50 protein-coding genes and 3 pseudogenes (2 of these 53 only partly in view) are annotated in these 56,317 nt (G+C 71.1%); 24 read left to right on the plus strand and 29 right to left on the minus strand.

The genetic code is table 11. The annotated features are described in order from the left end of the window. A protein-coding gene (locus ACF09J_RS25485) for a SpoIIE family protein phosphatase (protein WP_392307755.1) crosses the window boundary here: on the plus strand, positions 1-2,371 show its 3' portion. 449 nt of this gene lie to the left of the window's left edge; only the last 2,371 of its 2,820 coding nucleotides appear in the window; its start codon lies beyond the left edge, outside the window; its stop codon occupies positions 2,369-2,371. Between the two features lie 325 nt (positions 2,372-2,696). Here ACF09J_RS25485 and ACF09J_RS25490 read toward each other — a convergent pair whose 3' ends face one another. Further along, the gene (locus ACF09J_RS25490; RefSeq protein ID WP_392307756.1) at positions 2,697-3,692 is read right to left on the minus strand and encodes an amidohydrolase family protein; all 996 of its coding nucleotides are present in this window, start codon (positions 3,690-3,692) and stop codon (positions 2,697-2,699) included. Between the two features lie 71 nt (positions 3,693-3,763). Continuing rightward, positions 3,764-4,300, minus strand: a complete 537-nt coding sequence (locus ACF09J_RS25495) for a FadR/GntR family transcriptional regulator (RefSeq protein WP_392307757.1) — start codon at positions 4,298-4,300, stop codon at positions 3,764-3,766. 2 nt (positions 4,301-4,302) lie between these two features. Between ACF09J_RS25495 and ACF09J_RS25500 the strand changes: the two genes are divergently transcribed. From ACF09J_RS25500 to ACF09J_RS25515, 4 genes and pseudogenes are all read left to right on the plus strand, one after another. Next, positions 4,303-4,857 (plus strand): amidohydrolase family protein, encoded by a 555-nt coding sequence (locus ACF09J_RS25500; RefSeq protein WP_392307758.1) that lies wholly within the window; start codon positions 4,303-4,305, stop codon positions 4,855-4,857. Between the two features lie 266 nt (positions 4,858-5,123). Next, positions 5,124-6,644, plus strand: a complete 1,521-nt coding sequence (locus ACF09J_RS25505) for an amino acid permease (protein ID WP_392307759.1) — start codon at positions 5,124-5,126, stop codon at positions 6,642-6,644. Positions 6,645-6,764: 120 nt separating this feature from the next. Then, a pseudogene (locus ACF09J_RS25510) lies at positions 6,765-7,362 on the plus strand (LysR substrate-binding domain-containing protein); the annotation flags it as partial. 232 nt (positions 7,363-7,594) lie between these two features. After that, positions 7,595-7,816, plus strand: a pseudogene (locus ACF09J_RS25515) (DUF5959 family protein); the annotation flags it as partial. On the opposite strand, the gene ACF09J_RS25520 reads toward ACF09J_RS25515, so the two are convergent. Then, positions 7,757-9,271: an MFS transporter gene (locus ACF09J_RS25520; protein WP_392307760.1), complete on the minus strand. Its 1,515-nt coding sequence runs from the start codon at positions 9,269-9,271 to the stop codon at positions 7,757-7,759. The pseudogene ACF09J_RS25515 and the gene ACF09J_RS25520 overlap by 60 nt on opposite strands. Positions 9,272-9,335: 64 nt before the next feature. Here ACF09J_RS25520 and ACF09J_RS25525 point away from each other — a divergent pair, with 64 nt between their 5' ends. After that, positions 9,336-9,728 (plus strand): MerR family transcriptional regulator, encoded by a 393-nt coding sequence (locus tag ACF09J_RS25525; RefSeq protein ID WP_392307761.1) that lies wholly within the window; start codon positions 9,336-9,338, stop codon positions 9,726-9,728. 44 nt (positions 9,729-9,772) lie between these two features. Here the strand turns inward: ACF09J_RS25525 and ACF09J_RS25530 are convergent, their stop codons facing one another. The 5 genes from ACF09J_RS25530 to ACF09J_RS25550 form a co-directional block, all read right to left on the minus strand. Then, on the minus strand, positions 9,773-10,990 hold the full coding sequence (locus ACF09J_RS25530) for a PP2C family protein-serine/threonine phosphatase (RefSeq protein WP_392307762.1): 1,218 nt from the start codon (positions 10,988-10,990) through the stop codon (positions 9,773-9,775). A 187-nt stretch (positions 10,991-11,177) separates the two neighbouring features. After that, positions 11,178-11,600, minus strand: coding sequence for a PPOX class F420-dependent oxidoreductase (locus ACF09J_RS25535; protein WP_392307763.1), 423 nt, complete (start codon positions 11,598-11,600; stop codon positions 11,178-11,180). Between the two features lie 264 nt (positions 11,601-11,864). Then, positions 11,865-12,650, minus strand: coding sequence for a 3-oxoacyl-ACP reductase (locus ACF09J_RS25540; RefSeq protein WP_392307764.1), 786 nt, complete (start codon positions 12,648-12,650; stop codon positions 11,865-11,867). A 6-nt stretch (positions 12,651-12,656) separates the two neighbouring features. Next, the gene (locus ACF09J_RS25545) at positions 12,657-14,054 is read right to left on the minus strand and encodes an aldehyde dehydrogenase family protein (protein ID WP_392307923.1); all 1,398 of its coding nucleotides are present in this window, start codon (positions 14,052-14,054) and stop codon (positions 12,657-12,659) included. A 56-nt stretch (positions 14,055-14,110) separates the two neighbouring features. Next, positions 14,111-15,475 carry a glutamine synthetase family protein gene (locus tag ACF09J_RS25550; RefSeq protein ID WP_392307765.1) on the minus strand — a complete coding sequence of 455 codons (1,365 nt, stop codon included), beginning with the start codon at positions 15,473-15,475 and terminating at the stop codon, positions 14,111-14,113. A 75-nt stretch (positions 15,476-15,550) separates the two neighbouring features. Here ACF09J_RS25550 and ACF09J_RS25555 point away from each other — a divergent pair, with 75 nt between their 5' ends. Next, the gene (locus ACF09J_RS25555) at positions 15,551-16,294 is read left to right on the plus strand and encodes a FadR/GntR family transcriptional regulator (protein WP_392307766.1); all 744 of its coding nucleotides are present in this window, start codon (positions 15,551-15,553) and stop codon (positions 16,292-16,294) included. Between the two features lie 152 nt (positions 16,295-16,446). After that, on the plus strand, positions 16,447-17,133 hold the full coding sequence (locus ACF09J_RS25560) for a gamma-glutamyl-gamma-aminobutyrate hydrolase family protein (protein ID WP_392307924.1): 687 nt from the start codon (positions 16,447-16,449) through the stop codon (positions 17,131-17,133). Between the two features lie 114 nt (positions 17,134-17,247). Here the strand turns inward: ACF09J_RS25560 and ACF09J_RS25565 are convergent, their stop codons facing one another. From ACF09J_RS25565 to ACF09J_RS25580, 4 genes are all read right to left on the minus strand, one after another. Continuing rightward, entirely contained in the window at positions 17,248-18,348 is a 1,101-nt protein-coding gene (locus ACF09J_RS25565; RefSeq protein WP_392307767.1) for an NADH:flavin oxidoreductase/NADH oxidase, read from the minus strand. 258 nt (positions 18,349-18,606) lie between these two features. Continuing rightward, positions 18,607-18,759, minus strand: coding sequence for a hypothetical protein (locus ACF09J_RS25570; protein ID WP_392307768.1), 153 nt, complete (start codon positions 18,757-18,759; stop codon positions 18,607-18,609). A gap of 27 nt (positions 18,760-18,786) precedes the next feature. Then, positions 18,787-18,936, minus strand: coding sequence for a hypothetical protein (locus ACF09J_RS25575; RefSeq protein WP_392307769.1), 150 nt, complete (start codon positions 18,934-18,936; stop codon positions 18,787-18,789). 81 nt (positions 18,937-19,017) lie between these two features. Continuing rightward, on the minus strand, positions 19,018-19,413 hold the full coding sequence (locus ACF09J_RS25580) for a hypothetical protein (RefSeq protein ID WP_392307925.1): 396 nt from the start codon (positions 19,411-19,413) through the stop codon (positions 19,018-19,020). On the opposite strand from ACF09J_RS25580, the gene ACF09J_RS25585 reads away from it, so the two are divergent. Then, on the plus strand, positions 19,378-20,139 hold the full coding sequence (locus ACF09J_RS25585) for a substrate-binding domain-containing protein (protein ID WP_392307926.1): 762 nt from the start codon (positions 19,378-19,380) through the stop codon (positions 20,137-20,139). The genes ACF09J_RS25580 and ACF09J_RS25585 overlap by 36 nt on opposite strands. Positions 20,140-20,191: 52 nt before the next feature. Here ACF09J_RS25585 and ACF09J_RS25590 read toward each other — a convergent pair whose 3' ends face one another. Continuing rightward, a complete protein-coding gene (locus ACF09J_RS25590) occupies positions 20,192-20,665 on the minus strand; it encodes a hypothetical protein (protein ID WP_392307770.1) in 474 nt (157 codons plus the stop codon). Positions 20,666-21,084: 419 nt separating this feature from the next. On the opposite strand from ACF09J_RS25590, the gene ACF09J_RS25595 reads away from it, so the two are divergent. Further along, the gene (locus ACF09J_RS25595) at positions 21,085-21,858 is read left to right on the plus strand and encodes a polysaccharide deacetylase family protein (RefSeq protein ID WP_392307927.1); all 774 of its coding nucleotides are present in this window, start codon (positions 21,085-21,087) and stop codon (positions 21,856-21,858) included. A gap of 566 nt (positions 21,859-22,424) precedes the next feature. Beyond that, positions 22,425-23,189 carry a Fe-S cluster assembly ATPase SufC gene (gene sufC, locus ACF09J_RS25600; protein WP_392307771.1) on the plus strand — a complete coding sequence of 255 codons (765 nt, stop codon included), beginning with the start codon at positions 22,425-22,427 and terminating at the stop codon, positions 23,187-23,189. 61 nt (positions 23,190-23,250) lie between these two features. Here sufC and ACF09J_RS25605 read toward each other — a convergent pair whose 3' ends face one another. From ACF09J_RS25605 to ACF09J_RS25635, 7 genes are all read right to left on the minus strand, one after another. Beyond that, positions 23,251-23,898 (minus strand): TetR/AcrR family transcriptional regulator, encoded by a 648-nt coding sequence (locus ACF09J_RS25605; RefSeq protein ID WP_392307772.1) that lies wholly within the window; start codon positions 23,896-23,898, stop codon positions 23,251-23,253. After that, positions 23,895-25,901: a CocE/NonD family hydrolase gene (locus tag ACF09J_RS25610; protein WP_392307773.1), complete on the minus strand. Its 2,007-nt coding sequence runs from the start codon at positions 25,899-25,901 to the stop codon at positions 23,895-23,897. Before ACF09J_RS25610 ends, ACF09J_RS25605 begins: the two co-directional genes overlap by 4 nt. After that, positions 25,898-27,652 carry a dipeptide ABC transporter ATP-binding protein gene (locus tag ACF09J_RS25615; RefSeq protein ID WP_392307774.1) on the minus strand — a complete coding sequence of 585 codons (1,755 nt, stop codon included), beginning with the start codon at positions 27,650-27,652 and terminating at the stop codon, positions 25,898-25,900. Before ACF09J_RS25615 ends, ACF09J_RS25610 begins: the two co-directional genes overlap by 4 nt. Beyond that, positions 27,652-28,545 carry an ABC transporter permease gene (locus tag ACF09J_RS25620; protein ID WP_392307775.1) on the minus strand — a complete coding sequence of 298 codons (894 nt, stop codon included), beginning with the start codon at positions 28,543-28,545 and terminating at the stop codon, positions 27,652-27,654. The genes ACF09J_RS25615 and ACF09J_RS25620 overlap by 1 nt, the downstream gene beginning before the upstream one ends. Continuing rightward, positions 28,542-29,498 carry an ABC transporter permease gene (locus ACF09J_RS25625; protein WP_392307776.1) on the minus strand — a complete coding sequence of 319 codons (957 nt, stop codon included), beginning with the start codon at positions 29,496-29,498 and terminating at the stop codon, positions 28,542-28,544. The genes ACF09J_RS25620 and ACF09J_RS25625 overlap by 4 nt, the downstream gene beginning before the upstream one ends. A gap of 2 nt (positions 29,499-29,500) precedes the next feature. Continuing rightward, positions 29,501-31,075 carry an ABC transporter substrate-binding protein gene (locus ACF09J_RS25630; protein ID WP_392307777.1) on the minus strand — a complete coding sequence of 525 codons (1,575 nt, stop codon included), beginning with the start codon at positions 31,073-31,075 and terminating at the stop codon, positions 29,501-29,503. Between the two features lie 186 nt (positions 31,076-31,261). Next, the gene (locus ACF09J_RS25635) at positions 31,262-33,013 is read right to left on the minus strand and encodes an FUSC family protein (protein ID WP_392307778.1); all 1,752 of its coding nucleotides are present in this window, start codon (positions 33,011-33,013) and stop codon (positions 31,262-31,264) included. 370 nt (positions 33,014-33,383) lie between these two features. On the opposite strand from ACF09J_RS25635, the gene ACF09J_RS25640 reads away from it, so the two are divergent. Continuing rightward, positions 33,384-34,079 carry an HdeD family acid-resistance protein gene (locus ACF09J_RS25640; RefSeq protein ID WP_392307779.1) on the plus strand — a complete coding sequence of 232 codons (696 nt, stop codon included), beginning with the start codon at positions 33,384-33,386 and terminating at the stop codon, positions 34,077-34,079. A 148-nt stretch (positions 34,080-34,227) separates the two neighbouring features. Here ACF09J_RS25640 and ACF09J_RS25645 read toward each other — a convergent pair whose 3' ends face one another. Together ACF09J_RS25645 and ACF09J_RS25650 are read right to left on the minus strand one after the other, a co-directional pair. Continuing rightward, on the minus strand, positions 34,228-36,192 hold the full coding sequence (locus ACF09J_RS25645; RefSeq protein WP_392307780.1) for an FAD-dependent oxidoreductase: 1,965 nt from the start codon (positions 36,190-36,192) through the stop codon (positions 34,228-34,230). A 25-nt stretch (positions 36,193-36,217) separates the two neighbouring features. Beyond that, positions 36,218-36,790: a TetR/AcrR family transcriptional regulator gene (locus tag ACF09J_RS25650; RefSeq protein ID WP_392307781.1), complete on the minus strand. Its 573-nt coding sequence runs from the start codon at positions 36,788-36,790 to the stop codon at positions 36,218-36,220. A gap of 141 nt (positions 36,791-36,931) precedes the next feature. On the opposite strand from ACF09J_RS25650, the gene ACF09J_RS25655 reads away from it, so the two are divergent. Continuing rightward, complete coding sequence (locus ACF09J_RS25655) at positions 36,932-37,849, plus strand: class I SAM-dependent methyltransferase (protein ID WP_392307782.1); 918 nt, start codon at positions 36,932-36,934, stop codon at positions 37,847-37,849. A 99-nt stretch (positions 37,850-37,948) separates the two neighbouring features. Next, on the plus strand, positions 37,949-39,220 hold the full coding sequence (locus tag ACF09J_RS25660; protein WP_392307783.1) for an NAD(P)/FAD-dependent oxidoreductase: 1,272 nt from the start codon (positions 37,949-37,951) through the stop codon (positions 39,218-39,220). Positions 39,221-39,337: 117 nt separating this feature from the next. On the opposite strand, the gene ACF09J_RS25665 is transcribed toward ACF09J_RS25660, so the two are convergent. After that, positions 39,338-40,120 (minus strand): FadR/GntR family transcriptional regulator, encoded by a 783-nt coding sequence (locus ACF09J_RS25665; RefSeq protein WP_392307784.1) that lies wholly within the window; start codon positions 40,118-40,120, stop codon positions 39,338-39,340. 75 nt (positions 40,121-40,195) lie between these two features. Next, entirely contained in the window at positions 40,196-40,564 is a 369-nt protein-coding gene (locus ACF09J_RS25670; RefSeq protein WP_392307785.1) for a VOC family protein, read from the minus strand. A 63-nt stretch (positions 40,565-40,627) separates the two neighbouring features. Here ACF09J_RS25670 and ACF09J_RS25675 point away from each other — a divergent pair, with 63 nt between their 5' ends. Next, complete coding sequence (locus ACF09J_RS25675; protein ID WP_392307786.1) at positions 40,628-41,086, plus strand: MarR family winged helix-turn-helix transcriptional regulator; 459 nt, start codon at positions 40,628-40,630, stop codon at positions 41,084-41,086. A 150-nt stretch (positions 41,087-41,236) separates the two neighbouring features. Here the strand turns inward: ACF09J_RS25675 and ACF09J_RS25680 are convergent, their stop codons facing one another. Both ACF09J_RS25680 and ACF09J_RS25685 read right to left on the minus strand, forming a co-directional pair. Then, positions 41,237-42,838, minus strand: a complete 1,602-nt coding sequence (locus ACF09J_RS25680) for an amidohydrolase (protein ID WP_392307787.1) — start codon at positions 42,836-42,838, stop codon at positions 41,237-41,239. A 73-nt stretch (positions 42,839-42,911) separates the two neighbouring features. After that, positions 42,912-44,423: an APC family permease gene (locus ACF09J_RS25685; protein WP_392307788.1), complete on the minus strand. Its 1,512-nt coding sequence runs from the start codon at positions 44,421-44,423 to the stop codon at positions 42,912-42,914. 137 nt (positions 44,424-44,560) lie between these two features. Between ACF09J_RS25685 and ACF09J_RS25690 the strand changes: the two genes are divergently transcribed. Continuing rightward, on the plus strand, positions 44,561-45,181 hold the full coding sequence (locus ACF09J_RS25690) for a TetR/AcrR family transcriptional regulator (RefSeq protein ID WP_392307789.1): 621 nt from the start codon (positions 44,561-44,563) through the stop codon (positions 45,179-45,181). Positions 45,182-45,446: 265 nt separating this feature from the next. After that, positions 45,447-46,475, plus strand: a complete 1,029-nt coding sequence (locus ACF09J_RS25695; protein ID WP_392307790.1) for an aldo/keto reductase — start codon at positions 45,447-45,449, stop codon at positions 46,473-46,475. A gap of 86 nt (positions 46,476-46,561) precedes the next feature. Here the strand turns inward: ACF09J_RS25695 and ACF09J_RS25700 are convergent, their stop codons facing one another. Then, positions 46,562-47,029, minus strand: a complete 468-nt coding sequence (locus ACF09J_RS25700) for an EamA family transporter (RefSeq protein WP_392307791.1) — start codon at positions 47,027-47,029, stop codon at positions 46,562-46,564. A 922-nt stretch (positions 47,030-47,951) separates the two neighbouring features. On the opposite strand from ACF09J_RS25700, the gene ACF09J_RS25705 reads away from it, so the two are divergent. Next, entirely contained in the window at positions 47,952-48,851 is a 900-nt protein-coding gene (locus ACF09J_RS25705; RefSeq protein WP_392307792.1) for a universal stress protein, read from the plus strand. Here the strand turns inward: ACF09J_RS25705 and ACF09J_RS25710 are convergent. Next, positions 48,826-49,179 carry a hypothetical protein gene (locus ACF09J_RS25710; protein ID WP_392307793.1) on the minus strand — a complete coding sequence of 118 codons (354 nt, stop codon included), beginning with the start codon at positions 49,177-49,179 and terminating at the stop codon, positions 48,826-48,828. The two genes, ACF09J_RS25705 and ACF09J_RS25710, sit on opposite strands and share 26 nt — an antisense overlap. Here ACF09J_RS25710 and ACF09J_RS25715 point away from each other — a divergent pair. The 4 genes from ACF09J_RS25715 (at position 49,165) to meaB (ending at position 54,514) form a co-directional block, all read left to right on the plus strand. After that, positions 49,165-49,413 carry a hypothetical protein gene (locus tag ACF09J_RS25715; protein WP_392307794.1) on the plus strand — a complete coding sequence of 83 codons (249 nt, stop codon included), beginning with the start codon at positions 49,165-49,167 and terminating at the stop codon, positions 49,411-49,413. The genes ACF09J_RS25710 and ACF09J_RS25715 overlap by 15 nt on opposite strands. Before the next feature lie 121 nt (positions 49,414-49,534). Continuing rightward, entirely contained in the window at positions 49,535-51,340 is a 1,806-nt protein-coding gene (locus ACF09J_RS25720) for a methylmalonyl-CoA mutase family protein (protein WP_392307795.1), read from the plus strand. Beyond that, a complete protein-coding gene (scpA, locus tag ACF09J_RS25725) occupies positions 51,340-53,514 on the plus strand; it encodes a methylmalonyl-CoA mutase (RefSeq protein ID WP_392307796.1) in 2,175 nt (724 codons plus the stop codon). The genes ACF09J_RS25720 and scpA overlap by 1 nt, the downstream gene beginning before the upstream one ends. Before the next feature lie 4 nt (positions 53,515-53,518). Next, entirely contained in the window at positions 53,519-54,514 is a 996-nt protein-coding gene (meaB, locus tag ACF09J_RS25730) for a methylmalonyl Co-A mutase-associated GTPase MeaB (RefSeq protein WP_392307797.1), read from the plus strand. 107 nt (positions 54,515-54,621) lie between these two features. Here the strand turns inward: meaB and ACF09J_RS25735 are convergent. After that, positions 54,622-55,046 (minus strand): annotated as a pseudogene (locus ACF09J_RS25735) (transcriptional regulator); the annotation flags it as partial. Between the two features lie 226 nt (positions 55,047-55,272). Between ACF09J_RS25735 and ACF09J_RS25740 the strand changes: the two are divergent. Then, the gene (locus tag ACF09J_RS25740; protein WP_392307798.1) at positions 55,273-55,686 is read left to right on the plus strand and encodes a cupin domain-containing protein; all 414 of its coding nucleotides are present in this window, start codon (positions 55,273-55,275) and stop codon (positions 55,684-55,686) included. A 76-nt stretch (positions 55,687-55,762) separates the two neighbouring features. Further along, positions 55,763-56,317 carry the 5' portion of a zinc-dependent alcohol dehydrogenase family protein gene (locus tag ACF09J_RS25745; RefSeq protein ID WP_392307799.1) on the plus strand. The gene runs 468 nt beyond the window's last position, so the window shows 555 of its 1,023 coding nt (coding positions 1-555); the start codon lies at positions 55,763-55,765; its stop codon lies off the right edge, out of view.

Here is a 56,317-nt window from a genome sequence, read left to right on the forward strand (position 1 = left end):
TCCCTCCTTGATCGGGAAACGCGTCTTCGGCCCGTATCAGCAGCAAACGATCCAGGGCCTCACCGTCACGAGAACCTTCACCACCTCCCGCGGCCCGGCCGTGGACTCGGGTGTGCCCGTCTTCCGGGCAGACGGGAAGATCGTCGGTGCGGTGTCCGTCGCGATCACTGTCCAGCACGTGAACGCGGTGGTGAACCGGCAGGTGCCGGTGGTGCTGGGGGCGGCCGCCGTCGCGCTCGCCCTGGGCACGGCCAGTTCGGCGCTGGTGAGCCGACGGCTGCGTCGGCAGACCCACGGCCTGGGCCCGGCGGAGGTGACGCGCATGTACGAGCACCACGACGCCGTGCTGCACGCCGTGCGGGAAGGCGTGCTGATCACCGCCGCAGACGGGCGGCTGATGCTGGCCAATGACGAGGCCCGGCGGCTCCTTGATCTGCCCCCGGACGTGGAGCGGCGGCCCATCGCCGCCCTGGGCCTGGATCCGGGAATGGTCGCCCTGCTGACGGCGGACCGTCCGGTCACCGACCAGGTGCAGCTGGCGGGGGAACGGCTGCTGGTCGTCAACGTAAGGCCCACCGCCCCCTACGGCGGACAGGCCGGCTGTGCGGTGACGCTGCGGGACGCCACCGAGCTGCGGGCGCTCGCGGGCAGGGCCGAGCGCGCCCAGCAGCGGCTGCGGCTGCTGTACGAGGCGGGCATGCGGGTAGGCACCACCCTGGACGTGACGCACACCGCGGAGGAGGTCGCCGAGGTCGCGATTTCCCTCTTCGCGGACTACGCCACCGTCGAGCTGCTCGAGCCCGTGCTGCACGGCGCCGAGCCTGAGGAGACCGCGGGTTTGCTCCGTGCCGCGTGCCGCGGCGTGGGGCAGGGTCCTCCGTTGCCCGCAGCCGGCGAGTGCGTGGTCTGGGACGCGGCCACCCCGATGGCGATGGCCCTGGCCGGCGGGCACGCGGTGCTGGAGCGGGATGCGGCCGTCTCCCCCAGTTGGCTTGCGCGGGTACCGGAGCTTGCCCGCCCGGTGCCCGACTTGGGACTCCGTTCGCTGATCAGCGTGCCGCTCAAGGCCCGCGGCATGGTGCTGGGCCTGGTCACCTTCTGGCGTTCGCAGCACAGCGACCCGTTCGAGGAAGAAGACCTCCCGGTCGCCGAGGAGCTGGCGGCCCGCGCCGCGGTGTGCATCGACAACGCCCGCCGCTACACCCGCGAACACACCGTGGCCGTCGCCATGCAGCACAGCCTGCTGCCCCGCGTTCTGCCCCGGCAGAACGCGCTGGAGGTCGCCCACCGCTACCTGCCCGCCCAGGCCGGGGTGGGCGGCGACTGGTTCGACGTCATCCCCCTGTCCGGAGCCCGCGTAGCCCTGGTGGTCGGTGACGTCGTCGGCCACGGCCTGCACGCCGCCGTCACCATGGGGCGCCTGCGCACCGCGGTGCTCAACTTCTCGGCCCTCGACCTGCCCCCCGACGAACTGCTCGCCAGTCTCGATGAGTTGGTCACCCGGATCGACCAGGAGGGACCTGAGAATGAACAGGACGTCACTGGGGCCACGTGTCTCTACGCCATCTACGACCCGGTGGCCGAACAGGTCACCCTGGCCAGGGCCGGCCATCCCGGACCCGCCCTGGTCCATAGGGACGGCACGGTCGCCCTCCCCGACGTACCCGGCTCCCCGCCCCTGGGCCTGGGCGGCGGCCTGCCCGTCGAATCCGTCGATCTGCGGGTGCCGGAAGGTTCACTCCTGGTGCTGTTCACCGACGGCCTGATCGAGACACGGGAACGGGACATCGACACCGGCCTCGCGCTGCTGCGGCAGGCCCTCTCCGAACCCCCGCACACCCCGGCCCGCGATCCGGAGCACACCTGCCGGGCAGTCTTCGACGCCCTGCGACCGGACGACCCCCGCGACGACATCGCACTGCTGGTGGCCCGCACCCGCCGGCTCGACCTCGCCCGGGTGGCGGCCTGGGACGTGCCACGGGACCCCGTGGCCGTCGGCCGTGTCCGCGCCGAGGCCGGCCGCCGGCTCGAGATGTGGGGCCTGGAGGAGATCGCCTTCACCACCGAGCTGATCATCAGCGAGCTGATCACCAACGCGATCCGCTACGGATCCGATCCCATCCGCCTGCGCCTGCTGCGCGACCGCACCCTGATTTGCGAGGTCGCCGACGGCAGCAGCACCTCCCCCCGTCTGCGCAGGGCCGCCACCACCGACGAGGGCGGACGCGGCCTCTTCCTTGTGGCCCAGCTCGCCCAGCGCTGGGGTACCCGCCACACCCACGGCGGCAAGGTCATCTGGACCGAGCAGGCCCTTCCCGGCACGCCGGACGGCACCGGCCCCCTCGTGGCCGACGCGGCAATCGTGCAGTGAGACGGGCACGACGCCCGTCCCAGCCACCGGTGCGGACGCCGGCCTCGTGTGGCGTCAGTTGTGTCACGAGACCGCTCTCCGGACAGCTTCGGGCGCGAGCGATCGACGGCGACCACTCGGCCGGCTCGAAGCACCGTCCGCTGCTTCGGCCGGTCCATGATCGCTGACGTCACCGTCTCGCCGGGCAGCAGCAGAAGATCCGCGCGATCGCCTTGCCGCAACCCCGGGCAGGTGTCCGCGGTGTCGGTGCAGGAAGCGGCGGTGGGTTCATCGGCGCCGACGACGGCACGCCCTCCGACGGTCGCGATCGCCATGCACCGTTCGATCAGACGATCCTGGCGGAGCTGCTGAGTGAACGCCAACTGCCATGTCCTGCCCAGCATGTCGCCGTCACCGAAAGGGGACCAGTAGTCCCGCATGCCGTCCTGCCAAGACCGAGCCGGATCCCCGACGCCGCCAGTCGGTCAGCGGGCAGAACGCGCTGCCCGCTCGGGGCGATGGTCGTCAGCGCGATGTCGGGCTCCGCGAGCTGTTCGATCACTGCCTGGATCCGAGGGGCTGGGGCGGTCGCCAGCGCGAAGGCGTGCGAGACGGTCACTCTGCCCTGCATACCGAGACCGCGCACTCGGTCGCAGATGAGTTCCATGGTGAAGCAGCCCAGTTCTCCGGGCTCGTGGAGGTGGATGTCGACGCCGACCCCGTGTCTGTGCGCGATGTCGAACACGATGTCCAGATGCTGTGCCGGGTCCCGGTCGAGGGCACACGGGTCGATGCCGCCGATGAGGTCGGCGCCACTGGCCGGCGCGGCTCTCAGCAGGTCGACCGTGCCGGGGGCGCGGACGATTCCCGCCTGGGGAAAGGCGACGATCTGCACCTCGGCCCGGTCGGCGTGGGCCTCCCTGGCCGCCAGGACCCCCTCCAGCCGGTCGAGGCCCGAGGAGACGTCGATCTGAGCGTGGCTGCGGACGACCGTGGCACCGGACGCGATCGTGATGCCGAGCGTGCGGGTCGCGCGCTCGCTGACGCTCTCTTCGGCGTCCCTCCAGTTCTCGAGGTCGTTGTCGATGAGCCCGAGAAGTCCCTCCTGTACCGTATGGGGCCGGAAGGGGAGGCCCAGACGTGTGGAGTCGAGGTGAGCGTGGACATCCGCGAACGCCGGTAGCGCCAGACGGCCGTGACCGGCGATCACTTGTCCGTGGCCGGGTCCGGCCGAGTCGAGTGTGTGCGGGACGACCTCGCGGATGACGCCGTCCTCGATGAGAACGTCCGAGACGGCACCGCCCCAGGGGCGAACGGCTCGGACGCAGGTGGGTTCGCTCACGTTGTACTCCCTCGTCACTTCGGTTGCGGGCGAACCGCACCGGCTGCTTCCTCCCGGTGGCGATCCTCAGGTCACGGGTGCTCAGGGGGCTCCATGCGCGCGACGATGGCGAGGGCCAGCTCCGTCGCGCCTTCGGTGTCGCGTCGTTCGATGGCCCGGTACACAGCCTCGTGTTCCTTGGTGCCCTGTCCCATCGCGCTCCCCAGTGACTTGCGGAAGGGCACGTTGAGGCTCGCGTAGAGGTCGATCAGCAGCTCGTTGTGAGAGGCCTGGGCCACCGCCATGTGGAACCGGAGGTCCGCCTCGACGAAGGAGTCGAGAGCACCGGCCTCCGCGCTTCGTTGACGGTCGTCGAGTGCTTTGCGCAGGGCCGTCAGATCGGCTTCGGTCCGGCGCACGGCCGCAAGCGGCACCGCGGAGGCGTCGAGTCCGCGCCGGACCTCAAGCACCTCGCTGGTCTTGCTGCTCATGATCTTGCGGCTGAGCGTGACGGCGGCCCCGTCGACGGCGACGAGGTAGGTGCCGTCGCCCTGCCGCACCGCCAGCAGTCCCGAGTGCACCAAGGCCCGGGTGGCCTCCCGCAGTGAAGCGCGGCTGATGCCGAGCATCTTTGCACTGTCCGCTCACCTCGCTCCGGTACGGGATGGCGCTGCGATCCTTCGACCGATACCGCGCCGCCGGCATCAACGTCGCACTGGGCACGGACAGTTATCCGCCAGACCTGATCAAGGGCATGGACTCCGGCGGCAACATCGCCAAGCTCGTCGACGGCAGGCTCGACGCGGGCGGCGCGGCCGACTACCTGCGATCCGCAACACTCAACGCCGCCAGGGCTCTTGGCCGTGACGACCTCGGAAGACTGACGCCCGGCGCCCAGGCAGACCTCGTCGTGCTGGACCTCAGCGACTTCAGACTGGGCGTCGTGGACGATCCGCTGCGTTCGCTCCTTATGAGCGGCTCCGCACGCGACGTGCGCATGACGGTGGCCGCCGGCCGGACGGTCGCCGACCAGGGAACCGTTCCGGGGCTGGACCTCGTGGCCATGAAGGCCAAGGCGCAAGAACTCTTCGAGCGGATGCGATCCGCCTACACCGAGCGCGATCTGCACCGGCGAGCACCCGACGTCCTGTTCCCGCCCACCTTTCGCATGGCTGGCGGGGCCTGAGCCTGGCTCCACCGCGTGACAGCCGCGCCCCAGGTGTTCCCGGCTTCTTCCTTTCTGGCTGATGAACCGTCAGGTACGCCTCGTCGTGGACTGCTCCTGGATGCCGGTCCCGCACGTCAACAGGGTTGGAAGCTCAGATGTCTCCCCAGTCGCCCGGTCGAGCCGGCGTGTCGTGGCCGGAAAAGGTTTGAGTCCAGGCCATTGACATCCCTGTGTGTCGTACGCCACTTTGTTCGCCGTCGTCCCTCGTCGATGAGGAGTCGCGGATGGCTGCGCAAGAAGAAGTCCAGCCAGAGATAGAGCTGGACGAGGATGCGGCCCGTCTCGCAGAGATGGGCTACAAGCAGGAACTTCATCGCGGTATGACCGCGTTCTCGAATTTTGCCGTGTCGTTCTCGATCATTTCGATCCTGGCGGGCTGCATCACGTCGTACGGGATCGCGCTGAAGTCGGGTGGTCCGTCGACCATCGTGCTCGGCTGGGCGGTGGTCGGTGTCTTCGTGACGTGTGTGGCACTGGCCATGGCCGAGGTGTGTTCGCGCTACCCCACCGCGGGTGGTCTCTACTTCTGGGCCGGCGAGCTTGCCAGGACGAACAAGCGTGCCTGGGCCTGGTTCGTGGGCTGGTTCAACTTCATGGGCGAGATCGCCGTGACCGCCGCGATCGACTTCGGGTGCGCCACGACCTGGATGGCGTTCATGAACCTCGTCTGGGGCACCGAGGTGACGGTCGGCCGTACTTACCTGCTGTTTCTCGCGATCATTCTTGTGCACGCGCTTCTCAACACGTTCGGCGTGAAACTGGTCGCGTTCCTGTCGAACGTCTCTGCCTGGTGGCACGTGGTGGGCGTCCTGGTCATCGTCGCCGTGCTGTGGGCGCTGCCCGAGCACCACCAGTCCGCCGGATGGACGCTGACGGGCTGGCACAACGCCACCGGCTGGACCTCCGGCATCTACGTCTTCCTGATGGGCCTGCTGATGGCGCAGTACACCTACACCGGGTACGACGCGTCGGCCCACGTGGCCGAGGAGACCAGGGGAGCGGCCCGCAGCGCACCACGCGGAATTGTGATGAGCGTGGTGATCTCGGTCATCGGCGGTTTCATCCTGCTCTACTCGATCACCGCGTCGATCCAGGACAAGAGTGCGGCGGGGCTGGACGAGCTGGCCGCGTCCACTACCGGGCTGCCGCCGGCGCAGGTCTTCCTCGACTCGCTGAACAGTCCGGACACGGCGAAGTTCCTGCTGTTCATCGTGTGTGCCGCGCAGTTCTTCTGCGGGATGGCCTCGGTGACCGCCAACTCGCGGATGAGCTACGCGTTCTCGCGCGACAACGCCCTTCCGGGGTCGAGAATCTGGGCGAAGGTCAACCCGCGCACCGGGACGCCCACGAACTCGATCTGGTTCTGCGTGACGCTCTCGGCGCTCCTGACGGTACCGGCGCTGTTCAACACCACGGCATACCTGGCGGTGACCTCGATCGCGGTGATCGGCCTGTACATCGCCTACGTCACGCCGGTGCTGCTGCGCCGCCTGCGCGGCAACGAGTTCGTTCCGGGCCCGTGGCACCTGGGCAAGTGGAGCGGCCCGATCGGCTGGGTCGCGGTCGTGTGGGTGGTGGTCATCTGCGTGCTGTTCGTGCTGCCGCCGACCCGGCCGGTCAACGTGGACAGCTTCAACTACGCGCCGATCGCGGTGGCCGTGGTGGGTCTGTTCGCGCTGGTGTCGTGGTACGCGGGCGGCCGCAAGCACTTCATGACCAGCCGTGACAACCTGGAGGAACTGTGACGCCGTGACGCCTGCGGCCTCGGTGGATCCAGGCGGTCAGGGCACGGGCGGTGTCGGTCACGGCGCGGGCCCAGCACTCGGGCGTGGGCAGGGCGGCCCGGGCCGGCACGGCGGCGGATACGAGCGAGCCGCAGCGTCACGCCGACGCCGGCAGGAGTGCAGGCACTCGCCCGCGCCCGGGTCCTGCTCGCCGACGCCCACGAACGCGTCCACGAGGCCGCCACCGGCCGCCACCGGCCGCACCCGGCTGCACATCGGTCACGCCTGGTCCGTCTTCGGCCGCCACACCAAGGAGTTCCAGCGCCGCCGGCACGAACAGCACCCCGACACGGACCTGCGCCTGATCCGCCGCAACACCCCCACCGGGGGCCTGGCCGAGGGGCTGTGCGACCTCGCCGTCATCCGCGCCCCGATCGACTTGAAGCCCTGGGGCAACGCCGTGATCGGTCACGAGACCCGCTGCGTCGCCCTGGCCTCCGACGACCCCTGGGCGCGGCGCCGCAGCATCCGTCTGGCCGAGATCCCCGCCCGCACCCTGGCCATCGACCGCCACACGGGTACCACCACACTCGGCCTGTGGCCGCCGGACCTCAGGACCGGGGTCGAGTACACCCAGAACATCGACGAATGGCCGGCCGCCATCGCCACCGGACGCTGCATCGGCCTCACCCCGCAGGCCACCGCCGCCCAGTACCGACGCGACGGCATCGCGCAGCGACTTTGGAGCGTGACGGCGAGCCTCTGACCCGGGGCCGCGTGATCGGCTTGAACTCTGGTGAGGCAGGATGCACGCCGGACCATCACGAGAAAGCGGGGCCGGCGGTGACCGAACCAGGTGCGGTGGATCTGATCCACTTGGAGGACGTGGACGGTGACCGCTGCATCGTCCGCGTGACCGGCCGCTTCCAGCCCGGTGTGCTGACCGGCCACGACGTCTCAAGGCTCAGCTCCTGGCGCACGCCGACTTCGTCGATGCCCGACTGGAGCTCCACCTCTTCCAGCGGGACCTCGACGCCTGGCAGCAGAAGCTGACCGGCCTCGTCCCGGGCAGGGACGTGCGCATCGGCGGGGATCGCGGGCCGAGTCTCGATCTCCACATGCACGAGGACCACTCACTGGCCGTAACGATCCACGACCCCGACCGCCTCAGCGCAATGCTGTGGATCCGACCGCCGGAGAACTGGGTGGACGAGCACCACGACCGACTTCAGCAGGTCCGACGCACCTGGCCCAGCGAGGTCGTGGAAACAGCCCCCATGACCTACGGATGGCGTCCCACTCACCTGAGCTGAACAGCATCGCCACCGGCGACGGCCCCGGACCAGCCTGTGTCTCAGGCGGTGCCCCCCTGCTCGCTCGGCCGGGCCGGGTGAGGGCCGGTGTCGTCGGCGGTGGTCTCCGGTGAGCTTCAGTACCACGGAGCTGATGGGGACGATGGCGATCATCAGCAGGCCGCAGCCGACAAGGATGGCCGGTGCGCCGGTGCGGTCGAGGAGGAAACCGCCGAGCGCCGCTCCGAGGGGCGAGGCCGTCAGGAGTATGGCGCCGCGTACGGCCAGAACCGTCGTGAGCGACTCTGCGGGTGCACGCTCCTGGAGCAGGGTGAAGGAGAGCGCGGAGTAGGGGCCGTAGACGAGTCCGGCGAAAGCGAAGCCGATCATGGAAGGGAGGCTGGTGTGCGTGAGGGCGAAGGGGAGCATGCCGATGCCGTGGCCGGCGATGATGCCGAGCATGGCCGGCCACAGGGGAAGCCTTCGGACCGCGCCCAGCGCGAGAGCGCCGATGACAGCTCCGACGCCGAAGGCGGCCCAGTAGGCGCCGAGCAGCCCGGCGCCGGCATGGAGTTCGCCGGAGACGAACAGAGGCAGTGCGACTTCGACGGGGCCGAAGGCGAGGTTGAACACCCAGGTCACGACGAGCAGGCCAAGGAGTTCCGGTTGACCGCGCAGAATGCTCAGCCCCCGCTTTGCGCCGCCGTTCACTGGTACGAGTACTGCTGCCGGTGACGAAGGCAGGGTGGTGCGCCCGGTCTGGAAGGCAAGTACGGCGAACGTGGCGGCGTCCAAGCCGATGATCCATGCCGGGGACACCACTTCCACGAGCAGGCCCGCGAGAACCGGGCCCACGATCGTCGCGGTCCACAGACTGGTGCTGAGCACACTGTTGGCCGCCAGACGCTGGTCGTTGGAGAACAAAGGAGCGAACAGGGCGTGCTTGCCTGCCTTGCCCCAGGCGTGCAGCAGCGAGGAGGCGCCCAGGAGCCCGACGTACACGGCCGGTGTGAGCAGCCCCACCGCGTGCGCGAGCGGAACCGTTCCCAGCAGTACGGCGCGCAGCGCGGAGTCGCTGACCAGGAGTCGCCGCGCGGGAAGCCGTCGCATCCACCTGCCCAAGGTCAGTGCGCCCAGCGCGCCGGGCAGAACGTAGGCGGCGACAGCGGTGCCGGCCAGCGCGCCTCGGCCGCCGTCGGGCCCCAGTGCGAGCGCGAGCCACGCGACGGCGACGACGGTCATGCCGTCGCCCAAGTCGGACAACGCGAAGACCGGCATCAGCCGGCGAAACGTCCGGTCGGCGCACAGCGAGCGGTAGGGGCCGGGCACCAGGCGTCCCTGTGGTACTGAGAACATGCAGGTCACAGTCGTCCTTCAAGCACGCTTGAAGTCAAGGCGCCGGAACGGGAAAGGGGTGGCCGTGCGCTATCTGCCCATTGGTGAGCTCGCGGACAGAGTCGGCGTGCGCGCTTCGGCGCTGCGCTATTGGGAAGAGCGCGGTCTGCTGCCCGGTGCGCGTCGCGAAGGCGGGCGCCGGGTGTGGCCGGCGACCGCGGTCCGCAGGGTCGCCCTGATCAGGATGGCGCAGCGGGCCGGGTTCACCCTCGCCGAGATCACGCAGCTACTGGCCGACGACACCACGCCGTCCGCCACCCGCCAATGGCGGGAAATGGCCACCCGGAAGCTTCCCGAACTCGATCAGCACATCGCACAGACCCAGGCGCTGCGACAGGCAGTCGCGGACTGCCTGGAGTGCGGCTGCATGAATTTCGATCAGTGCGTACTGCTCGGTGCCACGGACGCGGCGCCCTGAGCACCGAGCGCGGCGCAGCACACGAAGGAGATCCTCGGGGCCCGTCACCGGTGCTGCGGGCGCCATTCGAAGAGCAGGATGGTCGCGTCGTCGTGCAGTTGGTTGCGCTGGTGGTCGAGGATGGCGTGGATGAGTAGCCGCAGCACCTCGGCCGGGCGCTGGCCGGCGGCGGAGGAGCGGATGATGAAGTCGGTGAACCGGTCGAGGCCGAACTCCGCACCGTCCTTGTCACGGGCCTCCACGACACCGTCGGTGTAGAGCAGCACGCAGTCGCCCGGTTCCAGTGTCGTCTCGTGAACCTGCCGGGCGGCCGGGGCGAGTTGCCCGGCCAGGCCGATCGGCGGCTGCGGGGGGCTGTCCAGCGCCCCGTCGAGCACCCGCTCGGCACGGATCAGCAGCGGCGGCGGGTGACCGCAATTGACCCAGCGCAGCACCCCGGTCCGCGCGTCGAGCCGGCACAGCACGCCGGTGCAGAACTGGTCGGGTAGCCACCGGGCGAGCGCCTGGTCGATGGAGCCGACCGCGTCGGCCAGGTCGCGCCCGCCGCGGCGGGCGTTCCGCGCCGCCGCCATGGCGACCGACGCGGTCAGGCCGGAGGTCAGATCGTGCCCCATGGAGTCGAGGATCAGGGCGTGCAGCACGTCCTTGACCACCGAGTGGTCGAAGGCGTCACCGGCGACGTCGTACGCCGGTTCCAGGACCGCGGTGGAGACGCACCTGCTGCTGCCGATGGTGCGGGGTGGCAGGAAGGCCCGCAGCATCTCGGTGGGCAACTGCATGGTCGCGGTGCGGGTACGGGCGACGAGCCAGTCGCTGTAGGCGCGCTTGGAGGTGATCAGCATGGCGAACAGACGGGCCAGCATCCGGCTGCGGCGCATACGCGCCCCGTCGAGCGCGGCGGTCCGCACCGCCAGCACACCCAGCCGCTCCACACCGTCGACCAGAGGCAGCCAGATGGTCACGCCGTCGTCGGCCTCGGCCACCCGCGGGGAGACGGTGCGGTACGCCCAGCCGGCCGGAGAGTCGGCCACCGGTAGCGGCTCCAAGGTCTCGTCGAGTGGGATGAGCAGCCTTTGTTGCAGGTCGACGAGGTACATCAGCGCCGTGTCCAGGCCGAGGGCCGCGGCGCACCGGTTCGCCAGGGCGGGCAGTTCGACCGGCAGGGCCGTCTGCGCCTCGATGATCAGCTCCTCCAGCCGGTTCTCATCGACGGCGGTGTCGGTACCGGGGGACGCGTGCGGCGGGTCCGACACGGAACTCACCCCTTCCGTGCCCAGTCTCGCACCGATCCCGCCCAAGCACGGCCTCGACAGCCGGCACCTGGTCGCCTCGCACGGCAGCGTGTCCCGGCGTGCATGGGGCTCAAGGGCAGCGGCCTGCCGCGCCGAACGGGCGTGCCGGCCGGACAGTCGAGGGGGAGCTGTTGCCTGAGAGCGGCCCGGACATTGGTCAGCCTGCCTGGTTGCTGTCCTTGTACGTGCCCCAGCCGTGCCAGCGCTCGACCTCGATCCAGGCGCTGACCCGCGCCCGGTCTCGTTGGGCATAGGGCTTGCCGACGTACTGCCGGCTGAGCCGGTCGATACCAGCGAGGTCCGAGTCGTTTCGGATCTCGCTGACCCGGCCGACGAGGCTGATGTGGTTGTACCAGTTGGCTTCGTCCAACACGGTGAGGGTGACCCGTGGATCATTGCGCAGATGCTCCAGGCGCTTGCGGCCCTCGTCCATGTTGACCAGGACGCGGCCGTCGTCCTCCCAGAGGTACCAGGTGGCGGTGGAGACGGGCTGGCCATCCGGCCGGAGCGTGGTGATGACCGCCGGATTGGCCTTTTCGACCATGGCGATCGCATCGGGGGTAAGCGGAGGCTTCGACATCGTGCTTCTCCTCGACAGCCGGTACTGGTTGGGGTCCAACTGCTGTGACCCCGTACACGCTGTCACATTTCACGCGGAGACGAGCCGTCGCACGACGCTCGCCGACAAGACGGTGCTCGTGTGGGCGAACGAGGTCCCGCAGATCCCGGCCGAGGCCGAGCTCCGCCGGACTGGCATGACATGGCGGGGCTGCACGCGGCCTGGGCGGCGGTGCGAGCCGGGCGTCCTGCGACGCCCGGTTGTCGCAGTGGTGGCCGCGGGGGGCTACAGCGGCGTGACGTACGCGCCCGAGATCCCGCCGTCGACGAGGAAGTCGGTGGCGTTCACGAAGGACGAGTCGTCGCTCGCGAGGAACGCGACCGCGGCCGCGATCTCGTCGGCCTCCGCGAACCGCCCGACCGGGATGTGCACGAGGCGTCGCGCCGCCCGCTCCGGGTCCTTCGCGAACAGTTCCTGGAGGAGTGGGGTGTTGACGGGCCCCGGGCAGAGCGCGTTCACGCGGATGCCCTCGCGGGCGAACTGCACACCCAGCTCCCGGGACATGGCGAGCACGCCGCCCTTGGACGCGGTGTAGGAGATCTGCGAGGTGGCGGCGCCCATGATGGCCACGAACGAGGCTGTGTTGATGATGGAACCGCGGCCCTGGCGCCGCATGTAGGGGATGGCGGCCTTGCAGCACAGGTACACCGAGGTCAGGTTGACCTCTTGGACCCGCCTCCAGGCGTCCAGGCCGGTCTCCAGGATCGAGTCGTCGTCCGGCGGCGAGATGCCCGCGTTGTTGAAGGCGATGTCGACGGAGCCGTAGGTGTCGAACGCGGCTCTGAACAGCGCCTCGACCTGCTCGGCGTCGGTCACGTCCACCTTCACGAAGGTGCCGCCGACCTCTTCGGCGGCGGCCTTGCCCGCGCTCTCGTCGATGTCGCCGCAGACGACGTTCGCCCCCTCGGAGGCGAGGCGGCGCGCGGTGGCGAGGCCGATACCGCTGCCTGCGCCGGTGATGACGGCGGTACGGCCGACGAGTCGGCGGCAGACGTTGCTGGTGTCGGTCATGAGTGCTCAGCCCTCCGTGGTGTCCGTGCTGGTGGAAACGTCGCTGATGAAGACGTTCTTGGTCTCGGTGAAAGCGGCGAGCGCGTCCGGGCCGAGTTCGCGGCCGAGTCCCGACTGCTTGTAGCCGCCGAACGGGGTCCAGTAGCGAACGCTGGAGTGGGAGTTGACGGAGAGGTTCCCGGCCGCGACGGCGCCGGACACGCGCAGCGCCCGGCCCACGTCACGCGTCCAGATCGACCCGGACAGGCCGTACTCGGTCGCGTTGGCGAGCCGTACCGCGTCGGCCTCGTCCTCGAAGGGCAGGACGACGGCGACCGGGCCGAAGACCTCTTCGGCGGCGAGGGGCGCGGCCGGGTCGACGTCGGTGACGACGGTCGGCGGGAACCAGAAGCCGGGCCCTTCGGGCGCGCTGCCGCGGATCGCCTTCAGGTCGTCGGTGACGTACGACCGTACGCGCTCCAGCTGGGCCTTGGAGATCAGCGGGCCCATCTCGGTGCGCTCGTCGCTCGGGTCGCCGACGACGACGGACTCGATGCCGGGCGCGAGCAGGTCCAGGAAGCGGTCGTAGACCGAGCGCTGGACGAGGATGCGGGTGCGGGCGCAGCAGTCCTGCCCCGCGTTGTCGAGGAACGACATGGGCGCGGCAGCGGCGGCGGCCTCGATGTCGGCGTCGGCGAAGACGATGTTGGGGCTCTTGCCGCCGAGTTCGAGGGTCACGCGCTTCACGCGAGCGGCGCACCTGGCCATGATCGCCTTGCCGACGCGGGTGGATCCGGTGAACACGATCTTGGCCACGCCGGGGTGCTCGACGAGTGCGTCGCCCGCCACGTCCCCTGCGCCGGGCAGCACTTGGAAGAGGTGTTCGGGAAGGCCTGATTCCAGGGCGAGTTCCGCGAGCCGGAGCGCGGTCAGCGGGGTCGTCTCCGCGGGTTTGAGGAGAACGGCGTTGCCGGCCGCGAGGGCGGGTGCGGTCCCCCACGCGGCGATCGGCATCGGGAAGTTCCACGGCGCGATGACACCGACGACCCCGAGCGGTTCGAGGATCGTGATGTCGAGTCCGCCGGGGACGGGGATCTGGCGGCCGGACAGGCGTTCCACTCCCCCGGCGGCGAAGTCGAGCAGATCGCGGGCGTTTCCCGCCTCCCAGCGCGCGTTGCCGATGACGTGCCCGGCCTCGAGCACCTCCAACTGCGCCAACTCTTCCAGGTGTCCGTCGACCGTTGCGGCGAAGCGGCGCAGCAGCCTGGCCCGGTCGGCGGGCGCGAGGGCGGCCCAGCGGGTCTGTGCCACGGCCGCCCGCGCGACGGCCGCGTCGACGTCCGCGGCACTCGCGGCGGGGACGGTCGCGACGACTTCTTCGGTCGCCGGGTTCAGTACCTGGTGCTCGTGCACGTACGTGTCCATGTCCTCGTGGTCCTCGTGGTCCTCGTGGTCCTCGCGCTCGTACGACAAGAAGGGCCTCACATGCGTTCGAAGGAGCGGCGGAGTTCCCAGTCGGTCACCGAGGCGTCGAAGGCTTCGAGTTCGACGCGGGCCATGTTGCGGTAGTGCGCGACCACTTCGTCGCCGAAGGCGGCCTTGGCGATCGCGCTGTTCTCCCAGAGCTCGGCGGCCTCGCGCAGCGTGGTGGGGACGTGTTCGTAAGGGGCGGTGTACGCGTTGCCCGGACATGCCTCGGGCAGCTCCAGGCGCTGCTCGATGCCGTGGAGACCGGCGGCGATCAGGCCCGCGACCGCGAGATGCGGGTTGACGTCGCCGCCGGGCAGCCGGTTCTCGAAGCGCAGCGAACGGCCATGGCCGACGACGCGCAGCGCGCAGGTGCGGTTGTCGTGTCCCCAGGCGACGGCGGTCGGCGCGAAGGAGCCGGGCTGGAAGCGCTTGTAGGAGTTGATGTTGGGGGCGTAGAGGAGGGAGAAGTCGCGCAGCGCGGCCAACTGGCCGGCGAGGAAGTGCCGCATCACCGGGGACATGCCGCCGGGCCCCTCCCCGGCCATGGCGCTGGTGCCGTCCGCGTCGGCGAGTGAGAGGTGGATGTGGCAGGAGTTTCCCTCGCGCTCGTTGTACTTCGCCATGAAGGTGAGGGCGTAGCCCTCCTGTGCGGCGATCTCCTTGGCACCGGTCTTGTAGACGGCGTGCTGGTCGCAGGTGACCAGGGCTTCGTCGTAGCGGAACACGATCTCGTGCTGGCCGGGATTGCACTCGCCCTTCGCGGATTCGACGGTCAGGCCGGCCCCGCTCATCTCGTTGCAGATGCGGCGCAGCAGCGGCTCGATGCGGCCGGTGCCGAGGACCGAGTAGTCGACGTTGTACTGGTTGACCGGGGTGAGGCCGCGGTAACCGGCGTCCCAGGCCTGTTCGTACGAGTCCTTGAAGACGATGAACTCGAGCTCCGTGCCGACGTTGGCCGTGTAGCCGAGCTCGGCGAGCCGTTCGAGCTGGCGGCGCAGGATCTGGCGGGGCGCGGCCACGACCGGGGTTCCGTCCTCCCAGGTGAGGTCGGCCATCAGCATCGCGGTGGCTCGATGCCAGGGCACCCGGCGCAGGGTGGCCAGGTCGGGGCGCATGGCGAAATCGCCGTAGCCGCGGTCCCAGGAGGACATCTCGTAGCCTTCGACGGTGTTCATCTCCGCGTCGACGGCGAGAAGGTAGTTGCAGCACTCCGTGCCGTGCTGGAGGACTTCGTCGAGGAAGAAGCGGGCAGCGAACCGCTTACCCTGGAGCCGCCCTTGCATATCGGGGAAGGCCAGGACGACAGTGTCGATCTCGCCGCTCGCGACGAGGGCGCGAAGCTCCTCGACACTGAGCGGGGGTGTGCGGTCTGCCACGGGAAAGCCTCCTTCGGTCAGCCGAGACCCATAAGGTATTGCCGAGAACCATTGCTTGGGAAGGGGTGCGGCCAGATGTCGCAGACGGAGGCGGGCGAGGGTGCCTGCACGGACGACCGGCTGTCTCCGGTACTGCGGCCGGTGCGGGCGGGGAACGGTTTCGAGGAGGCTCTTGAACAGATACTCCAGGTCGTACGGCTGGGCCTGGTGCCCGGCGGCGAGCGACTGCCGTCGGAGCGGGAGCTGGCGGACCGGCTCGGCATCAGCCGGGTGACGCTGCGCGAGGTGCTGAAGGTCCTCCAGGACCAGGGTCTGGTGGAGTCGCGGCGTGGCCGCTACGGCGGAACGTTCGTCCTGCCGAAGGCGGCCGCCCCCGGCGAGGACGAGCTGCGCCGCCGGATCGAGGAGGTCGACGTCGAGGACGTCCTGCGGTTCCGGGAGGTGCTGGAAGTGGGCGCGGCCGGACTGTGCGCGGCACACGGGCTCACCGACGAACAGGCGGGGCGGCTGCGGGACGCGCTCGCCCGCACGCACGACGCGCCGCTCACCGAGTACCGCCGGCTCGACACGCTGCTGCACCTCACACTCGCCGAGCTGTCCGGATCGCCGACGCTCACCGCGCAGTACGCGGCCGTGCGCGCGACCGTGAACGACCTGCTGGACTGCATCCCGCTGCTGGTGCGGAACCTGGAGCACTCACAGCGCCAGCACACCGCAATGGTCGAGGCCGTACTCGACGGGGACGCCGACGGCGCGCGTGAGATGACGCGGGAGCACTGCGCGGGCACGGCCGCGTTGCTGCGCGGCTTCCTGACGTGAGCAGGGCGGTTCAGCGCGACGGCGCGCACGGGTCTTGATTTCCCGGCACCGCCGACACAAAGGTATGAATCCGTTCCATGGAGTGCTTCGTGGCGCTCACCGCGACGGAAGCCGAGTGGGAGACGCGACGGAGGACCGTGAAGGAGCACACAGTGGGCAAGCCGCTCATCGGCGTCAGCACCTATCTGGAAGCCCGGGCGTCCTGGGGGGTCTGGGAGCTGCCCGCGGCGCTGCTGCCCGCCGGATACCCGCGGCTGGTGCAGGCCGCGGGCGGGCTCGCGACCATGCTGCCGCCGGACGATCCGTCCCACGCGGCGTCGGTGGTCGCCCGCCTCGACGGGCTGGTCGTCGCGGGGGGCCCGGACGTCGAGCCGGAGCGCTACGGCGCCGAGCGCGAGCCGCGCACCGGGCCGCCCGCGCGGGAGCGTGACGCCTGGGAACTCGCCCTGATCCGGGCCGCGTTGGACTCCGGCACACCTCTGCTCGGCATCTGCCGCGGCATGCAACTGCTGAACGTCGCACTCGGCGGCACCCTCGTCCAGCACATCGACGGACACACCGAGGACGTCGGCGTCTTCGGCTCCCACCCGGTGACCCCCGTGGCGGCCACCCGGTACGCGGCCGTGGTGCCGGAGGAGACGTACGTCCCGACGTACCACCACCAGGCGGTGGCCCGCCTGGGGGAGGGTCTGCGCGCCTCGGCCCATGCGGCGGACGGCACGGTGGAGGCGGTCGAACTGCCCGGCGACCGTTTCGCGCTGGGCGTGCAGTGGCACCCCGAGATGGGCGAGGACGTACGCGTGATGACCGCACTGGTGCGCGCCGCGTCGGGCGGCTGAATCCGGGCGCCAGCGCCAGAACGCGCCGACACCGGTGGGTCTAGTGCCGACCGCGGTCCGGGATCCACGGTGCCCGGTGCCGCGGGCGGAACCTCCGTTCCGCCCGCGGTGTCGTTACGCGCGGTGGTACTGGACGGGGGCGGAGACCTCGCCACCGAGTTCGGCGGCGGCGTGACGCGCCCAGTACGGGTTGCGCAGGAGCTCACGGGCCAGGAGGACGGCGTCCGCCTTGCCGGAGGTGATGATGTCCTGGGCCTGGGCCGGTTCCGTGATCATGCCGACAGCCGCCACCGGCATACCGGTCTGCCTGCGGACCTGCTCGGCGAAGGGCACCTGGTAGCCGGGGCCGGTCTCGATCTTCGCGTCGGGGGCGCTGCCTCCGGTGGAGACGTCCATCAGGTCCACGCCACGTGCCTGGAGTTCCTTGGCGAAGCGGACGGTGTCGTCGACGGTCCAACCCTCGCGGTCGTCCTCCGGGTCCTCCGTGAGCCAGTCGGTGGCGGAGATGCGGAAGAAGACCGGCAGCTCCTCGGGCCACGTGGCGCGGACCGCTTCGACGACCTCCAGGGCGAACCGGATCCGGCCCTCGAACGAGCCGCCGTACTCGTCGGTGCGTCGGTTGCTGTGGGGGGACAGGAACTGGTGGATCAGGTAGCCGTGCGCGCCGTGGATCTCGGCGACCTCGAATCCGGCCGCCAACGCGTGCCGGGCGCCGTCGGTGAACTGCTGGACGATCTCCGCGATCTGCTCCTTGCTCAGCTCGTCGGGCGTCGTCGACGACTCGGCGAAGGGAAGGGCGCTGGGGCCGACCGGCTTCCAGCCGTAGGGCTCGTCCGGGGTGATCTGGCGTCCGCGGTCGACCCAGGTGCGCTCGGTCGAGGCCTTGCGCCCGGCGTGCGCCAGCTGGATGCCGGGAACGGTGCCCTGCGTCTTCAGGAACGCGGTGATGCGCTGGAAGGCGGCGACCTGCGTGTCGTTCCAGATGCCGAGGTCGTAGGGGCTGATCCGTCCCTCGGGGCTCACGGCCGTGGCCTCCGTGATGATCAGGCCGGTGCCGCCGGAGGCGCGGGCGGCGAGGTGGGCGAAGTGCCAGTCCGCCGGGGCGCCGACCGTCTCACCGTCCGGGGCGGCGCTGTACTGACACATCGCCGCCATCCAGATGCGGTTGGGGATGGTCAGCGACCTGATGGTGTAGGGCGTGAAAAGGGTGTTCAAGTCCAACTCCTCGCAAGTGACCCAAGGGGCTGCGGTGAAGCACCGGCGGTCAACTCCCGCTGACCCGGTCCAGCCCCACCAGCATTAATTGCATCCGCCGCCATTTTACCCCAGCCGCATACTCGCGTGCGCAAGGAACCGTGGAGGTGGGGGCCCCGGGACTCGCCGAGGCGAAGGCGGAGACGCGCAGCAGGGTGCGCGGGGTCACGGGGCGCTCCCAGGCCGGGACGTCCCGGGCAGGCTGGGCACAGGTCATGATCAGGCCTTTCGGGGGGTGCGTTCGGCGAAGTCGGTGGCGGTCGCGTCGAAAGTGGTCCACTGGACGCCGTCGCGGGAATTGATGTGCTCGATCAGTCGCTCGAGGGCCATGAGCACCTGCAGCCGGCCGGACACGTCCGGGTGGACGGTCATGGTTGTTGGGGCTGGCCTTGATGAACATCATCGGAGGCAGGTCGTCCCGGTACCAGTTGGCCCGGATCTCGACCCGCGGGAGATGTCGTCGGGAGAGCCCTCTCCGCCGTAGGAGCCGAGCCGGCCGGCCACCGCGTCGATGTCCACGCCGAAGGACACGAAGATCTCTTCACTCATGATTCTCCTTCCTCTCCGCCCTAGCGCACCGGCGCCGCACGGCGCTGGGCCGACTGTGAGGTCCGCGCTGAATGTGAGGGCTCAGGCTCCGTCGGGTGAGGGCTGTCCGAGCCACTGCGACACGACCGATCCCGGGTCCTCCGGCTTGTGGGCGAGGGCCACGGACAGCAGCAGCCGGGCCTGCCACGGGCTGAGATCACCGGCGAAGACCGCACCGGCACGGTCCAGGTCCGCACCGCCGCCGGCGGTGTACAGCGGGGTGACCGGCCCGCTGAACGCCCGGCTGCACACCAGGACCGGAACGCCTCGGTCCACCAGCCGCCCCACGGCCTGTGCCACTGCGGGGGGGGCGGGATCCCGCCGCCACCACCCTGCGCACCGGCCGCAGCAGCATCTTCGGCGTACTGGCCCCCCCGCCTGACCGACTTCGTCCTGGCGCGCATCTACGAGGGGCTCGACGCGGCCGCCGCCCGGCACGGCTTCAACACCTTCGTCGCCAACACCACCGACGACCCGGCCCTGCGGCGTGACCGCCTCGAAGAGCTCCTGGCACGGCGGGTAGCCGGCATCGTCCTGGGGGACGCGCGGCTCGACGGCTACGACCTGGTGAAGCTCCTCGACCGCAGGCACATCCCCTACGTCCTCGTCTCGCGGCGCCTGACAGGACACCTGTCCGTCACCACCGACGATCTCCTCGCTGGACGGCTGGCCGCCGAGCACCTCCTCCAGCTCGGTCACCACTGCGTGGGAGTCGCCGCCGGGGAGCCCTACGCGAGCACCGGAGTCGAGCGCACTGCCGGTTTCGTGCGCCGCTATGCCGAAGCCGGCTTCCCCCTCCCCCCGCAGTACGTTCTCCCGTCCCGCTTCGACACCGCAGGGGGCCACGCCGCGGGCGCGGCACTGCTCGCCCTCGTCCCGCGCCCCACGGCCATCTTCGCGGTCAACGACACCGCCGCCATCGGCGTCATCGGGGCTCTGCGGGAGTACGGACTGCGCCCCGGCAGCGACGTGGCCGTCGTCGGATACAACGACATCCCCGTCGCCGCGGACATGCCCGTGCCCCTCACCACGATCCACTCACCGATGTTCGAAATGGGTGAACAGGCCATGAGCCTGCTCATCGATCGCCTGCACGGACGACGCGTCCGCTCAAAACGACTGCGCCCCCACTTGATCGCCCGCGACTCGACGCTCGACGACTGACCAGCGGCCCTGACGTGGCGTCATCTGGGTCGCAGTCGACGTTCGGGGCGGGTTACCGGAGTGGTCCTCGCTCGTTGACGAGCACCGTAGGCGCGGACAGGAACACATCGGGCTTCGTCGGACCGTAGGCAATGTTGAACGTGTCCAGCCAGTACGACCAGTCCCGCACGCCCGCTGCGCTGCTGAATCGATAGTTGAGCTGCCAGCGCACCCACTGACCTGGGACAAGTCGTACCGCTGGGGGCCGTCTCGGCCGGGGCGGCAGAGCAAACAAGGGCTGCACCCGGGGGAAGACCCGCAGTCGTCCGTCGGTTTCCCGGAGTTGGACATCGACCTTGCTCAGGTCTTCCTCGTTCTCATGCGGCTCGAAGCCGTCTCGCTCGTGCATGCGGATCACATGGGCGGCAGCGCCCTCTATGTGTGGGAGAGCGAAACCGATCGGAGCCGCGTTCCTGCGCGCGGCGGCCTCTCCTCCCCTGGAACGCTTCGTCCAGGACGTCCTTGTCCACTGGACGGTGATCTCCATGGCGTGTCCCCGCCGCTCGTCGAGGAGTTCACTCTATGCCGGTGCTCTGGAATCACCGGGCCTGTCCGGCAGGACGTGGCTGTAGCACCGTCGACGTCAGGATCATGCCTGACGACCCTCGCACCACGCCGCTCGATGTACGCCGATCAGCGCGCCCCTCGCGGTGAACACGCCCGCAGGGCACGATCGGTGACGGTCAGGCGAGCCTCGCGCGCCCTGCCACGGACGCGGTCGGCACCGGTGCTGACGGTGAGTGCGAGCGGCGCGGATCCGGCCGCCGCCCGTCGAGTTGTCCGCGAACTCCCCCGGAATTGTCCGTGATCGGTAACGGACGCATCCCGTGGCTGCTGTCCCTCGTCCTGCCAGGTGGCCGGAAGGCGGCCGAGGGTGGCGAGGAACTGCGGGAAAGCGGGGCGGACATGGCACGGCACGGTGGCGGGCAGGGCTGGTACGGCAAGGTGGCCGGGGCGGCGCTCGGGGTGACGGTGCTGGCCGCCGGCGCCTCGCTGTGGACCGCGCAGGCCGATGCCGTGCGCGGCCCGTCGCCGAAGGCCGCCGCGTCGGCCGCGCCGGGCGGTGGCGTCGAGCCGGTGGCGGCGACCATCGCGCACGCCTCGGACAAGGGGGCGCGCGGCGTCAACATCACCATCGACGACGGACCCGACCCCGTCTGGACCCCCCAAGTGCTCGACGTGCTGCGGGAGTACGGTGTGAAGGCCACGTTCTGCATGGTGGGGACGCAGGCGCAGGCCCACCCGGACCTCGTCAAGAAGGTGGTCGCGGCCGGGCACCGGCTGTGCGACCACACGGTGTCGCACGACACCACCATGGACACCAAGTCCCAGGCCTACCAGTCGCAGCAGATACTCGACGCCGAACACATGATCACCAAGGCGTCCGGGGGCGTACGGCCGATGTACTACCGGGCGCCCGGTGGGGCCTTCACCCCCTACAGCCGCAAGCTGGCCGCGTCCCGTGGCATGCGCCCGCTGGGCTGGAACGTGGACTCCAAGGACTTCGAGCGGCCGGGCACGGATGCCATCGTCGCCACCGTCCAGCAGGAGTTGCCGAACGGGCCGACACTCCTCTTCCACGACGCCGGCGGCGACCGCTCCCAGACCGTCAGCGCCCTGCGCCGGATCCTTCCCCGGCTCAAGGAGCAGGGCTACTCCTTCGGCTTCCCCGAGCGCTGAGCCCCGGCCTGGTCGGTGGAGGGAGACGACGGACCCGAGTGGTGCCGTCGGGGACGCCGCCCTCACCGCTCCGCGCCGGACACCCCTGTCATCAGCCGGGCGTGCAGCAGCAGGCGTTCCTCGACCTCCTCGGCCGTCGCCGCGGCGCCGGGAACCGCCCGAGTTCCACCTGGACGCTCCCCAGCAGAAGGCCCCGGTGACCACTCCGGAGTGAGCGCGGGAGCGCCTCCCCTCTCGCCACGCCGCGCCGACCGGGCTCCCCGCCCGGCCGGCGCGGACCAGCAGGCCGAGGGGCTCCCCTCCGACTCGTCCACGCGCGTCCTACGCGGGCCAGTCCGGCCAAGGGTCCGGCGCGGAGCGGGCAGCCGTGCGTCACAGCACGTGACGTCGTCCAGCGCCACGGCGGGACGCTCACCCCCTCCCAGGCACCTCGCGGCGGCGCGCTCTTCCACGTAAAAACTCCCGCGCTGTACCGGACCGCCGGGGTTGCGTCACGCTGGATGAGAGGGCGGCGCGGCGCCCGTGCCGTTCCAGTCGGTGAACAAGGTGAGGCAGGTGAGGTGCACATGGCAACTCTGGACATCCGCGACCTGCACTGTTCGGTCCACACCGACGCCGGGCCGCGCGAGATCCTCCACGGGGTCGACCTGGCTGTGCGGCAGGGCGAGACCCACGCCATCATGGGCCCCAACGGCTCCGGCAAGACCACCCTCGCCTACGCGCTCGCCGGCCACCCGAAATACCTGGTCACCTCCGGCAGCGTCACCCTGGACGGCGAGGACGTGCTCGCGATGAAGGTCGACGAGCGGGCGCGGGCCGGAATCTTCCTCGCCATGCAGTACCCCGTCGAGGTTCCGGGCGTATCCATGTCCAACTTCCTGCGCAGCGCGGCCACCGCCGTCCGCGGCGAGGCCCCCAGGCTGCGCACCTGGCTCAAGGAGGTACGCGAGGCGATGGAACGCCTTCAGATCGATCCCGCCTTCGCCGAGCGCAACGTCAACGAGGGCTTCTCCGGAGGGGAGAAGAAACGCCACGAGATCCTGCAGCTCGAGCTGCTCAAGCCGAAGATCGCGATCTTGGACGAGACCGACTCCGGCCTCGACGTCGACGCGCTGCGCATCGTCGCCGAGGGCGTCAACCGCGTACGCGCCACGGGACAGGTGGCCACGCTGCTGATCACGCACTACACGCGCGTCCTGCGCTATGTCCACCCCGACCACGTGCACGTCTTCGCCGACGGTCGCATCGCCGACTCCGGCGGCCCGGAACTCGCCGACCGGCTGGAGGACGAGGGCTACGAGGCCTACGTGAAGGGCGCGGCGCAAGGCTGAACAACCCGCTCCGCGCCCCTTCTCCCGGCGGCTGCCCCGGAGGGCCGGGCCGGCGACCGTCTCACACAGGGGACTTTCGCGCGAGTTCCGTCTCGATGAGACGGTTCAGATGCCGGCGGGCGTCCTCCGTCGTCAGCGGGGGTGTCTGGCGCAGGTGCTGCAGGGCCAGGCCGTCGGCGAGGGCGGCGAAGCGGACCGTGAAGCCGTCGGGGTCGTCGCAGGTGAACTCGCCCTCGGCGACGCCCCGTTCGACCAGATGGCGGATCTGGAGGTGCCAGGCCTCGTAGCGCTGGGCCTGACCGCGGGCGAAGGTCGCGTCGGCGCCCTGCTCCCCCGCGTTCCAGTAGTCGAACCACATGCGCCAGTGCCGGTCGGTGTCCTCGGTGAACAGGGCGTCGACCATCAGCCGCAGACCCTCGGCACCGCTGGTGGCCTCCTCCGCCGCCTCGTTGAGCGCCGCGTAGTACCGCTCGATGTGCAGGATCATCGCCTCCGACAGGATCTCCTGGACGCTGCCGAAGTGGTACGTGACGGTGCCGACCGACACCCCGGCCGCGGCGGCGACGTCGCGCACCCCCACCGACGCGTAGCCGCGTTCGGCGATCAGGGGGACCGCCGCCTCCACGATGAGGCGGCGGCGTACCTCGGTGGGCTGGCGAGTGCGGTCCGCGGCGGCTACGGCACGGCGCGGGCCCTTCGCCGCCGTCATCCCGACGTCCTCGGGGTGGTGCGGTGCCATGCGCGCTTGGCCACTGTCTCTCCGTTCGCACGTGCTTCGATGCGGCTGTCCATCACGAAGTCCGCGGCCGTGGCCCGCAGCTCCGTACGCGCCATGATCTCAGCGTCCCAGTCGTCCCCGCGACGCAACCGGATGTGCCACTCGGAGACGGCCCGCGCGGACAACGGGTCGTCGTGGCGGATGCGGTAGGTCTCGCGCGCGCTCTCCTCGTAGCGCAGTCCGTCCGGGTACGTACGCGATCCCCCGTAGTTCGGGTCGACCTCCAGCGTCCACTCCCCCTTCGCCACGTCGTGGGTGACCAGCCGCTCGGGGCGCGGCTTCGCGGGTGCGTCGTACGTCACCGGCAGCGGTGGCGCCTGCTCGGGCTCCTCGAAGCGGATCTCCGGCTCGTCCCCCGGCTCGCGTACGGGCAGCAGCAGGGCGCTGTCGGCGGGAAGCACGGTCAGCTCGCCGCGTTCGCCGTGCGGCCAGACCCACGGCCAGTACGCGTCGGAGACGGCGACCCGGATGCGGTGTCCGGGCGGGAACGCGTAGCCGATACCGGTCAGTTCGAACTCGACGTCCTCGTATGTGCCCGGCGTCCACTCGGCCACCCGTTCCCGTCCGTGCCTGCTGAGCAGGTTGAGCACCCCTCGGGTCACGAGCGTCGACGAGCCGTCGGGCGCGACGTCGCAGAGGCGGGCGATCACGTTGGCGCGCGGGGTCGCGCTGTCGAGCCGCAGTCTCAGCCGCGGACGGCCGAGTATCTCGACCCGCTCCTGGAGCGCCTCCGAGTCGAAGCAGACGGACCGTCCGTCCTCCTCGCGCTGGTCGGGCGGCAGGTCGCTCGCGTTGCCGAAGGGGAAGAAGCGGCCGGCGTCGACGCCGGTGTGCTGCGGGGAGCGAACGACGACGGGACCGGGCTCCGTGCCCAGCGGGCGCTCGCTCCAGGTGATCTTCCGGGACGGCCGGTCCGTGTCCCCCACCCAGCGGCCGGGCATCGCGTCGTACGAAGTGGCGGGCGGGAACGGGTCGTTGACCCAGGCCCTCAACAGGGGCTCCGCCATGACACCGGTGTCCTCGTCCTTCAGCCAGTGGTCCCACCAGCGGAGGGTCTCCTGGAGGAAGCCGATCGCGGGGCCGGGCGGGAGTCCGCGGTCGGGGTACTGGTGGGACCAGGGACCGACGATGCCGCGGACGCGGTCGGCCGGCAGGTGTTCGACGAGCCGCAGCACGGTGTCGCGGTACGGGTCGTTCCAGCCGCCCACCGCCAGCACCGCGGCCCGCAGCGCTCCGTAGTCCTCGCACACGCTTCCGTGCCGCCAGTAGGCGTCCCGCTGCTGGTGGTCCAGCCAGGTGTGCAGGAAGGGTTCGAGGGAGTCGAGGCGTTCGCGCCACATCGGCAGCCACCGGTCGTCCCCGACGACCTGTGGGTCCGGCGGCCGTGAGGCGAAGGCGAGCATGGTGCCGGCCCAGGCGGGCATGTCGATGCCGAGGACGGCGCCGCCGCTGTAGTGGACGTCGTTGTCGTAGCGGTCGTCGGTCGAGCAGACCGTGACGATCGCCTTGAGCGGTTCCGGGGCGAGGGCCGCGATCTGCAGGGAGTTGAAGCCGCCCCAGGAGATGCCGAACATGCCGACCCGGCCGGTGCACCAGGGCTGTGCGGCGAGCCAGTTGACGACGTCGACGCCGTCCGCGAGTTCCCGCGCGTCGTACTCGTCGCCGGGCGTGCCCTCGCTGTCGCCGTGGCCGCGGATGTCGACACGGACGGAGGCGTAGCCGTGGCCCGCGTACCAGGGGTGGCGCTGGGCGTCGCGGGGTGCGGTCCAGTCGCTCTTGCGGTAGGGCAGGTATTCGAGCAGCGCGGGGACGGGGGACGCCTCCGCGTCGGCGGGGCGCCAGACGCGGGCGTGCAGACGGGTGCTTCCGTCGCCCACCGGGATCCATACGTCCTCGCGCACGACCTGGCGCTCGAACTGCTCGCGGTACCTCACGCGGCTCCTTCCGTGGTCACCGTGCGCTTGGCCGGCACGGATCCTTGCGTCGTCGCCGGGCGCCAGCGGCGCACTCGGTGACCGTGTCCGTGGTCTGTCCAGACCTTGTCCGGTTCGGCGGCGTCCGCCCAGTGGACGACGTCGGCGGCGAGCGGCCGTGCGTCCGGGTCGGGTTCGAGGGCGGCTGCCATCAGCTGTCTGGTGTAGGGGTGGCCGGGCTCGGTGAACACGGCCTCCGTCGGGCCCTCCTCCACCACGACGCCGTGCCGCAGGACGACCACCCGGTCCGCGATGCCGCGGACGACGGCCAGGTCGTGACTGATGAACAGGCAGGCCAGGTCGCGCTCGCGGCGCAGGTCGTCCAGCAGCCGCAGGACGTCGGCCTGGACCGACACGTCGAGGGCGGTGGTGATCTCGTCGGCGATCAGCACGTCCGGTCCGCCCGCAAGCGCGCGTGCGATGCCGATGCGCTGGCGCTGGCCGCCCGAGAGCTGGGCGGGCAGCCGGTCGGCGAAGGCGGGGTCGAGCCGTACGTCGGAGATCAGTTCGCGGGCGCGGTCCGCGGCCTGCGCACGGCCCTCGACCGTGCCGAAGAAGCGCAGCGGCCTGCGGATGGCGTCGCCCACCGAGCGGCGCGGGTTGAGGGAGGTGTCGGCGTTCTGGAAGACGAGCTGGACGCGGCGGCGCAGATCGAGTGGGCGCTTGCCCGCCGGGCGGGCGAGGTCGCCGCTCTCGTGGGTCATCGTCCCGCCGGAGGGGGTGCGCAGCCCGGCGAGCGTCCAGGCGAGCGTGGACTTCCCGCTGCCCGACTCCCCGACCAAGGCGAGGACTTCGCCGCGCCGGACGTCGAAGGACACACCGTGCACCGCGCGGGAGGAGCCGTAGTCGATCGTCACGTCCCGCGCGGAGACGGCGACTCCGGCCTCGGGGGACAGCGCCGCCCTGGGCCTGATCTCGCGCTCCCCCGTCTCGCTCACCAGGGCGAGACCGGCGTCGTCGAGGCGTGGCACGCTCGCCAGCAGCCGTTTGGTGTACGGGTCCTGCGGCGCGGTGAAGAGCCGTCGGGTCGGCGCCGACTCCACGATCCGGCCCGAGCGCAGCACGGTCACCTCGTCGGCCATGTGCGCGACCACGCCGAGGTCGTGGCTCACCAGCACGGCGGCCAGGCCGAGTTCGTCGCGCAGGGCGCCGATCAGGTCGAGGACGCTGCGCTGGGTGACGACGTCCAGGCCGGTCGTGGGCTCGTCCAGGACGAGGACCTTGGGGCGGGCGGCGATGGCCATGGCGATGGCGACGCGCTGCTGCTGACCGCCGGAGAGTTCGTGCGGGTAGCGGCGGGCGAGTTCGGCCGGGCGGGGCAGCCGGACCTGTTCGAGCAGGTCGAGGACCGGGACGTCGCCGCCCGCCTCCCCGATCTGCCGCCCGATGCGCATGGAGGGGGTCAGCGCGTGGCCGGCGTTCTGCGCGACCATGGCGACGGTGCCGCCGCGCAGCCGTCTGAGCTCGCGTGCGGGAAGGGCGAAGACGTCCTTGCCGTCCACGCGCACCGAGCCGCCCGTGATCCGCGATCCGTGCCGCAGATGGCCGAGCAGCGTGGCCGCGACGGTCGACTTGCCGCTGCCGGACTCGCCGACGAGGGCGAGCGTGTGCCCCTCGGCGACCTCCCAGGACACCTCCCGCACGACGGGTACGTCGCGGCCGCCCGAACGGTAGGAGACGGAAAGGGAGTTCACGGAAACGATCGAGGTCATCAGGAGCCCTCCCTGATCCGGTCCACGCCCCACGCCTTGGACAGGCCGTCGGCCGCGAGGTTGAGTCCGATCACCAGCGTGGCCAGGGCGATGATGGGCGCGAGGCTCGCCATCGGGACGACGGTGATGGCGGTGCGGTTCTCGGCGACCATCAGGCCCCAGTCGGGGGTCGGCGGGTCGGCGCCGAAGCCGAGGAAGGACAACGAGGAGATGAGGAGGACGACCCAGGAGGCCCGCATGGCGAACTCCACGCACACCACGTCGGTGATGTTGGGCAGGATCTCCCTCCGCAGGATCGACCAGGTCCGCTCGCCCCGGGCACGGGCCGCCGTCACGTAGTCGGCGGGGGCGACGGCGAGCGCCGCTCCCCGCACCACCCGGACGACCTGGGGCACGTAGACCACGGCGATGGCGAGGACGATGACCGCCGGGCCCGTGCCGAGCGCCGTCACGATGACGAGGAGCGCGAGGATCGACGGCACGGACAGCACCGCGTCGAGCACGCGGCCCAGGACGTCGTCGAACCAGCCCCCGCGCAGTGCGGCGGCGCAGCCGACGACCGTGCCGAGGGCGACGGTCAGGACGGTCGCGGCCACCGACACGCCGAGTGCGTAGCGGCCGCCGTACAGGACGCGGGCGAGGACGTCGCGCCCGTACTGGTCCGTGCCCGCCCAGTGCTCCCAGCTCGGGCCGAGCAGTGCGTGGGAGGCGTCGCCCGCGACCGGGTCGTACGAGGTGAGGAGCGGTGCGAGCAGGGCGATCAGCACGTGCACGGCGACGATCGCCAGGCCGACCAGGGCGGTGCGCGAGGAGCGCAGCGTGCGCCAGGCGCGGGCCGCACGGGTCGCGGAGGCGACCGGCGCGGCCACCGGCGCGGTGTCGAGCGTGGTCATCGGGTCCTCCCTCCCGTACGGAGCTTGGGGTTGAGGGCCATGGCGCCGAGGTCGGCGGCGAGGTTGCAGACGACGTAGACGACGGCGCTGATCAGCGCGATGGCCTGGATGACGGGCAGGTCGCGGTTCTGTACCGAGGAGAGCATCAGCTTGCCGATGCCCGGATAGTTGAAGACGTTCTCGACGACCGCGACGCCTCCGGCGAGCCAGGCGACGTTCAGCGCGATCACGTGCAGCGTCGGCAGCAGGGCGCCGGGCAGCGCGTGCCGGGTGACGACGCGCCAGGTGGACAGGCCCTTGAGCCGGGCCGTGGTGACGTATTCGCTCGCCATGACGTCGATGACGGAGGTACGGGCCATGCGCACGATGTAGGCGGCCATGACCACGGCGAGCGCGAGTGCTGGGAGCCAGACAGCGGGCAGCAGTTGGCCCACGCTCGCCTCGGGGCCGTACAGCACGACCGCGGGGAACCAGGGCAGCGCGATCGAGAAGCAGAGCACCAGCACGGTGGCGACCACGAACTCGGGGACGCTCATGCCGACCAGGCTGACGGTCGAGATCAGGTGGTCGGGCCAGCGGTCGCGGTACAGGCCCGCGAGGATGCCGAGCACGATCGACCCGGTGACGGCGAAGAACACCGTGACGAGGGCGATGAGCGCCGAGTTGCCGAGGTGGGTGGCGACCTCGCCGCCGACGGGCCGGCCGGAGACGAGGGAGGTGCCGAAGTCGCCGTGCAGCGCGCCGCGCATCCAGTGCGCGTACCGCTGCCAGGCGGGCTGGTCGAGTCCGAGCTTTCCGCGCAGGGCGGCGACGGCGTCCGGGGTGGCGTCCTTGCCGAGGATCTGGGTGGCGACGTCGCCGGGCAGGGCCTGGACGGCGAGGAAGACGATCACGGAGGACAGGACGAGCGTGCCGACGGCCGAGCCCACGCGGCGGGCGACGAACGACAGCATGGTCACGCTCCCTTCAGGCCGATGCCGAGGTAGTCGAACTCGAAGCCGTGCTCGTCGTATCCGCGCACCTGGCGGGAGATGCCGACGAGCCGGTCGGCGAACATCGGGGTCATCGCCCCGCCCCTCTCGATCACCATCGCCTGCGCCTCGCCGTACAGGTCGTGGCGCAACGCGTCGTCGGTCTCGCGTCTGGCCCGGTCGAGGAGCGCGTCGAATTCCTTGTCGGACCAGGCGGTCTCGTTGTAGGAGGAGCCGCTGCGGAAGATCTGGGTGAAGAGCTGGTCGACGGGCCGGCCGGTGAACCAGTAGGTGGCCATGAGGGGCTTCTTCATCCAGATCTGCGTGTAGTACGAGTCCGCGGACGCCGTCTTGACCCGGATACGGATGCCGGCCCGGCCGGCCGAGTCCCGGTAGGCGAGGGCCATGGGCGTGAACAGCGGGTCGTACGCGGAGGTGTAGAGGTCGACGGCGAGTCCCTCGTGGCCCGCCTGCTTGAGCAGGTACCGCGCCTTCTCCGGATCGTGCGCGGGGTGCGCGGAGATGTGGACCGGGTCGGAGGGCGGCACCGGGTTGTCCCAGCCGGCGCTGCCCGCGCCCTGCAGGGCCGCCTTCACCACGTGCTCGGGGTCGTAGGCGAGCTTCATCGCCTGGCGCACGCGGACGTCGGTGAAGGGCTTCTCGGTGGTCAGCATCGGGAGCACGTACCACTGGGCGTTCTTCACCCGGGCGACGGTGGCCCGGTCGGAGGCGGCGACCACGCGGGCGGTCGCGAAGTCGAGGTTGGTCTGGGAGAGCAGGTCGACCTGGCCCGCCAGCAGGGCGTTCGAGCGGGCCGACATGTCGGCGACCGAGTAGAAGGCGATGGCGTCGAGGACGGGGCGGCCCGCCCAGTGGTCGTGGTACGCGGTGATGCGCCCGGGTCCGGCCGGGGCGAACGACTCCAGCCTGAAGGGGCCGGTGCCGATGCCCGTGCGCCCGATGGACTTCGCGCTGCCGTCGGGGACGACGTAGCAGTTGTAGTGCGTCAGCAGGCTCGGGAACTCCGCGTTCGGGGTCTTCAGCGGGACCACGAGCGTGTGGGGGTCGGGCGTGCGCAGCGCCTCGGGGTCGATGAGCGGCGCGAGGACGGCGGCCTGCGGGGACGCCGTCGCCTTGTCCAGGATGTGGCGCAGGGTGTAGGCCGCGTCGGCGGCGGTGAAGGCGCGCCCGTCGTGGAACGTGACGCCCTTGCGGAGGCGGAAGGTCCAGGTGGCGGCCTTGTCGTCGGGCTCCCAGGACTCGGCGAGGTCGGGGGCGAGCATGCCGTCCGCGCCGATCCGGACGAGCCTGTTGTAGAGGGCGCCCAGGTATTCGTAGGCCGACAGGGAACTGGCCGGATCCAGTGTCTCGGCGTCGGACGCGGCCGGCCGCGCGATCCGCAGCGTGCCGCCGCGGGCGGGCGCGCCCTGCTGCGCGGCGGCGGGCAGGACGGGCGTGGACGCGGCCCCCGTGCAGCCGGTCAGCAGCCAGGACGCGCCGAGGGAAGCGACGCCCGCGGCGAGGACCGACCGCCGTCGAAGGTGGTGGGTGTCGGGCATGAACCGACCGTCCTTCTCGCTATTCGTTCAGCGGAACGATTGAGTGAAGTGCGTGAACGATAACGAGTGGACGGTTTCGCGCCAACCCTTGGAGTGCGGAAATTTGACTTCGGAGACGCAGTCGTTACGCGCCCCTGGACTCCTGGTACCGGGGGCGCACCCTGCAGCAGGCCGCGGTGCAGTGGTTCAGCTGTCCGGGGCTGTCTGGACCAAGGACTCCCGCAAGGTCGACAGCTCGGTGGACACGAAGGACGGCACCTCTCCGAGCGGTGCCGGGGCGGTCCCCGTACGGATCGCGCCGGCAAGGGCCGCGAGCGCTCGGTGCAGCTGATCGTCGCCGTGGGCACTGAACAGCGAGCGGGAAGCCCCGTGTGCCGCCTCGCTGCCGCTGCCGACCTGCTCCAGCGCCCAGCAGGCGGCGAGCACCCGGTACGCCAGTCGTTGGGTGGCGACCACCGCGGGCCACATCAGCTCCGCGTCACTGCGCAGGACGACCGAGGAGTTGACACTCGCGTCGTAGGCGTGGAGTACGCCGATGGCCCGCATCTGGAGATCGCGTCTGGCCGCCCGGGCACCCGGGGTGGTGACTGCGCCGTCGGCCAGATGGTCCGACACGACGCCGACTGCTTCCAGGGCACGATTGATCGCCGCCGGGATGCGTGCCGCCGCCCCGGCTCGCATCGTCACGAGGAACACCGCGAGTGCCACGGCGCAGCCGATCGCGGTGTCGACGCCGCGGGCGAGCAGCAGTCCACCGAGCCCGGGAACGCGCTGTCCGCCGCTCACGATGGTCAGCGCGATGGCGGTGATGAAGACGACGGCCAGGGCGTAGTTGCGCACCACGAACATCTCGATCGAGAACTGCAGCAGCACGACGGTCAGCGCGAGCCACAGTCCGGTGGGATGCGCGGTGAGCACTCCCAGCGCGAGAATCAGCCCGACCCAGGTGCCGACCAGACGTTCCAGACCGCGCTGCATGGTGCGGACCCAGTCGAAGCCCTGGTGCAGCATCAGCACCGCGGCGGCGATGGCCCAGTAGGCGTGGTCCAGACTCAGGGCGGCGCCGATCATTCCGGCCACCAGGGCCGCGGCGCCGACCCGCAGGGTGACGAGGAGTTGTTCCGACCCGGCCGTGACCGCTTGCCGCACCAGACCGACCGGCCCGGGGCCGCCGTGCGGGAGTTCCTCCTCGCCGGCCGCGGCACCGGCCGAGGACGGGTGCTGGGCCTCAGCGGCGAGTCGTCGTGCATGGTCGGGTACGGCGCGGTCCAGGGGTGCGTCGCGGGCTGCGGCCCGCATGGCGTCGGCGAAGACCAGATGCAGTTCGCGGTTGAGTCGGCGCAGCCTGTACAACGTGCTGTCGGGGATGGTGCGGATCGGCTGGTAGGTGACCAGCGCCGCCCACGACTCGTGCATCGCCAGGGCGGCCCAGTGCCGGGCGGTGTCCTGCCGGGGTGTGCCCACCGCCTCGGCGAACCGCGCCACCGCGTCACCGGCGGTCGCGACCGCGGACTTCTCCGGACCCCGCGGCCACAGCAGAGCGCCGGACATATGGACCAGCCAGGCGAAGCCACCGCCCCCCAGCACCAGCAGGCCGGTGTGCAAGGGGCCCAGGTGCCCCGCGTGCATCGCGGTTCCGGCGGCACAGGCGAGGGCGACCATGTAGGCCCCGGGTGGACCGACGGCCAGGGCGTTGCACAGCAGGGTTGCCACCATCGCGATGAGGGCGACCACGAGCACGCCGACCCACACGACGGCGGCAGCCCATATGCCCGTCCCCACCGCGAACGCCAGGGACGCCGCGATGAGCGCGAGCCTGCCTGCCCGATAGAGGTAGGGCAGAGCGCTGCCGTACAACGCGGTGAAGCCACCGATCGTCGCCATGAGCCCGGCCGCGGTGTCGCCGGCGGCCCAGCCGATCACGACCGGCACGCCCATGCAGAACCCCGCGCGTGCCGCGAACGGCCACCGCCGCCTCGCGTCACGCAGCGCGAAAAGGGGGCGGATCCCGATCGGCCCCGGCCCCGGAGCGGGCGGGATCGGCGCCGGTGGCGCCGCCGGTCCTTGAGGCATGTTTCCAGCGCAGCACGGACAGCGTCCCGACGCTCGCCCTGCGCCCTGGGGCACTGGGCATTCCGTCCGGTGATCGACCTGGCTCTGTCGAAGGGGAGGGGGTCAGCCGGCTCACACGAGGCATACCGCATGCGCCACGAATCCCCGCCGTCTCCACCGAGCAGCATGAGGCCGACCGGGTGACGATGGATGTGTACTGACGTGAACACGCTGCTCCCCAGAGGAGGTAGGTGTCATGACATCTCCTTCCGGTTCCACATCTCCTTCCGATTCGCCGGGCCCCGCTCCCGAGCGCGGCACCGAGCCGCAAGAGAGTCCCCTGGGCGCGGGCATGGTGGCCCTGGCCAACATGGGCTGGCAGATCATGCTCACCATGGGCCTTGCCAGCATCGCCCTGGGCGTCGTCGCCCTGGTCTGGCCGGGCGCGACGCTGCGGGTCGCCGGTGTGCTCTTCGGCATCTATCTGCTGGTCACCGGTGTCTTCCAGCTGGCCGGCGCCTTCGGCACGCACGTGCCCCGGCATCTTCGCGTACTGCATTTCATCACCGGTGCGGTCGCCATTCTGCTGGGGCTGCTCTCCTTCAGGGGCACCCTGGAGTCGATCCTGCTGCTCGCCCTGTGGATCGGCTTCAGCTGGCTGCTGCGCGGCACCACTGAGACAGCCGCCGCGGCCTCCGCTCCGGAGATGCCGGCGCGCGGCTGGCACGTGGCCTTCGGCATCATCGGATCGCTGGCCGGTGTCGTGATGATCATCATGCCGTTCGCCACGATCGCGACGCTGACCCTGGTCGTGGGCGTCATGGCCATAGTTCTGGGCCTGACCGAGGTGGTCCGCGCCATCAGGACGCGCGTCGAGATCGGCCATCTCGCTGCGGGTCCGGCCACCCAGCGGCGGCCCTTGTTCCACGCCCGTCCGCACCCCCAGCACTGACCGACGGGGCCGAACCGGACGGCTGCCGCGTGAGCGGCGGCCGACCACTGCGGAGCCGCCGCCGAAAATCTCGCCGATGTCCGACTGGCCGACTCCGGTGGCCGGCTCCGCTCCACGCCGGGACTATCTCCCGGCCATGACGAGGGCGTCAGAGCTCGGCTGCCGCTGTCAGGCCCTCCAGGACCGCTTCCTCCACGGTGCGGGGGGTGACGCAGTCCCCGGCGGTGAGGACACGGTCGGCCGGGACACCGAAGGCGACGGGGTCGAGCTCGTCGACCGGGTCGTGGCCCTGGGCTAGGACGGTGCCCGCGACCCCTTCGAGCAGCACCGGCGCCTCGGTCAGGGTGTGCTGGAAGTACACGGTGTCGCTGTCGGCGCCGTAGAGCCGCACGTTGGGCACGATCTCGATCCGTGCCCGTACCGCCTGGGCCAGCATGGCGGCGCGCACGTACTGCTGCAGGTGCTCGCCGGCCGCGAAGCCCGTGACGCACAGCGTCACCTTCCTCCCGCGGCTCGCGAGCTGGAGGGCGACGCCCAGGCCGATCCAGTCGCCGCGCCAGTCCGCCACCACGATCCGCCCGCGCGGCACCTCGCCGCCTCGGATCACCGACCATGCGTCGAGCACCACGGGATCGTCGATCAGCTCCAGCCGCGGGCGGCGGGGCCGTGCGCCGGTCGCGAGCACCACGGCGTCCGGCGCCGCGGCGGCGAGGGCCGGGCCGTCCACCCGTGAGCCGACGATGATGCGGGCTCCCGCGCGTCGCGCCTCACCTTCGAGATTGGTGATCGCGCCGCCGAACTCGGCCCGGCCGGGCAGCAGTTGGGCGAGAAGCACCTGCCCGCCGACGCGCCGTCCCGCCTCGTGCAGTTCCACCTCGTGGCCGCGTGCCGCCGCCACGGCCGCAGCCTTCAGGCCTGCGGGTCCGCCGCCGACCACCAGCACCTTCTTGCGCCGTGTGATCGTCGGCAATGCGCCGAAGCGGCGCTCCCGGCCGGTCTCCGGGTGCTGGATGCAGGAGATCGGGTAGCCGAGCTGGAAGTGGCCGATGCAGGCCTGGTTGCAGCCGATGCAGGCGCGGATCTCCTCGGCGCGGTCGTCCGCGGCCTTGGCCGGCAGGTCCGGGTCGCAGATCAGGGCCCGGGTCATCGCACAGGCGTCCGCCTGACCGTCTGCGACGATCTGCTCCGCCTCCTGCGGCTGGTTGATCCGCCCGGCCACCATCACGGGGACGCCGACGACGGCGCGCACCCTGGCGGCGAGCGGCGCGGTGTAGCCGGCGGGCTGGAACATGGGCGGGGCGATGTGCTGGGCGCCGGACAGGCTGGACGAGCTGCCCGCACACACCGAGACATAGTCGACGAGTCCCTCGGCGTCGAGCTCGGTGACGGACTGGAGCACGAGTTCGCTGCTGAGGCCGTCATGGCTCAGTTCGTCGCCGGAGATGCGCAGGCCGACCACGAAGCCGTCTCCCGCATGCTTCCGGGCGCTGCGCAGCGCCGCGCGCAGGAAACGTATCCGGCCCTGCCGGTCGCCGCCCCAGCCGTCGTCGCGGACGTTCACCTCAGGGTTGAGGAACTGCGCGGGCAGGTAGCCGTGGCTGGCGACGATCTCCACGCCGTCGAGTCCGGCCTCGCGCAGTCGGCGGGCCGCCTGTCCGTAGCCGTCGAGAACCTCGCGGATCTCGGCCTCGGTCATGGCGCGCGGCATGACGTGGAAGCGCTCGCTCGGTGTCGCGGAGGGCGCCCAGGCGACCGGTGCGCTGCCGTCCTTTGACTCCAGGATCTCCCGGCCGGGGTGGAAGAGCTGGCCGAAGACCTTCGCTCCGTGCCGGTGCACCGCCTGCGCGAGCCGGGCATAGCCGGGAACGCACTCGTCGTCAGTGGCCATGAGCACGTGGGTGGTGTAGCGGGCCGACTCGTGCACGCCCGAGACCTGGAGCACGATGAGGCCGACGCCGCCTTGCGCGCGGGCCTCGTGGTAGGCGATCAGGTCCTCGGTGACCTCGCCGTCCCTGACCAGGACCGTGTCGTGGCCCGAGGACAGGATCCGGTTGCGTACCGTCACCGGGCCTATCTGCAGCGGGCTGAACAGGTGCGGGAACCGCACTCCCATGGAATGTCCTCTCCGGAGCCTGGGGTCATACACCGAGCAGGACGCGCGCGGTGCCGAGCATCAGCTCGGCGTACCGTTCGGCGGTGAGCCCGGATCCGGACGCCACTGCCATTTCGCAGCCGTCGACCAGGGCCACCAGCGACCCGATGGCGAGGTCGGCCGGGGCGGCGGGGTCGAACTCCCCGCTCTGCAGGCCCTGGTGGACGATCTCGCGGATCAGCGCCTGCCACTCGGCATGGACCCGGTGCACGCCCTCGCGCAACTCCTCACGGCGGGAGGCGCTGGCGCAGAACTCGGTCCAGGTGGCGCAGCGCCGGGTGAGGGTGGGATCGGTGGTGAGTGCCGTGACAAGGAGTTCGTAGCGGCGCCAGGCGCTGGTCGCGTCGGCGGCCGCCGCCCGCCAGCGTTCGATCAGATCGTCGATCGACCAGGCGAAGGCTTCACGGAAGAGGGCGTCGCGGGTCTCGAAATGGTGCTGCAGCGCGCCGATGGACACACCGGACGCCGAGGCGACGTCGCGCAACCGGCCCGCGTCGAAGCCCCGTTCGGCCAGCACCTCGGCCGCCGCACGCAGGATGCGCTCCTTCTGCTCGTCCATGCCGCTCCTGTCGTTTCCACGCTCTCGCCGTCTCACCTCGGTTCAATAATAACGTATTATTGCCACCTTCCGGCCAGGACGGCCCTGACCGGCTTCTCGCTGAGGCCGGGGCAGGGTGGAGGTGGTGTTGAATATGGCCGCATGAGCCAGAGTGGGCGTGCGGCGAGCCGGACGGCGGTGCTGATCTGCCAGGGGCGGGCGGCCGCGAACGGGAAGGCCGCCGCAGGCCAGTTCGCGGATCCGGTGGCGATGGGGCTGCTGCGCGTCGCGGAACGCACGCCCGTGGACCAGGTGCGCGCGAACACCCCGCCGCAGGGCTGGCGGGAGCGCACCGCGTACGAGAGTGTGCGGGCCTGCGCCGAGGTGGTCGTGCCGCGGACGGTCGCGATCGACAAGGCGCTGCGCGCCCACGCGACGGGCCAGCTCGTCATTCTCGGCGCCGGCCTGGACACGCGCGCGTGGCGTCTGACCGAGCTGGCGCGGACAGACGTGTGGGAGGTCGACCATCCGGCCTCCCAGCAGGACAAGCGCGCCCGCCTCGCCGAGGCCGCGCCGGCACTACGAGGTTCGGACGGGGGCGATCCCCTCGCCGCCGGGCCACCGGCCACGGCCCGTTCCGTGCGGTTCACGCCGGTCGACTTCGCCGTCGACGATCTCGGTGCGGCGTTGGATGCCGCCGGGCACGACCCGTCCGCGCCGACGACATGGCTGTGGGAGGGCGTCGTCCCGTACCTCACGCGCGACCAGGTGCGCGCCACGGTGGCCGCACTCGCCGCCCGCACGGTCCCGGGCAGTGCACTCGTCGTCAACTACCAGGCGCCGTCGGCGAGGGCGGCGGCGGGGCGGCTGCTGACACGCGTGCTCGGCAGCACCATCACATCGGGCGAGCCGTGGCGCTCCCTGTGGAAGCCGCATCGGATGGCCGCGCTGCTCGCGGAGTACGGCCTGCGGGTGGTGTCGGACGACGACCTCCTCACCCTCACACACGACCTCGGCGGCCGGGCACGAGGGCGGACATCCTTGCGGTCGGGCCGTGTGGCCGTCGCAGAGAGCCGCTGACGCAAGGGGGTGAACCGGAGAGGGCGCCGATCGGGAGCGAGGGCTTCGACGACGAGCCTTTGGTATAATGGTCTGACCTTAACGGAGAGGGGCCACGGAATGTCGGGCGGAACGCTCATCGTCGGCGCCAGTCAGGCCGGACTCCAGCTTGCCGTTTCACTCAGGCAGTTGGGAGACACCGAGCCGATCACCCTGGTGGGCGAGGAGGTCCATCCGCCGTATCAGCGGCCGCCCCTGTCCAAGGAGTTCCTGACCGGAGAGACGGATCTGGAGGCGCTGGCCCTGCGCGACCCGTCCTTCTACGCCGATGCCGCCATCGGCCTCGTCAGCGGCGAACGCGTCACCGAGGTCGCCCTCTCCCCCTCCGGTCCCCCGGGCTCCGGCACCGCGGCGACCGCCGGCGGACGCTCCTTCGCCTTCGACCGCCTCGCCCTGACGGTCGGGGCCGGTCCCCGGCGACTCACCGTTCCCGGCGCCGGACTCGACGGGATCCGCTATCTGCGCGATCACGACGACGCGACGGCCCTGCGGCAACGCCTTGGCTGCGCCTCCCGGGTGGTGGTCGTGGGCGGCGGCTTCATCGGGCTGGAGGCGGCGGCGGTCGCCCGCGCGCTCGGCAAGGACGTCACCGTCGTCGAGGCCGCCGACCGGCTGATCTCCCGTGCGGTGGCGCCCGTGGTCTCGGAGTTCTACCGGCGGGCCCATCTCCGCCGCGGCACCCGGGTGCTGCTGTCCGCGGCGGTCGCGGGATTCGACGGCGCCCACGGGCGAGTCACCACGGTGGAGCTCGCGGACGGCACGACGCTGCCGGCCGATCTCGTCCTCGTCGGCGTGGGGGTGCTCCCGCGTACCGAACTCGCCGAACTCCTCGGGCTGGAGTGCGACCACGGCATCGTCGTCGACGGCCGGGCACGCACCAGCAATCCGCACATCGTGGCAGCCGGGGACTGCACCGTGCAGCCGCATCCCCTCACGGGCCTGGGCCGAGTACGGCTGGAGTCCGTGCAGAACGCCGTCGCCCAGGCCACGGCCGCCGCCGCGTCGCTGCTCGGCAGGCCGGCACCGCAGTCCGCGGTGCCCTGGTTCTGGTCGCACCAGGGGGACCTCAAACTGCAGATCGCCGGCCTGTCGGGCGGTTACGACCAGCATGTGGTGCGGGGCGAGCCGGACAGCGAGCGGTTCTCCGTCCTGTACTACCGACAGGACGAACTCCTGGCGATCGATGCCGTGAACAGCCCCGCCGACTACATGGCGGTACGCAGGGCCCTCGCCCAGGGGGCGACCTTCCCGGCGAGCGCCGCGGCCGACCGCGGCATCCCCCTGAAGACGCTGCTGGCCACCACCCGCCCTGCCGCGGTGCCTTCCTCCTGAGCACCGGGCGTCCCTCGTCGTCCCGGACGGCGGCACCCGAAGAGGCGTGAGGCCTCTGGTGTCCGCGTAGTGGTCCTTCTCGGCGGCGACCACGTCCGGGAACACCTTCCCGGGTGGCTACCGGCCGTCGCCCTTCACCCTGGACGCGGTCCGCTGCAGATGGGTGCGCATGATCTGCGTCGCGGCCTCCGCGTCGCGTGCGGCGATGGCCTCGACGAATCTGCGGTGCTCCTTCGATCCGCGCTGACCCATCCGCGGCTCGATGCTCCGCGCCTCACGCAGACTCGTCAGCAGCGGACCGTGGAAGGACTGCGCCAGCATCTCGATCGCGGCGTTGTGCGTACATGCGGCGACACGGGTGTGGAAGTCCGCGGACATCTCCATGTCGTACGTGCCCTGCTCGATCGCCTCGGCATGCTCGTCGCACAGGGCGCGGAGCGCGTCGAGGTCCTCGTCCGTGGCGCGCTCGACGACGAGGGGCACGATACCGAGTTCGAACACGAGGCGGGCCTCGGTGATCTCCGCGGAGGTCACCGGCGACAGCGACAGCAGGTCGGCGAGCCCCTCGCCGACCCGACGGGAGGACGGCGCCGTCACGAACGCGCCGCCCCGGGCGCCGAGCCGGATCTCGACGAGCCCACTGGCCTCCAGGCCCCGCAGCGCCTCCCGCACGGTCACACGGCTCACACCGAACTGCGTGCACAGCTCACGCTCACTGGGCAGCCGGTCACCGGGCCGCAGCCGCTCCTCCCTCAGGAGCATCCGGACCTGGTCGACGATCACCTGCGAGACACGGCTCGAGGAAACCGCCTTGAACAGCCCCCCGGCCGGGGTGACCGGCTCGACGCGGTTCTCGTCTGCGGTCTCAGCGCGCTGAGCCTGGCTGGGTCGCGATGACATGTACGCATTGTCCCACGGCGAGGACCTCCATTGACGCCTCTCGCCCGGCGGTGGAGCAGGGACAGAAAAGGTCGATCACGCGCGGTCGTGGAGCGTGACCTGGTAGCCGTCGGGGTCGGCGAAGGTGAAGGTCCGACCGAAGGGGCCGTCGATCGGTGCGGAGACGATGGTGTGACCGTCGGCGACGAGCGCGTCGTGGATGGCCTGGACGTCGGTGGCGTGGAGCCAGATCGCGGCGCCGATGCCGGGCTGAGCAACGGATGCGAGGTCGGTGCCGGGAATGAGGTCGCGGAGTGCGAACGCGATCGGCTTCGTCTCGAAAACGACGGCGTGCGGAGGTCCGGCCGGCGAGCGGACGAGGCCGAGGTACTTCTCGTAGAACGCCTGCGAAGCGTCGAGGTCGCGTACTTGGAGCGAGATGAAGTCGGGGCCGGTGGCGGGCATGATGGCACTCCTTCGTTTCGTGTCAGTTTCCTGACACGAAAAAACCTATGTCAGAATGCTGACATGAGTCAAGAAGGTGTCGGCGTCGACCTGGAGACGTCACTGGGCTACCTGCTCAAAGAGGCGTCGAGCGCCCTCCGCGCGGCCATGGAGGAAGTGCTGCGGCCGCTCGGGATGAGCGTGACGCACTACTCCTGCCTCGAGCTGCTGGCGCAACGACCGGGCTTGTCGAACTCCGAGCTCGCGCGGGGCGCGTTCGTGACTCGGCAGACGATGAACGTGCTGCTCCAGGCCCTGGAACGAGACGGCTACGTGACCAGGCCTGCGGAGGCACCCGTCGGGAAGGTGCTTCCCACGCGGCTCACACCACGCGGCCGGCGAAGCCTCGAGAAGGCGAGCGCAGCCGTCCGGTCCGTCGAGGCCAGAATGCTGGCCGGGCTGACCGAGACCGAGCAGTCAGAGGCGTTCCGGATCCTCCAGAGCATGATCCATTCCCTGCGCGGTGACAACGAGGGTGCATAGCTCGTTCCGCGGCGCACGTCTCGTCGCGCTCGGACAGCAGTGCGGCCGAGCGACTGACGTCTCCCGCCCAGCGGTCCTGGAACGGCACCGGCCCCGCGGTGACCTACCGATGAACCGCTGGGCCGGCGGCGGCGGGATGGTGCGCGGTCGTCAGGCGCGGTGGGTGATGCGGCCGTTCGACAGCGTGAGCGGGACGGGGGTCTGGGCGAGTTCGTCCGACGGGGTGGTGAGCGGGTCCAGGGTGAACGCGGTGAGGTCGGCTCGCAGGCCGGGTGCGATGCGTCCGGTGCGGTCGGCCTCTCCGGCCGCGATCGCGGCGTGGGTGGTGTAACCCTCGAGCGCCATGAGCGGCGTGAGCGCCTGCTCCGGGCAGACGGGCGCGATGTCGGTGCCCGCGTGGCGGCGCAGTTGGGCGTAGGCGAGGATCTCGCGGGCGTCGAAGTGGGCGATCGGCCAGTCGGAGCCGAGGGCCAGCACCACGCCGGTGTCGCGCAGGGTGCGGCAGATCCAGGCCCGCTCGGCGCGCTCGGCGCCGACCCTCGTGGACCATTCGTCGGTGTGGTCCGCCCGGGTGTAGGCGGAGTGGGTCGGCTGCATCGACGCGATGACACCCAACTCGGCGAAGCGGGCGGCTTGTTCGTGGGGAAGCGTCTCGATGTGCTCGACCCGGTGCCGCATCCGGCCGCCGGCGCCGAGGGCGGCGACGGTGTCGAGGACGTGGCGCACGCCCGCGTCGCCGATGGCGTGGGTGGCGGTGCGGACCCCCGCCGCGTGCAGATGGTGGACGGCCGTGGTGTAGTCGGCGGGGTCCAGCCACAGCGCGTCGCGGCTCTGGCCGTGGCAGTCGGGGTGCTCCAGCCAGGCGGAGCCGCCCTCGACGGTGCCGTCGATGAAGAACTTGACGCCGCCCACCAGCCAGTTGCGTCCGGACGCGGCATGCAGGGCGACCAGCTCGTCCAGGCCGTCCTTGTCGATGCCGGGCATGCACCACGGGTGCAGTCGCAGCCGCAGCGGGACCTGCCCGTGGCGCTCCTCGACGGCGCGCAGCAGATCGAGCACGTCGCCACCGGCGTCCATCACGTGCGCACCCGTCAGTCCGGACGCGGCCATGTCGGTCAGCAGCGCGTGGAGCGCGTCACGGCGCTCGGCGAAGGGCCGCCTCGGCATCACGGCGACGACCAGGTCCATCGCGGCATGCTCGATCAGGTGCCCGGTGGGGATGCCGCCGGGGTCGCAGACCACGGTGGCACGCTGGGCGAAGGAGCGCGGCCCGGTCACGCCGGCGGCGCGCAGGGCGGCGCCGCTGGCCAGTGCGGAGTGGCCGTCGTAGAGGCGGATGAAGACGGGGGTGTCGGGACCGAGGGCGGCCTCGAGGACGTCACGGTGGATCGAGTGGCCCCCGAAGGCGTTGTGGTCCAGTCCCCAGCCGAGGATCCAGCCGTCGACACGCTCGGCGGAGGTGAGTGCGGTGCGCAGCCCGTCGAGATCGCGTACCGCGGACAGGTCGGCTCCGGCGGCGAGGTCGAGGCCGAGCGCGGGGTGGCTGTGCCCGTCGACGAGTCCGGGTACGACGGTGGCGTCGCCGAGGTCCACCACCTCGGTACCCGGTCCGCGCCAGTGCCGTGCCTCGGCCTCGTCGCCCACCGCGGTGATCAGCCCGTCCCGGACGGCCACCGCGGTGGCCCGCGGCCGACCGGGGTCGAGGGTGTGGACTCGGGAGGCGAGGACGATGACATCCGGAGCGACGGACATGGGCACTTCCTAGGGGTCGTACGAGTGGGCAGGTGAACGCGGGCCGTTCGGAGCCGGCCCGCGTGGAGCGGTGTCAGGGCGCGATCGGCAGCGCGGAGTCCGCGGGCCCCGCGTTCCGGCTGCCGGCACGGACACCGGGGTCTTCGGCCGGATCCGCGGCGAAGGCGGCGTAGATCCGCGGCCGGCGCGAGCGGACCCGCAGGGCGTAGCCGAGCCCGGCCACGAAGACCGCCGGGATCAACACGATCAGAACGAGGTTGACGGTGTCGGAGGCCCCGGTCAGCAGGTCGATGTGGGCGATGACCAGGCAGAGCGCGGCGCCCAGCAGCAGTGTGGCCAGGGCCGGGGCGACGACGGTGCGGACGGCGCCCTCGCCGTGTGTGATGCGGCGGAAGAAGAAGGGCACCGCGAGGGCGGCCAGCAGTTGCAGCGTGATCAGGGCGAGGACGCCCGGGGTGTTCACCCACAGCAGGAGCTGCGTGTACGGATCCGCCCCGGCGGCGGCGAAACCGGCCACCACGACGACGGCGAGCACGCTCTGCGCGATGCCGGCGATGTAAGGGGAGCGGTGCCGTGAGTGGATCCGGCCGAGCGATCGGGGCAGCACGCCCTCCTCCGCCATGGCCAGGCCGTAGCGGTTGGTGGCGTTGTGGAAGGCCAGCAACGAGGCGATCAGGCTGGTCACGATCATCACGTGCATCACGTCGGCGGCCCAGGGGCCGACATAGGTGGTGATCGCGGAGAAGAACAGTCCGGTCGGGTCCTTGGCCGCGGTCGCGATGACCTGCTGGTCGCCGAAGGCCTGGATGATCATCCACACGATGAAGGTGTAGAACAGGCCGAGGAAGGCGACGGCGGCGTAGGTGGCACGGGGAATGGTCCGGTCGGGGTTCTTCGCCTCACGGCGGTAGATGACGGTGGACTCGAATCCGGTGAAGGCGGCGAAGGCCATGGCCAGGACTCCGGGCATGCCACCGGTGGTCAGGTTGCCCGGGGCGAAGGTGTGCAGGGAAAGGCCGTGCGCGCCGCCCCTGGCCAGCACCGCGACGGCGAGCAGGAACAGGATGGCGGTCTCCCCCAGCAGCAGCACGCCCAGGACTTTGGCGCCGAAGTCGATGGACCGGAAGCCGCCGTACCAGATGACCACGATCCCGAGCAGGGCGATGACCGGCCAGGGCACGTCGATGCCGAAGAGCGACAGCAACGTGTCGTGCGTCGCGGAGCCGAGCAGGCCGTATACGCCGATGTTCATGGCCAGGTAGCCGAGCAGGGCGAGCAGTGCCGCGCCGAAGCCGGCGGGGCGGCCCAGCCCCCGGGAGATGTAGGCGTAGAAGCCGCCGCCGTTGCGCACATGGCGGCTCATGGCGGTGAAGCCCACGGCGAAGATCGTCAGGGTGATGCCGGCCACCAGGTATCCCGCGGGTGCGCCGATGCCGCCGATGAGCAGGCCCAGCGGCGCCACTCCGGCCATGACCGTGAGCGGCGCCGCGGCGGAGACGACGAAGAAGGCGATGTCGGCGGTGCCGAGCGTGCCGGAACGCAGGGTGGGTGCCGGGGCCCCGGCACGCACGGGGGTGGTTGTCATGAAGGTGCCCTTCTGCGGCGGCCGGTGCGGGTCCGGCGCTCGAGCCATAAACCTAAAGGCTGATGGTTTCGGCACTGTAGCCCCCGCGGCTACCCTCTGAGAAGACCCTTTTTCCTGATCATGAGAGGGGACCGGCGATGCCGCGGCCCAGCAAGGCCCTTCTCGACAGGGACCGGATCGGCGCGACGGCACTGGCGCTGGTCGATGCCCACGGCGACTTCAGCGTGCCCCAGATCGCCCGGGCCCTCGGAGTGCAGACCGCGTCCGTCTACCACCACGTGGACGGGCGCGCCGGGATCATCGAGCTGCTGCGGAGCCGTATCGCCGAGACGATCGACGCCTCCACACTCGAACTGCGGCCCTGGGACCGCGCACTGGAGGCATGGGCACGGTCCTACCGTGCCGCCTTCGCCGAACACCCTCGCGCCATCCCCCTGCTGACGATGTCTCAGGTCGCCTCGCCCGAGGTGCTGGCGCAGTACGAGCGGGCCGTGGAGCTGCTGAAGGAGGCCGGCTTCGCGATGGCGGACGTGATGCCGGTGATCACCGCTCTGGACAACCTGGTCCTGGGCTCGGCGCTGGATCTCGCCGCGCCGGAGAGCATGTGGCAGCCCGCTCCGGACGGATCGACCCCCCTGCTCGAGCGTGCGCTCGCCGCCGTCGGCAGCGGACGCCGGGCCGACGCGGCGTTCGATCTGAGCCTCGCCGGGTTCCTCGACCACGTCCGCGGCCTCGCGGCATCCGTGGATCCCGTCTGACATCAGCACGGCGGGAGCGGGAATCGCCGCAGCCGTCAAACCCTCGCGGGCGTCAGGGAGTCGGCGGCACGGACGGCGACGCGGCCGTACCCGCGCCGCGCGTCGGCGTGCAGACCCTGGCGGGGCCGCCGCCCGCCCTTCGGGCCGTCACTCAGGTTTCCCCTTGCTAACCGGAACAGCGTTCCGTATTGTCGAAGTCGAACGATGTTCCGCTTAGGTGGGCGTATCGCGCCGCGGCGGGTATCCGCTGACACAAGGGAGAGCCATGAAGTACCGCACTCTGGGCCGCACCGGTATCAAGGTCAGCCCGTACTGCCTCGGCGCGATGATGTTCGGGGCCATCGGCAACCCCGACCACGACGACTCGATCCGCGTCATCCACAAGGCCCTCGACGCGGGCATCAACTTCGTCGACACCGCTGACGCCTACTCGCACGGCGAGTCCGAGGTGATCGTCGGCAAGGCCCTGCAGGGCCGCCGCGACAACGTCGTCCTGGCCACCAAGGCACACCTGCCCATGGGCGACGACCCCAACCAGCGGGGCAACTCACGGCGTTGGCTCACCCGCGCGCTGGAGGACTCGCTGCGCCGGCTGCGGACCGACCACGTCGACCTGTTCCAGGTCCACCGGCCCGCGCCCGACACGGATGTCGAGGAAACCCTGTCCGCCCTCACCGACCTGGTGCGCGCGGGCAAGGTCCGGGCCATCGGCACCTCCACGTTCCCCGCCTCCGACATCGTCGAGGCCCAGTGGGTCGCCGAGCGGCGCGGCCTGGCACGGTTCCGCACCGAGCAGCCGCCGTACTCGATCCTCAACCGGAGCATCGAGCGCGAGGTACTGCCCGTCTGCGAGCGGTACGGCATGGGGACCATGGTCTGGAGTCCGCTCGCGGGTGGGCTGCTCACCGGCCGCTACCGCAAGGACCGGCAGGCCGACACCCATCGGGCCGCCTTCGGCTTCCGGCACCTGCGCGACGAGCACCGGCTGGACGCCACGGAACAGCTCCTCCTCGTCGCCGACAAGGCGGGGATTCCCCTGACCCACCTGGCCATGGCCTTCGCGATCGCCCACCCGGGCGTCACCTCCGCGATCATCGGGCCGCGCACCATGGACCACCTCGACGACCTCCTCGCCGGCGCCGGGACCACCCTGCCGGACGACGTCCTCGACGAGATCGACGCCATCGTGCCGCCCGGGACCGACGTCGGGACGCTCGACATGGCCTACAACCCGCCCGCCGTCGAGCACGCCCCGCTGCGCCGCCGCCCGGCCGGCGAGCGCTCCGCCGCCTGACCCCGGACTCGCAAGCCGTTCGACCTGGTGGGCCACGATCTGCTCAGGGAGCCGAAGCCCCGTGAAGCCGGTACGCATTCACTCGATCATCGACGATCTCTTCCCGCCCCTCGTCCGGAGTCACGGCGGGCCGGGCTCAGCGGGGACTGCATGACCTCGCGGCGCGCCAGATGCGTCGCATCGCCCGAGTCTTCGCACCGGCCCGGCCCGCCGGCCTCATGCCGGCGGCGGAGTCCGGGTGCTGGGGCGGTCAGGACCGTCAGACAGGCGACGACGAGCGCGACGCCGGTCCAGCCCGTGGCGGGAAGGCGTTCGCCGACGACCAGGACGGCGAGGACGGCTGCGACGGCAGGTTCGAGCAGGGACAGGGTGGTGGCCATACTGGCGTGGACGTGAACAAGTCCCCAGCCGAACAGGACGTACCCGACGAACATGGGGACCAACGCCATGTAGACGCCGACAGCCGCGTTGGACCAGGAGTCGAGGAGCGGGGCGCCGGTGGCCAGCAGTACGGGCAGGAGAAGCAGTCCGCCGAGCCCGAAGACGGTGCCCATCGCCGCGCGGGAGGGGGGCCGCCACGGAAGTGGCCCTGGCGCATACATATGAATATTTGAGCCGAATGAGAAATTCATGTGCTTTCCGTAATAGGCCGCGTTCTTTCGCATTCGTGGGTGTCGTGAAGCGGAGGATCAGCACATCTCCGGTCGAACCGGTCCGGGGAGTGGCGGGGCATCAGCCCCGGCTCACGCAGAAAGGCCTGAACATGATCAACGGATGGAAAAGGGCCGCGGCCCTGGGGGCGGCGACAGTGGCCCTGGCCGGGGGCGCGCTCGCCGGCACGGTCGGCACCGCATCGGCCGCATCGCAGCACCCCCGGCCGCCGGTCGCGCCGCAGCACCACCAGCCGCCGGTCGTACCGCAGCACCACCAACCGCCGGCCGCACCGCAGCACCACCAACCGCCGGCCGCACCGCAGCATCACCGGCCGCCGGCGCCGTCGCGCCACCAGCCGCCGGCGCGCCACTGCGTGGAAACGCCGGGCCGCTGGGAACGGGTGTGGCACCCGGGATTCCAGGACCGGCACCACCCCGGGCGCGCCGGCTACTGGACCCGCGTCTGGCATCCCGCCCACCGGGACTGCCGCCGCTGACCCCGCGGCTACCGCCGGCGCCCGCCGACAGGCGTGACGGCGATCCGACCGGCCTCCGGCTATGCCCTGCAGGCGTAGCCGGAGGCCGGTTCGTCCACCTAACCGCGGCTGGCTCCGACGGCCTCGGTGCAGCCCGAAGTGCGACAGCGGCCGGAAGCCTGGACAGTGGTGTGGAGAACGAACTGCTGTGGGCCCTCTGCCGGTGCGGAGCCGGCAGACACCTGCCGTGGCGGACCGTGATGTCCTCACGGTGAACGGTCGTCTCAGGCGGAAACACCCTTCCGACCCGGCCCTTGGCCGTACATTCGACACGCACAGGGGCATCCATGGAACCGACGGAGGCGACCGTGTCCGGGCCCGGTGACCGCCGGTCGATCGTGGTGGGCGTCGATCCTGATCCGGCCCACCGGACGGCGGTGGCCTGGGCGGCCGACGAGGCCGTACGCCGGGGACTGCCGTTGCGTCTGGTGCATGTCGAGGGCGTGCCGACCAGGGGCTATCGGCGGCAGGAGGTCCCACCGTCGTGGGAGAAGTGGAACGAGGGGCTGCACACGGCCGGGAAGCAGGCGCTCGGTGAGGTCACGGACTTCGTCGCGGGCCGGTACCCGCGGTTGGAGGTGGACGCTCTGCTGGCTGAGGGCGACCCGGTGTGGGTGCTGCGCGAGCAGAGCCGCGACGCCACCGTGCTCGTCCTGGGGTCGCGTCGTCCGAGCCGGAGGCAGGATGTGTTCGGCTCCGCGTCGGTCGCCCTGCCGGTGATGGCCCATGCGCACTGTCCTCTGGTGGTCGTGCCCGAGCCGGAACACCTCCCCCAGGAACCCGGGTACTACGTCGTCGGCGTGGACGGCAGCGAACACTCCGCCGCCGCGGTCGACCTGGCGTTCGAGGAGGCGGCCCTGCGCGGCGTCGAACTGCGGGCCGTGCTGGCCTGGGAGCCGGGACCGCTGAGAATCTTCGACGAGCACGAACCGCAGCAGGAGTGCCGCCGGTTGCTCTCCGAGATCGTCGCGGGCCGGCACGCCCGTTTCCCCGAGGTGCGGCTTCGCCACGACGTGGTCGTCGGGCATCCGGTCCAGGTGCTCACGGACGCCTCGGCGCATGCGCTGGGCCTGGTGGTGGGGACCCGTGGCCGTGGAGGCTTCGCGGGCATGCTCCTGGGCTCGGTCAGCCAAGGCGTGCTCCACCACGCCGACTGCCCTGTCATCGCCGTCCCGTCACGCGGGTGAACGGCCGGACCGTCACCATACGAAAAGCACTGCCCCGGCCGGGCGGGACGGCACGACCGGCACCCCCGGCAAGCTGCTCCCAGCCGTGCGGCCCCACGGTCAGGTGGCCGCCGCCCCCGCTGCCGCCCTGGGCCGGCCGACGCCGCTCGCGCTCGTCGAACAGGTCGGCCAGTTCCCGTTCCCGGGCCCGTCGGCGGCCCACGTGGGCGGTGGTGTCCGAGCACGGTGCTGCGTCCGGAGCGACGTGGACGCCGACGGAGGCCACGTCCTCCGCCGCCAGCCTCCGCACCAGCGCGCTGGAGCGATTCGCCTTGTGTGCGAAGTACATGCGCCCGGCGAGCCGGTGACGGCGGTGGACGGCGCGTCGCCGAGCAAGTGCAGCAGCGGTGCACCCCCAGCAGCGGGACGAGCGGGGGCGGCCGAGTTCGCCGCGCGGCTCCCGGTGGACGTTCGGCGTCCGGGCTTCACCGCCCCCCTCGCCTCCGCGGTCACCGAGGACGCCCCCGAGGGCCGCTCCTGGCTGCTCACCTCGGTCCGGTCGGCCCGCGCCGTGCGGCCGTGACAGGAGATCCGCTCAGGCTGTCAGGGGAACCACGGGGAGGCCGGGGTCACATTGCCGGAGAGGGCAAGATCACAGCCGTGTTCTGTGCATCTCCCTAGTCCCGGTGACCTAGCATCCGAGCATGACGGTCCTGTCCGACGACGGCCTTGAACTGGCCGGCGAGTTCCCCGATGTTCCCCACGAGCAGTGGCAGCGCCTTGTGGCGGGTGTCCTGCGCAAGTCGGGCAAGGACGTCGAGGGTTCCGAAGCCGAGAAAGCCCTGTCCACCGAGTTGGAGGACGGGTTGCGCACCCGGCCCCTCTACACCGCGCGCGACGCCGCTCCCGACCCGGGCTTCCCCGGGTTCGCGCCGTTCGTTCGCGGCGGCCGGGCCGAGGGGAGCACGGTCGGCGGCTGGGACATCCGGCAGCGGCACACGGCGGCCGACGGCGGCGCGGTGCTCGCGGACCTGGAGAACGGCGTCACCTCCCTCTGGCTGGCCCTCGGTGAGGGCGGCATCCCCGTGCCGGAGCTCGGCAGGGTCCTCGACGGCGTCCATCTCGACCTGGCACCCGTCGTCCTCGATGCCGCAGCGGACGTCGAGCCCGCCGCACGGGCGCTGCTGCTGCTCTACGAGGAGCGTGGCGTCGCCCGGGGCGCGGCGCGCGGCAATCTGGGCGCGGATCCGCTCGGCCACGAGGCGCGTACCGGTCAGCGGTCCGGCTTCGCGGCGGCGGATCTGGCACGGCTGTGCGCGGAGCAGTACCCCGGGCTGCGGGCCCTGACCGTGGACGCGCTGCCGTACCACGAGGCCGGTGGCTCGGCCGCCCAGGAGCTGGGCTGCTCGCTGGCCACCGCGGTGGCGTACCTGCGGGAGCTGACGGATGCGGGGCTGAGCGTCGAGCAGGCGTGTGCGCAGCTGGAGTTCCGGTACGCGGCGACCGCCGACCAGTTCCTGACGATCGCCAAGCTGCGGGCCGCGCGCCGCCTGTGGGCGCGGGTGGCCGAGGTCTGCGGGGCGCCGCGCGCGGGCGCGCAGCTCCAGCACGTGGTCACCTCGTCGGTGATGCTGACGCGTCGCGACCCGTGGGTGAACATGCTGCGCACGACGATCGCCACGCTGGCCGCCGGGGTGGGCGGGGCCGACTCGGTCACCGTGCTGCCCTTCGACCACGCGCTCGGCATGCCGGACGCGTTCGCGCGGCGCATCGCCCGCAATACATCGACGATCCTCGTCGAGGAGTCGCATCTGTCCCGGGTGATCGACCCGGCGGGCGGCTCCTGGTACGTGGAGCGGCTCACCGACGAACTCGCGCACGCGGGCTGGGAGCACTTCCGGTCCATCGAGCGGGTCGGCGGGCAGGCGGCCGCCCTGCGTTCGGGACACCTCGGGCAGGAGCTGGCCGCCACCTGGCAGGCACGCACCGACAGGCTGGCCAGGCGGCGCGAACCCATCACCGGAGTCAGCGAGTTCCCGCACCTCGCGGAGAAGCCGGTCGTCCGCGAGAGCGCACCGGAGCCCCCGGCGGGCGGACTGCCGCGGGTGCGCCGCGACGAGGCGTACGAGGCGCTGCGGGCCCGCTCCGACGCCCACCTCGCCGCGACCGGCTCCCGGCCCCGGATCTTCCTCGCCGCGATCGGCCCGGCCGCCGCCCACACCGCACGCCTCACCTTCGCCTCCAACCTCTTCCAGGCCGGCGGCATCGAGCCGGTCACCGACGGCACCTTCGCGGACAGCGGAGCCACCGAGGTCTGTCTGTGCTCCAGCGACACCCTGTACGAGGAGCAGGCGTCGGCGGTGGCGGCGGAGCTGAGGTCGTCGGGCGCCTCACATGTGTTCCTCGCCGGGCGCCCCGGGCAGTACCCGGGTGTCGACGCGTACGTCTTCGCCGGCTGCGATGCCGTGGCCGTGCTGTCCTCCACCCTCGACCGTATGGGAGTGTCGTGATGGGAATCCCGGACTTCTCCAGGATCGAGCTGGGGACCCCGGCCGGCGACGGCGGCGACGGCGAGTGGCACACGGCGCTCAAGAAGGCGACCGGCGGGGACGACCTGCTCTGGACGACCCCCGAGGGCATCCCGGTCAAGCCGCTCTACACCGGCCGTGACCTGGAGGGCCTGGACTTCCTGGGCACCTATCCGGGCGTCGCGCCGTACCTGCGCGGCCCGTACCCGACGATGTACGTCAACCAGCCGTGGACCATCCGCCAGTACGCGGGCTTCTCCACGGCCGAGGAGTCCAACGCCTTCTACCGGCGCAACCTGGCGGCCGGTCAGAAGGGCCTGTCGGTCGCCTTCGATCTCCCCACGCACCGCGGCTACGACAGCGACCATCCGCGGGTGACCGGTGACGTCGGCATGGCGGGCGTCGCCATCGACTCCATCTACGACATGCGTCAGCTCTTCGACGGCATCCCGCTGGACAGGATGACGGTGTCGATGACGATGAACGGCGCCGTGCTGCCGGTCCTCGCCCTCTACATCGTGGCGGCGGAGGAACAGGGCGTGCCGCCCGAGAAGCTGGCCGGGACCATTCAGAACGACATCCTCAAGGAGTTCATGGTCCGCAACACCTACATCTATCCGCCGAAGCCGTCGATGCGGATCATCTCCGACATCTTCGCGTACACCTCGCAGCGGATGCCCCGCTACAACTCCATCTCCATCTCCGGCTACCACATCCAGGAGGCGGGCGCCACGGCCGACCTGGAGCTGGCGTACACCCTCGCCGACGGCGTGGAGTACATCCGGGCGGGCCGGGACGCGGGCCTGGACGTGGACGCGTTCGCCCCGCGGCTGTCGTTCTTCTGGGCGATCGGCATGAACTTCTTCATGGAGATCGCCAAGCTGCGGGCGGCGCGGCTGCTGTGGGCCAAGCTGGTGAAGCAGTTCGACCCGCAGAACGCCAAGTCCCTTTCGCTGCGCACCCATTCGCAGACGTCGGGCTGGTCGCTGACCGCGCAGGACGTGTTCAACAACGTCATGCGCACCTGTGTGGAGGCGATGGCGGCGACCCAGGGCCACACCCAGTCGCTGCACACCAACGCCCTCGACGAGGCCCTCGCGCTGCCCACCGACTTCTCGGCCCGCATCGCGCGCAACACCCAGCTCCTGATCCAGCAGGAGTCCGGCACCACCCGGGTCATCGACCCGTGGGGCGGCAGCGCCTACGTCGAGAAGCTGACCTACGATCTCGCCCGCCGGTCCTGGCAGCACATCCAGGAGGTCGAGCAGGCGGGCGGCATGGCGCAGGCCATCGACGCGGGCATCCCGAAGCTGCGGGTCGAGGAGGCCGCGGCCCGCACCCAGGCCCGGATCGACTCCGGACGCCAGCCGGTCATCGGCGTCAACAAGTACCGCGTCGACAGCGACGAGCAGATCGAGGTGCTCAAGGTCGACAACTCCTCCGTACGCGCCCAGCAGATCGCCAAGCTGCGGCGGCTGCGCGAGGAGCGCGACGAGGCCGCGTGCCGGGGAGCGCTGGACGCGCTCACGCGGGCGGCCGCGGGCGAGGGCAACCTGCTGGAACTGGCCGTGCACGCCGCCCGGGCCAAGGCGACCGTCGGTGAGATCTCCGACGCTTTGGAGAAGGTGTACGGCCGGCACTCGGGGCAGATCCGTACGATCTCCGGTGTGTACCGCAACGAAGCAGGCGAGTCCCCGTCCGTGGACCGCACGCGCACCCTGGTGTCCGCCTTCGAGGAGGCCGAGGGCCGCCGTCCGCGGATCCTGGTCGCCAAGATGGGCCAGGACGGCCACGACCGCGGCCAGAAGGTGATCGCCACCGCCTTCGCCGACCTCGGCTTCGACGTGGACGTCGGTCCGCTGTTCCAGACCCCGGCCGAGGTGGCCCGCCAGGCCGTCGAGGCGGACGTGCACATCGTCGGCGTCTCCTCGCTGGCCGCCGGTCATCTCACACTCGTACCGGCGCTGCGCGAGCAGCTCGCCGAGGAAGGGCGCGAGGACATCGTGATCGTGGTCGGCGGGGTGATTCCGCCGCAGGACGTGCCCACCCTGCTGGAGATGGGCGCGACGGCCGTCTTCCCGCCCGGGACGGTGATCCCGGACGCCGCGTACGACCTGGTGCAGCGACTGTCGGCCGACCTCGGGCACGATCTTTGAAGCCATGGCCATCGACCTCGACACGTATGTAAAGGGCGTCCTCGACGGAAAGCGCGCCATCGTCGCGCGCGCCATCACCCTCGTCGAGTCCACCCGTCCCCAGCACCGGGTGCTGGCCCAGGAACTGCTGACCGCGCTGCTCCCGCACAGCGGCCGGGCCCGCCGGATCGGCGTCAGCGGGGTGCCCGGCGTGGGCAAGTCGACGTTCATCGACGCGTTCGGCACCATGCTGACCTCGCTCGGGCACCGGGTCGCCGTGCTCGCCGTGGATCCGTCCTCCAGCCGGACGGGCGGCTCCATCCTCGGCGACAAGACACGCATGGAGCGGCTGGCCGTGGACCCGGCGGCCTTCGTCCGCCCCTCCCCCAGCGCGGGCACACTGGGCGGGGTCGCGAAGGCGACCCGGGAGTCGATCGTGGTGATGGAGGCGGCCGGCTACGACGTGATCCTGGTGGAGACGGTTGGCGTCGGCCAGTCCGAGACCGCGGTCGCGAACATGGTCGACTCCTTCCTGCTGCTCACCCTGGCCCGCACCGGCGACCAGTTGCAGGGCATCAAGAAGGGCGTCCTGGAGCTGGCCGACGTGATCGCGGTCAACAAGGCGGACGGGCCGCACGAACGCGACGCCCGCGCCGCCGCACGGGAGTTGGCGGGCGCGCTGCGGCTGATGCACGGCAGGGACGCGATCTGGACTCCGCCCGTACTGAGCTGCAGCGCGCGGGAGTCGAGCGGCCTTGACGAGGTCTGGGAGCGCCTCGAGAAGCACCGCACACTGCTGGACTCGACCGGACGCCTCGCCGCCAAGCGCCGTGACCAGCAGGTCGACTGGACCTGGAACATGGTCCGCGACGAACTCCTCAGCCGCCTGCACGCCGACCCGGCGGTACGGGCTCTCACGCCGTCCCTCGAAAAGCGGGTCCGAGAAGGCGAGTTGACGCCCACGCTGGCCGCCGAGCGCATTCTCGGGGCACTCGGGAGCTCCGGGGCAGAGATTCTCTGAGCAGTCGGCGGCCACCTGGAAGCCGGCCGTGGCGGCCTCGGCGCCCAGGGCGATCAGCGGGCGGCCGGGGTCAAGGGCGGACGGAGCCCTCATGGCTGGGCTGTTCCCGGGTGGTGGCGGCCCCGGAGGCGTGGGCCGGTGTGGTTCAGGCGCACGTTGTGCTTGGCCCAGGCGGCGCGGAACTCGTCGCTACGGGTGACCAGTTCGCCGATCAGGCCGGTCAGCTCGGCATCTCCCGGGGCTCGGCCGGCTTCGGCGCGCAGCAGGGAGACGGTGGTGTTGACCGAGACGGCCCAGTCGGGCAAGAAGCCGCGGCGGTCGTAGAGGGCGCGCCCGAACCGGTTGACGGCGAGGATGTCCAGGCGGCCGTTGCGGATGAAGGCCGGGAGCCGGTCATGGAGTCAAGGACGCGCCTGAGGTTGGCCGGGACGGGTTCCTTGGTCCTGCGGACGGCGCGGCGTGATGGGCGCCGGCGCTGGGCGGCGGCCAGATCATGCAGGTGGGCGCGTTCGGCCTCGTCCAGTCGCAGGGCCCGGCAGCGGGGTGCGGCAGAGCTGGGGGGTACTGTCAGTACCTGTAACGGCAGTGCCTTCCTCGCGCGTGTGAGCTGCGGTTTCCTCGATGGTGGCAGCGGATGCGGTCCAAGCCGTGGGTGGTGGGAACCCGCCTTCGGATGCTGTCAGGCCCGTGTGGCCGACAGTGAGCAACTCCGCATCCGCGCGTTCGAACCATCACAGAGAGTCACGAGGAAAGCAGTCGTGGAACACATCACCTCCACCCCCACCACCAAGGCCCCGGCCGAGCGCTTCACCGGCGACGTCCACCTCAACACGATCGCGACGCCCTCCGAGCCGGGACGCCTGGCCGCCGCCCTGGTGCGCTTCACGCCCGGCGCCCGCACCAACTGGCATTCCCACGCCAAGGGCCAGACCCTCTACATCACCGACGGCGTCGGCCTGGTCGGTACCCGCGACGGTGACGTCGTGCGGGCCAGTGCCGGCCAGATCGTCATGTGCCCGGCGGGTGAGGAGCACTGGCACGGCGCCACCGGCACCACTTTCATGGCCCACATCGCCATGCTCGTCGGCGACGAGAACGGCGACGGCACCACCTGGCTGGAACCGGTCACCGACGAGCAGTACGCCAAGGCCCTGGACGCCGTCACCCGCTGACACCTCGCACCCAGCACTTCCCGGCCGCCCCTCAGGCAGGGCATCGGCCGTCGAGAAACAGAAAGGCCCTTCCGTCATGCGTGGAGCCGTCCTTTACGCTCCCGGGGACGTGCGCTTCGAGGAGCGCGCCGCCCCCGGCATCGAGAACCCGACCGACGCGGTCATCCGCAGCGTGGCCACCTGCGTCTGCGGCTCGGACCTGTGGGACTACCGCGGCATCAACCCGGTCGAGCAGCCCACCCCGTTCGGCCACGAGTACGTCGGCATCGTCGAGGAAGTCGGTGGCGACGTGAAGAACGTCGAGGTCGGCCAGTTCGTCGTCGGCTCGTTCTTCGCCTCCGACAACACCTGCCCGAACTGCGAGAACGGGTACCAGACCAACTGCCTGCACCGGGAGTTCGTCGGCGCCGGCGGCTGTCAGGCCGAGCGGATCCGCATCCCGCTGGCCGACGGCACGTTGGTCGCCACACCCGAGGTGCCCGACGAGACGTACGTGCCGAGCCTGCTCGCCTGCTCCGACGTGATGGGCACCGGCTGGTACGCGGCCAGGGCCGCCGAGGTGGGGCCCGGTGACACCGTCACCGTGGTCGGGGACGGCGCGGTCGGCCTGTGCGCGGTGATCGCCGCCAGG

This window comes from Streptomyces sp. NPDC014889, assembly GCF_043081205.1.
GTDB lineage: Bacteria > Actinomycetota > Actinomycetes > Streptomycetales > Streptomycetaceae > Streptomyces.

Bases quoted from the DNA above. Each gene is read 5' to 3' on its own strand.
- ACF09J_RS25495 (WP_392307757.1), bottom strand. From the start codon at position 4,300: ATGCTCGGCATCAGCCGCGCTTCACTGCGGGAGGCCACCCGGGCCTTG.
- ACF09J_RS25505 (WP_392307759.1), top strand. From the start codon at position 5,124: ATGGCTGCGCAAGAAGAAGTCCAGCCAGAGATAGAGCTGGACGAGGAT.
- ACF09J_RS25520 (WP_392307760.1), bottom strand. From the start codon at position 9,271: ATGTTCTCAGTACCACAGGGACGCCTGGTGCCCGGCCCCTACCGCTCG.
- ACF09J_RS25535 (WP_392307763.1), bottom strand. From the start codon at position 11,600: ATGTCGAAGCCTCCGCTTACCCCCGATGCGATCGCCATGGTCGAAAAG.
- ACF09J_RS25540 (WP_392307764.1), bottom strand. From the start codon at position 12,650: ATGACCGACACCAGCAACGTCTGCCGCCGACTCGTCGGCCGTACCGCC.
- ACF09J_RS25545 (WP_392307923.1), bottom strand. From the start codon at position 14,054: ATGGACACGTACGTGCACGAGCACCAGGTACTGAACCCGGCGACCGAA.
- ACF09J_RS25555 (WP_392307766.1), top strand. From the start codon at position 15,551: ATGTCGCAGACGGAGGCGGGCGAGGGTGCCTGCACGGACGACCGGCTG.
- ACF09J_RS25570 (WP_392307768.1), bottom strand. From the start codon at position 18,759: ATGACCGTCCACCCGGACGTGTCCGGCCGGCTGCAGGTGCTCATGGCC.
- ACF09J_RS25575 (WP_392307769.1), bottom strand. From the start codon at position 18,936: ATGAGTGAAGAGATCTTCGTGTCCTTCGGCGTGGACATCGACGCGGTG.
- ACF09J_RS25590 (WP_392307770.1), bottom strand. From the start codon at position 20,665: ATGGAGATCACCGTCCAGTGGACAAGGACGTCCTGGACGAAGCGTTCC.
- ACF09J_RS25595 (WP_392307927.1), top strand. From the start codon at position 21,085: ATGGCACGGCACGGTGGCGGGCAGGGCTGGTACGGCAAGGTGGCCGGG.
- sufC (WP_392307771.1), top strand. From the start codon at position 22,425: ATGGCAACTCTGGACATCCGCGACCTGCACTGTTCGGTCCACACCGAC.
- ACF09J_RS25605 (WP_392307772.1), bottom strand. From the start codon at position 23,898: ATGACGGCGGCGAAGGGCCCGCGCCGTGCCGTAGCCGCCGCGGACCGC.
- ACF09J_RS25615 (WP_392307774.1), bottom strand. From the start codon at position 27,652: ATGACCTCGATCGTTTCCGTGAACTCCCTTTCCGTCTCCTACCGTTCG.
- ACF09J_RS25620 (WP_392307775.1), bottom strand. From the start codon at position 28,545: ATGACCACGCTCGACACCGCGCCGGTGGCCGCGCCGGTCGCCTCCGCG.
- ACF09J_RS25625 (WP_392307776.1), bottom strand. From the start codon at position 29,498: ATGCTGTCGTTCGTCGCCCGCCGCGTGGGCTCGGCCGTCGGCACGCTC.
- ACF09J_RS25630 (WP_392307777.1), bottom strand. From the start codon at position 31,075: ATGCCCGACACCCACCACCTTCGACGGCGGTCGGTCCTCGCCGCGGGC.
- ACF09J_RS25635 (WP_392307778.1), bottom strand. From the start codon at position 33,013: ATGGGCGTGCCGGTCGTGATCGGCTGGGCCGCCGGCGACACCGCGGCC.
- ACF09J_RS25640 (WP_392307779.1), top strand. From the start codon at position 33,384: ATGACATCTCCTTCCGGTTCCACATCTCCTTCCGATTCGCCGGGCCCC.
- ACF09J_RS25645 (WP_392307780.1), bottom strand. From the start codon at position 36,192: ATGGGAGTGCGGTTCCCGCACCTGTTCAGCCCGCTGCAGATAGGCCCG.
- ACF09J_RS25650 (WP_392307781.1), bottom strand. From the start codon at position 36,790: ATGGACGAGCAGAAGGAGCGCATCCTGCGTGCGGCGGCCGAGGTGCTG.
- ACF09J_RS25655 (WP_392307782.1), top strand. From the start codon at position 36,932: ATGAGCCAGAGTGGGCGTGCGGCGAGCCGGACGGCGGTGCTGATCTGC.
- ACF09J_RS25660 (WP_392307783.1), top strand. From the start codon at position 37,949: ATGTCGGGCGGAACGCTCATCGTCGGCGCCAGTCAGGCCGGACTCCAG.
- ACF09J_RS25665 (WP_392307784.1), bottom strand. From the start codon at position 40,120: ATGTCATCGCGACCCAGCCAGGCTCAGCGCGCTGAGACCGCAGACGAG.
- ACF09J_RS25670 (WP_392307785.1), bottom strand. From the start codon at position 40,564: ATGCCCGCCACCGGCCCCGACTTCATCTCGCTCCAAGTACGCGACCTC.
- ACF09J_RS25675 (WP_392307786.1), top strand. From the start codon at position 40,628: ATGAGTCAAGAAGGTGTCGGCGTCGACCTGGAGACGTCACTGGGCTAC.
- ACF09J_RS25680 (WP_392307787.1), bottom strand. From the start codon at position 42,838: ATGTCCGTCGCTCCGGATGTCATCGTCCTCGCCTCCCGAGTCCACACC.
- ACF09J_RS25685 (WP_392307788.1), bottom strand. From the start codon at position 44,423: ATGACAACCACCCCCGTGCGTGCCGGGGCCCCGGCACCCACCCTGCGT.
- ACF09J_RS25690 (WP_392307789.1), top strand. From the start codon at position 44,561: ATGCCGCGGCCCAGCAAGGCCCTTCTCGACAGGGACCGGATCGGCGCG.
- ACF09J_RS25695 (WP_392307790.1), top strand. From the start codon at position 45,447: ATGAAGTACCGCACTCTGGGCCGCACCGGTATCAAGGTCAGCCCGTAC.
- ACF09J_RS25700 (WP_392307791.1), bottom strand. From the start codon at position 47,029: ATGGGCACCGTCTTCGGGCTCGGCGGACTGCTTCTCCTGCCCGTACTG.
- ACF09J_RS25705 (WP_392307792.1), top strand. From the start codon at position 47,952: ATGGAACCGACGGAGGCGACCGTGTCCGGGCCCGGTGACCGCCGGTCG.
- ACF09J_RS25710 (WP_392307793.1), bottom strand. From the start codon at position 49,179: ATGTACTTCGCACACAAGGCGAATCGCTCCAGCGCGCTGGTGCGGAGG.
- ACF09J_RS25720 (WP_392307795.1), top strand. From the start codon at position 49,535: ATGACGGTCCTGTCCGACGACGGCCTTGAACTGGCCGGCGAGTTCCCC.
- scpA (WP_392307796.1), top strand. From the start codon at position 51,340: ATGGGAATCCCGGACTTCTCCAGGATCGAGCTGGGGACCCCGGCCGGC.
- meaB (WP_392307797.1), top strand. From the start codon at position 53,519: ATGGCCATCGACCTCGACACGTATGTAAAGGGCGTCCTCGACGGAAAG.